Source organism: Stenotrophomonas sp. BR163 (genome assembly GCF_047520985.2).
Lineage (GTDB): Bacteria > Pseudomonadota > Gammaproteobacteria > Xanthomonadales > Xanthomonadaceae > Stenotrophomonas > Stenotrophomonas sepilia.
In genome coordinates, this window is sequence record NZ_JAXBRE020000005.1 from 168581 (window position 1) to 225905 (window position 57325).

A 57325-nucleotide genomic window follows, 5' to 3' on the forward strand; every position below is an offset into this window, starting at 1 on the left:
TGGCTTCGGAGTGGTGCCCGCTGCCGTTCGCCTCGGGCTTGAATTCGATGATGATGTGGCTTTCGCCATTACTGTCGACGGCGGGGAACTGACGGAACGACATCGCGTACCTCCTTCAGCGGATGCTGCGGGTGCGCGGCCAGCTTGGTCTTGCCGATGTTAGCCGGCCGTCATCAATCGATGAACTGCAGTCGGGCCAGTTCAGCGTACAGTCCGCCTTCGGCCAGCAGCTGCGCATGGGTACCTTCGGCGACGATACGGCCCTGGTCCATCACCACGATGCGGTCGGCCTTGAGCACGGTGGCCAGGCGGTGGGCGATGACCAGCGTGGTGCGACCGGCCATCAGCCGCTCAAGTGCCTGCTGCACGCCATGCTCGCTCTGCGCATCCAGCGCGCTGGTGGCTTCGTCCAGCAGCAGGATCGGCGCATTCTTCAGCAACGCACGGGCGATCGCCACGCGCTGTTGCTGGCCACCGGACAGGCGCGCACCGCGTTCGCCCAGCTCACTGTCGTAGCCTTGCGGCAATGCCCGCAGGAAGCCATCGGCCTCTGCTGCACGTGCGGCGTCCTCGACCTCTGCGTCGCTGGCCTGCAGCCTGCCGTAGCGGATGTTGTCGCGCGCACTGGCTGCGAACAGCGTCGGCTGCTGCGGTACCAGTGCCAGCTGCGCGCGCAGCTCGGCCGGATCGACCTGGCGCACGTCGATGCCATCCACGCAGATGCGGCCGCTGGCCGGATCGTGGAAGCGCAGCAGCATCGACAGCACCGTGCTCTTGCCTGCGCCCGACGGGCCGACCAGGGCCACGGTCTCACCCGGGCGCACATGCAGATTGAAGTGGTCCAGCGCGGCCTGGTCCGGGCGCTGCGGGTAGTGGAACACCACGTCGTCGAACTGGATTTCGCCGCGTAGCGGTTGTGGCAGTGCGTGCGGCTGCGCCGGCGCACGGATCTCGATGTCTTCCTGCAGCAGCTCGCCGATACGGCCCATGCCACCGGCCGCACGCTGCAGCTCGTTCCACACTTCGGCCAAGGCGCCCACCGAGCCGCCGCCGATCAGCGCGTACAACACGAACTGGCCCAGCGTGCCGGCACTGAGGCGTCCGTCGATGACATCGTGCGCGCCCAGCCACAGCACGCCAACGATGGCGCCAAATACCAGCAGGATGGCGCTGGCGGTAACCAGCGATTGCGCACCGATGCGCCGGCGTGCGGCACTGATGGCATCGCCCAGCGCCTTGTCAAAGCGCCCGCGCTCATAGGGCTCGCGCGCATGCGCCTGCACCGTGCGCACGGCGCCCAGCGTCTCGCTGGCCAGGCTGTTGGCATCGGCGATGCGGTCCTGGCTGCTGCGCGCAACCGTGCGCAGCTTGCGCGCGCCGATGATGATCGGCAGCACCGCCAGCGGGATGCCGAGCAGTGACCACGCGGCCAGCCGCGGGCTGGTGACGAACAGCATCGCCAGGCTGCCGACCACGGTGACGCTGCTGCGCAGGGCGACCGACATGGTCGAGCCGACCACGCTGCGCAGCAGTTCGCTGTCGGCGGTCAGGCGCGAGACCAGTTCGCCGCTGCGGCTGCGGTCGTGGAAACCGGCGCCGAGCTGGATCAGGTGTGCGTACAGGCGGCTGCGCAGGTCGGCGACGACCTTCTCGCCCAGCAGCGACACGAAGAAGAACCGTGCGGCCGTCGCCAGCGCCAGCACCACCGCCACCAGCATCAGCAGGGCGAAGGCACGGTTGATCTGGCCACCGCTGGTGAAGCCGTGGTCGATCATCTGCTTCACGGCGGGGGGCAGGCTCAGCGTGGCGGCCGAAGAGACCGCCAGGGCCAGCAGCCAGGCGGTGAACAACCCGCTATGGCGGCGCACGAACGGCCACAACGTCCGCAGGCTGCCGAGGCGGCGCAGCGGCGGGGTCGAGGCAGGGGCGTCGTCCTTGTCAGTCATCCTGGGTGTCGTCTTGTATGCGGATACGGTCACGGGTGGCGTCGCGCAGGCGGATTTTCAATGCATCGACCTGATCGGCCGGCAATTCGGCCCGCAGGCACACGCCGTTGGCATCGAACCGTTCATCGAGCTTCCCGGCGCCGAAGGCGGGCAGGGTGGCGTGCAGGGTGCCCAGGTCCTCGAAGCCGGCCAGCAGCTGCAGCCGGGCCATCGCCACCAGGGGCAGGCGGGGGGCGGTGCGCAGGCACTCGGCGGCAGCGCCACCGTAGGCGCGCACCAGTCCACCGGCGCCCAGCTTGATGCCGCCGAACCAGCGCGTCACCACCACCATCACGCGGTCGAACCCCTGGCCATCGATCGCCGCCAGAATCGGTCGTCCGGCCGTTCCGGCGGGCTCGCCATCGTCGCTGGAGCGGTAGTCCTGGCCGTACCGGTAGGCCCAGCAGTTGTGGGTCGCGTCGGCTGCTGCAACCTGCTGCAGGATCGCCATGGCCGCTGCGGCGCTGTCGATCGGCGCAGCATGGGCGATGAAACGACTGTGTTTGACTTCCAGCGTGTGGCTGACAGGCTGGGCGAGGGTATCGAGCATTCCCGTCATTCTACGGGGTCGCCGGAGATCACGTTCTGCTTCAGTCGTCCAGCAACGGGCGCAGGTCGCGCGGCAGGCGTGCTTCCGGATACTGTTGCACGTAGCGCTCCAGGCTGGCGCGGGCCAGATCGCGCTGGCCGTCGTCGCGTCGCGCGCGGATTTTCTGCAGCCACTGCCGGCGCGGCAGTCGCGCGTCGGCGTCCACCTCGGCCTGCACGGCATCCGCGCTCAGGCCCGCATCCCTGCCGCGGCGCATGATGCCCGGTGCGGAACGGCTGGGCGCCTCACGCTTCATCGAGGTGATCTCCACCCGATCCAGCGCCTGCGCCCGCTCGGCCTCGGTGGCATTGGCTGCCGGTGCCGCCGCCGTGCGTGCTTTCATTGCCTCGGACGCTGCTGGCGCGAATGCCGGTGCGGGTGCCGAGTAGGCGGTCGGTGCAGGTGGCGCGGGCGGTGCTGCAGCCGGAGCGGGCGGGAGCGTCGCAAAGGAGGTGTCGGCGGCCGCATCCGCAGCCATGGATCGTGCGGCCTGGGCCGGCACTTCAGCGGTCTTGGCCGGCGCAGGCTTGTGCGCACGCGCGATGGCCGGTGCCGGGGCAGCGGAAACAGGGGCGGACTCGGGTGCTGCCGGCGCAGCGGCTGGTTCCGCAACCGCCACTGCGCTGTGGGCCGAACCACTTCCAGCGGCCTGATCGGCAGCCGCGACGTCTTCTGCCGCAGCCGGTGCTGCGGCAACAGCAGTCTCGCCCGCCGGAACCGGCGGCGGTTCAGGACGCAGCTGCCAGGCGATGCCGATGGCGAACACCATCGAAGCGGCGATGCCGAACACCGCTGGCCAACGCGGGCCTGTGCGCTGCTTGCGCGGCGCCTCGGGAGAGGCGGCAACATCTGTACCCGGAGCGTCCACGGCGGCACGCGCCGCAGCCAGGATGGCGGCGTCCAGTGCGGCCGGTGGTGCCTGCTCGGCGCGACGGCCGAGCAGCCGGGCCAGCTCGCGTTCTTCCGGCGTCAGCGGTTCGTCTCGGTTCATGCGTTCAATCCCGCACGCAGCTTGTCCATCGCATAGCGCAGCCGCGATTTCACGGTTTCCCGGCCTACGCCGGTGATCTGGCCGATCTCCTCCAGGCTCAGTTCCTGATCCAGCCGCAGTTGCAGCACTTCGCGCTGCTCCGGCGGCAATTGCTCCATCGCCAGCTGGATGCGGCGACGTTGTTCGAATTCGGAAAGTTCGGCTTCCGGGGTCTGCCCGTCCTCGATCGCGGCCAGGCGCAGGTCGGCGTCGGCCGGCGCGGCAGGGCGATGGCGGGCGGCGCGCCAATGGTCGTTCAGGCGGTTGTGGGCGATGCGGAACAGCCAGGTGCTGAACGCCGCTTCGGGCTGCCACCCGGCACGGGCGCTGATCACCCGCTGCCAGACGTCCTGGAAGATCTCCTCGGCCAGCGCGTTGTCGCGCAGTTGGCGCAGCAGGAAGCCGAACAGTCGTTTGCGATGGCGCGCATACAGGCTTTCGAACGCGTGCAGGTCGCCGCCGGCCCAGGCCAGCATCAAGGCTTCATCGGTTGGCAGTGCGCTGGCTTCCACGGCGTACAGGGTAAGGCCTGCAGGCGATGGCGCATAGCCGGTGGCAGGGGCGGGCAGGGCGAGGGTCATGGCTCGGAAGGGGCTGCGGACGGCAGGAAAAACGTACGGGCGCACGATTCGGGGTTTACGGGCTTCCATTGCCCCCCGGGTGGCGCGCTATGCTCGTCGGCTCAGGGGAGGCGACGCATAGACGGCGCCAAGAGATTGTCATTTGTCCACGCATGCTGAACCGGCGGAAGAGCTACCACACGAGGCCGTGCTGAGCACGGCGCTGGTGCGCGCGTTGCATGCACTTCTGCCGGAAACGGCTGTGGTCCGCGTCGGCTGGGACGACCCGCAGCTCGGGCGTGGTCAGGACGGGTGGCCGGCCGACGGGGCGGCAGGCGCGTTCACTGCGCCGGGCATCGGCGACGGCTGCCATGGCTGGGAACATGACGGTGCACGCCTGCAGCTGTCGGTGGAAGGCGCCGTACCTTCCGCGGCGTGGTGGGGGCTGGCCCGTCAGGCCATGGAACTGGCACTGCAGCGTGGCCGCCAGGCCGGGCAGATCAAGGCGCTGGAAGAGGCTGAACGGTTGCAGCAGGCGCTGTTCCAGATCGCCGATCTGGCCGGCGCCGATCTGGAGATGTCGGAGATGCTGCGTCACGTGCACGGCGTGCTCGGCACGCTGATGTATGCGGAGAACTGCTACATCGTTGAATACGATGATGTGCGTGACCAGATCCGCTTCCTGTACTTCGCCGACCAGGTCGACGATTTCGTCGCCGACCCGTCGCAGAGCCATGACGCCGCCGAGATGCCGCGCAGCCTGACCGTCGCGCTGCTGCGCCACGGCAAGCCGCTCAGCGGACCCTCGCGCGAACTGCTGGCACGCGTGGTCGAGCAGGAGCACGACCCGCAGCGTGGTCCCGAGAGCCTGGACTGGCTGGGTGTGCCGATGCTGCGCGATGGCCGGGTATGCGGCGCAATCGTGGTGCAGAGCTATGAGCTGGCGGCCCGTTATGGCGAGGCCGAGCGGGCGTTGCTGGGCTTTGTCGCGCAGCACGTGCAGACTGCGATGGATCGGCGCCAGGCGCAGGTCCGGCTGGAGCAACAGGTGGAGCGGCGCACGCTGGAACTGCAGCGTGCCAACCACAGCCTGCAGGATGAAGTGGCGGAGCGCCGGCGCGCCGAGCAACTGCAGACCGCGCTGTACAACATTGCCGAAATGGCGATGTCGGCCGACAGCCTGGCCCAGTTCTACGGGCAGGTGCATGGCGTGGTCGGGCGCCTGCTCGATGCGCGCAACTTCTATATCGCGCTGGTGAACGGAAGCGGCAACGGCCTGGACTTCGTCTATTCGGTGGACGAGCACAATGCCAGCCGTGCACCTCGTCCGTTCAGTCGCGGCCTGACCGAATACGTGGTGCGCAACCGGCGGCCCCTACTGGCCTCACGCGCCCAGATCGATGCGCTGCTGGCCAGTGGCGAGGTGCGTGAATCCGGCGCGCGCTCGCATTGCTGGCTGGGCGTGCCGCTGCTGCGCGATGACGAGGTGGTCGGTGCGATCGTGGTGCAGAGTTACAGCGAGAACAGTACGTTCAGCGTGCACGATCAGCGGCTGCTGACGTTCGTTGCGCAGAACATCGGAACCGGGTTGGCGCGCCAGCGCGACCAGCAACGGCTGCGTTTGGCGCATGCCGAACTGGAAAAGCGCGTGGAGGAACGCACGCGTGAGCTGGCCGAGGTCAACGAGAAGCTGCTCGGCCAGATCGGCGAGCGCCTGCGGGCCGAGCAACGCCTGACCCATCAGGCCATGCACGATGCGCTGACCGGCCTGCCCAACCGGCTGCACCTGCTCGATCGCCTGCAGGATGCGCTGGCGCTGGCCAAGCGCGAGGGTGGGCCGGTGTTCGCCGTGCTGTTCCTCGACCTGGATCGCTTCAAGCTGGTCAACGACAGCATCGGCCACGCCGCGGGTGACCGCATGCTGGTGGAGGTGGCCAAGCGCATCGTATCGATGGCCGGCGCCGATGACGTGGTGGCACGGCTGGGCGGTGATGAATTCGCGGTGCTGCTGCAATGCCCGCAGGGCCTGGCACAGGCGCTGGATTTCGGCCAGCGCTTGTTGCTGGCATTGCAGGAATCGATATGGATCGCCGGCCGCGAGTTGTTCCCGTCCGGCAGCCTGGGCATCGCGTTGTGGAATCCGCGCTACCGTACCGGCGAGGAACTGCTGCGTGATGCGGATGCGGCGATGTACCGGGCCAAGGCACAGGGCCATGACCGCTGTGCGATCTTCGACGAGGACATGCGTGAACAGGCCATGCGCAGCCTCGACCTGGAAGCCGATCTGCGCCGCGCGATCAACAACCGTGATTTCGTTCCGTTCTTCCAGCCGATCGTGCGCTTGTCCGATGGCGAAGTGGTGGGACATGAGGCATTGCTCCGCTGGCAGCACGAGCGTCGTGGCCTGCTGTTGCCCGGCGCGTTCCTGGAGCTGGGAGAGGAAAGTGGCCTGATCGAACAGGTCGACTGGCTGATCTACGAGCAGGTCATCGCGCGCCTGGCCGAAGGTGGGCAGAGCTATGTCTCGGTGAACGTTTCGCCGCGCCATTTCCGCTCGGCCGAGTTCAGCGACCGCCTGTTCGGCCTGCTCGACGCGTGTGGCGCCGATCCGCGCCGGCTGCGGCTGGAGATTACCGAGGTCGCGCTGCTGGACGATGCGCCGCACACGCTGCGCATCCTGCAGGGCCTGCGCGAGCGTGGCATCCAGGTGCAGCTGGACGACTTTGGTACCGGCTTCTCTGCGCTGTCCTACCTGCACCGATTCCCGATCAGTACATTGAAGATCGACCAGAGTTTCATCGCCGGCCTGCACGGGCCGGAAGTGCAGAGCACGCGCGCGCTGGTCGAAGGCGTGCTGTCACTGGCCCGCACCCTGGGCATCGAAACCATTGGCGAAGGCATCGAGACCGAGGCGCAGCGGCAGACACTGCGCGAACTCGGTTGCGACTATGGCCAAGGCTACCTGCTGGGCCGTCCCGCACCGTGGGCGCGGACGCTGGCGTGAGCCACCGCGACGGTTCACTTCAGCGCAGAGCCGAGCGACGTTTCTCGTCGATCCACTTCGAGGCCTGGGCCGGCTGGTAGTTCTGCATCCACACCAGCATTTCCTCGATGTCCGAGCCGTACCAGAGGTCCTGGCGCTGGTCCGGATGCAGGAAACGCTCTTCCACCATGCGGTCGATCATGCCGATCAGCGGCGCGTAGAAACCTTCCACATCGAGGAACGCGCACGGCTTGTTGCCGATGCCCAGCTGGCGCCAGGTCAGCATCTCGAAGATCTCTTCCATGGTGCCGAAGCCACCGGGCAGGGCAACGAAGCCATCGGCGAGGTCGAACATGCGCGACTTGCGCTCATGCATCGAGCCGACGATCTCCAGTTCGGTCAGGCCGCGGTGGGCCACTTCCCAGTCGGCCAGCTGGCGCGGGATCACGCCGGTCACCTCGCCGCCAGCGGCGAGCACGGCGTTGGCCACGGTGCCCATCAGGCCAACGTTGCCGCCGCCATACACCAGGCGCAGGCCATCGCGGGCGATGCGATCACCCAGGGCAATGGCGCGTTCGGTGTAGGCCGGCTTGCTGCCAGCGTTGGAACCACAGTACACACAGATCGATTTCATGGATCTTCTGTCTCTTGACCGGAAACGAAAACGCCCCGTCACCGACCGCAAGGCGGTCAGAGACGGGGTGTCCTTGAATTATGAGCCCTTCTGTAGAGCCGAGCCATGCTCGGCTGCTCTTCGTTCAGATCGCGGCAAAGGCCAGCCGAGCAAGGGCTATGCCGGTCGTCCTGGCCGGCACCCTTCGGGCCGTCGCCAGCGACGTTGGCAGCGGCTCCTGCCGCTGCCTTCGGCTCTACGCAAGCGGCGGCTTACGCCGCCGCAGCCTGCTCGCGGCGCGGGCCTTCACGCAGGGCGCGGCCGACCATGCCCACCAGCAGGTCCAGCTCCTCGCTGTCCATGCCGAAGTGCGGGGTGAAGCGCAGCGAGTTTTCGCCGCCATGGATCACGTTGATGCCGTGCTGGCGCAGCCATTCCTCGGTGGAGTTGGCACCGTAGCACTTGAACTGCGGGGCCAGCTCGCAGGAGAACAGCAGACCGGTGCCCTGCACCTTGGTGATCAGCCCGCCCAGCTCGTTCTTCAGCTGTTCCAGCTTGCGCACGGCCTCGGCACCACGTTCGGCGATGTTGGCGCGTACCTGTGGGGTCAGCTGGGCCAGGGTGGCGCAGGCCACGTCCAGCGCACGCGGATTGCTGGTCATGGTGTTGCCATAGATGCCCTTGCGGTACAGCTGCGCGGCATGTTCGGTCACCGCCAGCACCGACAGCGGGTACTGCGCGGCATTGAGCGCCTTGGAATAGGTCTCCATGTCCGGCGGGTCAAGGCCTTCAAAGCCCGGGTAATCGACCACCGACAGCACGCCATGCGCGCGCAGGCCGGCCTGGATCGAGTCGAGCAGCAGCAGGCTGCCGTGTGCACGGGTCAGCTCACGGGCAACGGCATAGAACGACGGCGGCACCGAACGGCCCGGGTCACCTTCGCCCATCACCGGTTCGAGGAACACCGCTTCGATGAACCACTGGTTGCGTGCGGCATCCTCGAACACCTTGCGCAGGCCGGCCTCGTCGTAAGGCGCCACGGTGATCACCGAGTCCTCGCCGCGGTAGCTGGCCAGGTGCTGCATGTAGCTCTTGCGACTGGAATCCGAATAGAGGGCAGGGCGGTCGGTACGGCCATGGAAGCTGCCCTTGACCACCACGCGCTTGATCGCAGCGCCGGCGTGACGTGCGCCAGGATCGGTCTGCAGCTTGGCGTTGACGTCGGCGATGCGCGCGGCCAGGCCAACGGCTTCGGAGCCGGAATTCAGGCACATGAAACGGGCGAACGGGCAGCCGCCACGGCGGTGGCCGATCTCGGCACGCAGGGCGGTGATGAAGCGCTGCTGCGACAGGCTGGGGGTCATGATGTTGGCCATCACCTGTGGGCGCGCCATGGCTTCCAGCACGGCGTCCGGGGTGTGCCCGAAGCCGAGCATGCCGTAGCCGCCGGCGTCGTACAGCACGGCGCCCTTCAGGGTGACCACCCACGGGCCGCGCGCGACCAGCGCCACGTAGGGGGTCACCGCGTCATCGGCATAGAAATTGACGAATCCGTCCTGCATCGCGTCGATCTGTGCCTGTTCGTCCTGCGCCAGCAGCGGCCCCAGGTCGGTCTGCACGCGCGCGAACTCCTCGGCGGCGGCGTCCACTGCGGCAATCAGCTGCGGGTGGTTGGCGGACAGGGCGGTCAGGGTGGCATCGTCCAGGCCGGTGGTGAGGCGGGTGCCGGGCTGGTTGCGCAGGGGGGCGAGGCGTTCGATGAAGCTCATTGCAGATCTCCTGAAACAATGGGTCGCACGGGCCATCAAAAGCAAAACGCGCGTCATCACGCGCGCTTGGGGCAGGCTCGTGCAGCGGACTTCCGGTTCGATGCTAGCACTTGTTTTTTTGCGCGATAACCCCGCAGAAACCTGCTGCATAGCAGCATTTTGCGCGACGTTCGCCGCGAAGTGCGCCGGCTCGCAGACGCTGGACGTACAATGCGCGCCATTGTCGACCTGTTGCCGCCCACCGCCTTGAAGAAGTCCGATTTCCATTACGACCTGCCGGCTGAACTGATCGCGCAGGCTCCCCTGGCCGAACGTTCCGCCAGCCGCCTGCTGCTGGTACCGCCGGCGCCCGGTGCCTTCACCGACCTGCAGGTGCGCGACCTGCCGTCACTGCTGCAGCCGGGCGACCTGCTGGTGTTCAATGACACCCGGGTGATTCCGGCGCGCCTGTTCGGGCAGAAGGCCAGCGGCGGCCGCGTGGAGATCCTGATCGAGCGCCTGCTCGGCGCTCAGCAGGCGCGTGCGCAGGTCGGCGCCAGCAAGTCGCCGAAGGCCGGCAGCCGCATCGCGCTGGATGCCGGTGGCGAAGCCGAGGTGCTGGGCCGCGATGGCGAGTTCTACGTGCTGCAGTTCCATGTGCCGGAATCGCTGGAACAGTGGCTGCTGCATGCCGGCCGCCTGCCGTTGCCGCCCTACATCCAGCGCGAGCCGGGCGTGGACGACCGCGAGCGCTACCAGACCGTGTTCGCGCGCGAGGTAGGCGCGGTGGCGGCACCGACCGCCGGCCTGCATTTCGACGAACCGCTGCTGGCGGCGCTGAAGGACAAGGGCGTGGAGTTCGGCCACGTCACCCTGCACGTGGGCGCGGGCACCTTCCAGCCGGTACGCGCCGATGACCTGAAGGACCACGTGATGCACCGCGAGTGGCTGAACGTCGGCGCCGAACTGGTGCAGCAGGTGCGGCGCACGCGCGCCGCCGGCGGCCGGGTGATCGGCGTCGGCACCACCGTGGTGCGCGCGCTGGAAAGCGCGATGCGCGATGGCGAACTGCTGCCGTTCGCCGGCGAGACCCAGATCTTCATCACCCCGGGCTACCGCATCCGCAGCGTCGACGCGATGGTGACCAATTTCCACCTGCCCGAAAGCACGCTGCTGATGATGATTTCGGCGTTTGCAGGCAAGGACCGCGTGTTCGAGGCCTACCAGCACGCGATCGAGCAGCGCTACCGCTTCTTCAGCTACGGCGACGCGATGCTGCTGTTCCCGCAGGCGGGCTGAGCGGGCAGGGCGCCTTGGGAGGTCAGAGCGCCTGGGAAGCCGGGGTACTTATGGGTGCGTGGGTGCGCACCTTGGTGCGTACGTCTTCTTGGGAGACAATAGACAACTATTTGCCCGAATGACCGCTCCATGTCCCGACTGCAGTTCCAGCTCCAGACCCGCGACGGCCGTGCCCGCCGTGGCCGCCTGACCTTCCCGCGTGGCACGGTGGAAACGCCGGCCTTCATGCCGGTGGGGACCTATGGCTCGGTCAAGGGCATCCTGCCGGACCAGGTGCGGGCGTTGGGCGCCGAGATCATCCTCGGCAACACCTTCCACCTGTACCTGCGCCCGGGCCTGGACATCATCGCCGACCACGGCGGGCTGCACGGCTTCTGCCGCTGGGATGGCCCGATCCTGACCGACTCCGGTGGTTTCCAGGTGTTCTCGCTGGCCCATCGACGCAAGATCACCGAGCAGGGCGTGACCTTTGCCTCGCCCACCGACGGCGCCCGCGTGTTCCTCGGTCCGGAGGAGAGCATGAAGATCCAGAAGGTGCTCGATTCGGACATCGTGATGATCTTTGACGAGTGCACCCCGTACCCGGCCACCGAAGACGTTGCCCGCCGTTCCATGGAGCTGAGCCTGCGCTGGGCCCAGCGCAGCCGCAACGCGCATGACGAGCTGGGCAACGACGCGGCCTTGTTCGGCATCGTCCAGGGGGGCGTGCACACCGACCTGCGCAGCCGCTCGGCCGACGCCCTGCAGGCGATCGGCTTCGACGGCTACGCCATCGGCGGCCTGGCCGTGGGCGAGCCGGAGCAGGAGCGCAATGCCATGCTCGACCACCTGGATCCGGAGCTGCCGGGCGACCGGCCGCGTTACCTGATGGGCGTGGGCCGGCCGGAGGACCTGGTCGAAGGCGTGGCGCGCGGCGTGGACATGTTCGACTGCGTGATGCCGACCCGTAATGCGCGCAACGGCCACTATTTCACCTCGTTCGGCACCGTTCGCATCCGCAATTCCCAGTACGCGCGGGACATGGACCCGATCGAGCCGGGCTGCGGCTGCGTGGCCTGCACCGGCGGTTACACCAGGTCCTACCTGCGCCACCTGGACCGCTGCAACGAGATGCTGGCGCCGATGCTGGGCACCCTGCACAACCTGTTCTATTACGAAAAGCTCATGGCCGACATCCGTGCCGCGATCGAGGCGGGAACCTTCCTGGCCTTCCGCGAGTCCTTCTACGCGGCACGCGGAGCGGTGGCCCCGCCGCTGTAACCCCGACGCCCCCCTGCCGAACGGCCCAAGGACGAACGCCCGGGGCCGTGGCATACTTCAAGGCTGACCCAGATCCGCGGTCGACACCCCCGCCCCTCAAGGGACGGGAGCGCCGCCCAACCAAAGGACCAACGATGAACCTGCTTGCTTTCCTGATTCCCGCCGCCCACGCCCAGGCCGCCGGCGGCCAACCGCAGGGCATGGGCCTGACCACGCTGCTGTTCCCGATCATCCTGATCGCCATCATGTACTTCCTGATGATCCGCCCGCAGATGAAGCGGCAGAAGGAGCACAAGGCCATGCTGGAGAAGATCAAGCGCGGCGATGAAGTGCTGACCAACGGCGGCATCGCCGGCAAGGTCACCGACATTGGCGACCACTTCATCACCGTCGAAGTGGCCGACAACGTGCGCATCCGCGTGCAGAAGGGCGCTGTCGGCAGCGTGCTGCCGACCGGCACCCTGGATTCGGCCAAGTAAGCCACTCCCTTTCCGAAGCACAACCGCGGCGCCGGGGATGGCGCCGCGCGGGACCCAAGCAATGCTCGAATTTCCACGCTGGAAGTACGTCGTCATCCTGATCGTACTGGCGCTCAGCGCGCTGTATGCGCTGCCCAACATCTACCAGAAGGACCCGGCCATCCAGATCACCGCCAACCGTGGCGGGCAGATCGACGATGCGCTGCGCGACCGTGTGCTGGCCGACCTGAAAAAGGCCGGCATCGCCACCATCGGTGCCGAAAAGGAAGGGGAAAGCCTGATCGTCCGCCTGTCGGACCTGAAGTCGCAGTCCGCTGCCAGCGACGCCCTGCGTGACACCGTCGGCGAGAAGTACACCGTGGCGCTGAACCTGGCTTCGACCGTGCCGGACTGGCTGGCCAACCTCGGCGGTCGCCCGATGGTGCTGGGCCTGGACCTGCAGGGCGGCGTGCATTTCGTGCTGCAGGTCGACCAGAAGGCTGCCCTCGACAAGCGCCTGGATGCCTATACCGAAGACGTGCGCAGCACCCTGCGTGACGCGCGCATCGCCTACCAGTCGGTGGAACGCCGCGCCGATAACAGCATCGTGGCCAACCTGAGCCCATCCGCCGGCGATGACGCCGCGCAGCGTGCCCGCGCCGCGCTGGTCAAGGCACAGCCGACCCTCGGCTATGACGTCAGCGGCAACCGCATCACGGTCACCGTGCCGGAGACCGAGATCACGCAGATCGCCAACGGCGCCATCGAGCAGAACATCAACACCCTGCGCAACCGCGTGAACCAGCTCGGCGTGGCCGAGCCGATCATCCAGCGCCAGGGTGCCGACCGTGTGGTCGTGCAGCTGCCGGGCGTGCAGGACACCGCCGAAGCCAAGCGCATGATCGGTGCCACCGCCACCCTGGAGTACCGTGCGGTGGTTGAAGGCAATGCGCAGGACGCCATCAACTCCGGCCGCATTCCGCCGGAAGCGAAGGTCTACCAGCAGCGTGACGGCCGCGGCCCGATCCTGCTGAACAAGCGCGTGATCGTCACCGGCGACCAGATGGTCGGTGCGCAGGCGGTGACCGATTCGAACAGCGGCTCGCCGGCCGTCAGCGTGACGCTGAACAACGTCGGTGGCCAGCGCATGTTCGACTTCACCAGCGCCAACGTGAACAAGCCGATGGCGGTGGTCTACACCGAGCGCGTGCCGACCGTAACCGTCGTCGACGGCCAGGAAGTGCGTGGCTTCAAGGTCAACGAGGAAGTGATCTCGGTGGCCAACATCAACGGCGTGTTCGGCAAGAACTTCCAGACCACCGGCCTGCAGAAGAAGGAAGCCGAAGACCTGGCCAAGCTGCTGAAGTCGGGTTCGCTGGCTGCGCCGATGGACTTCGTCGAGGAGCGCGTGGTCGGCCCGAGCCTCGGCGCCGAGAACGTCAAGAACGGCATGCGCGCGGTGGTGTTCGCGTTCCTGTTCACCCTGGTGTTCTTCAGCGTGTACTACCGCATGTTCGGTGTGATCACCTCGGCAGCGATGCTTTTCAACCTGCTGATCGTAGTGGCGGTGATGTCGCTGTTCGGTGCCACCATGACCCTGCCGGGCTTTGCCGGCCTGGCATTGTCGGTCGGCCTGTCGGTGGACGCCAACGTGCTGATCAACGAGCGTATCCGTGAAGAGCTGCGAGCCGGCGTGCCGGGCAAGACGGCGATCGTGACCGGTTACGAGCGTGCCTCGGGCACCATCCTCGACGCCAACCTGACCGGCCTGATCGTCGGCGTGGCGCTGTTTGCATTCGGTACCGGTCCGCTGAAGGGCTTCGCGCTGACCATGATCATCGGTATTTTCGCCTCCATGTTCACCGCGATCACCGTGTCGCGTGCGCTGGCGACGCTGATCTACGGCCGCCGCAAGAAGCTCCAGAACGTGGCCATCTGACGGGACGACACGCACAATGAAACTGTTTCCGCTGCACATCCTCCCGAACGACACCAAGATCGACTTCATGCGCTGGCGCCATGTCGCCATGGCAGTCACCATCGTGGTGTTCCTGGCCTCGGTCGCCATCATCGGCATCAAAGGCTTCAACTACGCACTGGACTTCACCGGCGGCACCCTGATCGAAGCCCGCTTCGACAAGGCGGTGGATGTTGAGCAGGTCCGCACCAAGCTCGAGCAGAGTGGCTTCGAAGGCGCCCAGGTGCAGAGCGTCGGCGGCAACACCGACCTGCTGATCCGCCTGGCCCCGCACGGCGAGCATGCTCCGGGTACCGGCGATGCCGCCCACGAGGACAAGGCCACGGCCGCTGCCGTGGTGAAGGCGTTGTCCACTGCCGACAATCAGGCCACCGTGCTCCGCAACGAGTTCGTGGGCCCGCAGATCGGCAAGGACCTGGCGATGAATGGCCTGTATGCCACCATCTTCATGCTGGCCGGCTTCCTGATCTACATCGCGGTGCGCTTCGAGTGGAAGTTCGCGGTCACCGCCAGCATCGTGGCGATGTTCGACCTGATCGTGACGGTCGCTTACGTGTCCCTGCTGGGCCGTGAGTTCGACCTGACCGTGCTGGCCGGCCTGCTGTCGGTGATGGGCTTTGCGATCAACGACATCATCGTGGTCTTCGACCGCGTCCGTGAGAACTTCCGCAGCCTGCGCGTGGACTCGATGGAAGTGCTGAACCGTTCGATCAACCAGACGCTGTCGCGTACGGTGATCACTGCCGTGATGTTCTTCCTGTCGGCGCTTGCCCTGTACCTGTACGGTGGCAGCTCGATGGAAGGGCTGGCCGAGACGCACATGATCGGCGCGGTGATCGTGGTGCTGTCCTCGATCCTGGTGGCGGTGCCGATGCTGACGATTGGTGTGCTGCGCGTGAGCAAGCAGGACCTGCTGCCGAAGGCGAAGGACGTCGAGGCCCTGGCCCGTCGCCCGTAAGCGTTCGCGCTGCACGCAACACACAGAGAACCCCGCGCAAGCGGGGTTTTTTGTGTGCAGGGCTTGCAGCCCTGCACCCACGGTAGTGCCGGCCGCTGGCCGGCAACAGCAACAGCAACAGCAAGAGCGTGCCTTCCGTGGGTGGGCGGGGTGGTGTCGGAGTGCGGGGACGCCGCAAGTACGTCCGTGTAGGCTTGGCAGCCGCATCCATGCGGCTGACACCCCGCACTCCGACACCGCCCCACCTCTGACAGATCCCCACGGCTGTGGGTAGGTGTCGACCTGGGTCGACACATTTGTCAGATATCGAAACAATTCTGGGGTCAGATCCGTTTTCCTTCAGAAAACGGATCTGACCCCAAGAGCTGTTCCGACAGATCGCGGAAGACTGTCAAAGGCGGGGTGGGTCCGGTTGCGGGGGTGTCCGCGGCATGGATGCCGCGGCCAAGCCCCCATGGACGGGTTAACGGCGTCCCCCGCAACCGGACCCACCCCGGCATCCCTCAGTAGCCCGGCTTTTGACGTTGCTGTTGAGGTTGCCGGCCAGCGGCCGGCACTACCGCAGGTGCAGGGTGCAACCCTGCAAAAGAAACACCACCCTACGCCAGCGTCGGTTGTGCATTCGGCCCCCGCGCACTACGATCCTGCGGTTCGCGCGCGTGCGCGCCCGTACTCCTGCTGAGCGCCCCGTGCGCCGCATCTGCCAACCCGAGGTATCCATGGTCATCAAACCGCGCGTCCGCGGCTTCATCTGCGTCACCACCCACCCGACCGGCTGCGAGGCCGCGGTCAAGCAGCAGATCGACTACATCCGTGCGCGCCCGCCGATCCAGAACGGTCCCAAGCGTGTGCTGGTGATCGGCGCCTCCACCGGCTACGGCCTGGCTGCGCGCATCACCGCTGCCTTCGGCAGTGGTGCTGCCACCCTCGGCATCTTCTTCGAACGCCCGGGCAGCGAGACCAAGCCGGGTACCGCGGGCTGGTACAACTCGGCCGCGTTCCACAAGTACGCCGACGAAGCCGGCCTGTACGCCAAGAGCATCAATGGCGATGCCTTCTCCGATGAAGTGAAGGCGAAGGCCATCGAAATGATCAAGGCCGATCTGGGCCAGGTCGACCAGGTTGTCTACAGCCTGGCAGCGCCGCGCCGCAAGCACCCGAAGACCGGCGAGATCATCAGCTCCACGTTGAAGCCGATCGGCGAGCCGATCACCCTGCGCGGGCTGGATACCGACAAGGAAGTGATCACCGAGACCACCCTGCAGCCGGCCACCCCGGAAGAAATCGCCGGCACCGTCGCGGTGATGGGCGGCGAGGACTGGCAGATGTGGATCGATGCGCTGGCCGATGCCGGCGTGCTGGCCAATGGTTGTACCACCACGGCCTTCACCTACGTGGGCGAAGAGATCACCCAGGCGATCTACTGGAATGGCTCGATCGGCGCGGCCAAGAAGGACCTGGACACCAAGGTGCTGGGCCTGCGCGAAAAGCTGGCGAAAATCGGCGGCGACGCACGCGTGTCGGTGCTGAAGGCCGTCGTGACCCAGGCCAGCTCGGCCATTCCGACCATGCCGCTGTACCTGTCGCTGCTGTTCAAGGTGATGAAGGAAAAGGGCACCCACGAAGGCTGCATCGAGCAGCTCGACGTGCTGTACGACATCCTTTACGGCGGCAAGTCCGATGGCGTGGCGGTCGATCGCCTGCGCCACGACCTGGTCGATGGCGACGGCCACACCGTCGCGCTGGTCGATGAGGAAGGCCGCCTGCGTGCGGACTACAAGGAAATGGCCGCAGACGTGCAGGGCAAGGTGGTCGCGCTGTGGCCACAGGTGACCAACGAGAACCTGTACGAAATCAGCGACCTGGCCGGTTACAAGGCCGACTTCCTGCGTCTGTTCGGTTTTGGCGTGGAGGGCGTCGACTACGAGGCCGACGTCAACCCGGACGTGAAGATCGGCAACCTGGTCGACATGACCTGATCAAGCAGAAGGCCGGCGAAAGCCGGCCTTCTCGTTTGGTAGTGCCGGCCGCTGGCCGGCAACCCCGGGTACCTGAGGCTGCCGGCCGGCGGCCGGCACTACCCTCGGTCACCCGAATTCGAACCCCATCTCCGGCAACGCCGGACCGACGAAGTCGCCCTGCACGTAATCCACGCCGGCACTGAACAGCAGCGTCATCGAGTTGGCATCGCTGACGAACTCGGCAATGGTGCGGATGCCCGCTTCCTGAGCACGCGCGGTGATCTGGCTGATGCGGTCGATGTTCTCGCGGGTGGCAGCCAGGTCGCTGGTGAAGCCCCGGTCCAGCTTGAGGAACTGCGGCTGGAAGTGGGCCAGCAGCTGGAACGAGTCCAGCCCGGAACCGAACTGCTCCAGGCCGATGCGGCAGCCCAGTGGTGCCACTTCGGCAAGGAATTGCTGTGCACTGCGCAGGTGGGTGAACACCTTCGCTTCCGGTGCATGCAGCCACAGCCGTTCGCCGGGCACGCTCTGTGCCTGCAGCTCGCGGTGCAGGGTGGCGATCATCTGTGGGTCATCGAACGATTCCGGCGTGACCTTCACCAGCACCTGGGTGGCATGACCCGCACGTGCGCGTTCACCCAGCACCGCGATCGCCTGCGAGACCACCCAGCGGTTGATGTCGGCCAGCAGGCCGTGTTCCTCGGCGATGCCCAGGAACGCGGTCGGGCTCAGCAGCTCGCCATTGTTTTCCAGGCGCAGATAGGCTTCGTACAGCTCCAGTGGTTCGCCCTGCAGGTTCAGCACCGGCTGGTAGTGAAGCTGGAAACCGTCGCCGGCCAGCGCCTCGCGGATGCGCGCCACCCAGCGCTGCACACGCTCTTCCTCGACGCGGTCGGCGGCAGCGGGGTCGAAGATGCGGCAGGTGTTACCCAGCTCGGCTGCAGCCTGGGTGCATTCGCTGGCGCGCGCCAGCACCTGGCCGATGCTGGCGATCTTCTCACCGACCTGTACGCCACCGATGCTGACCGTCACCGTGGCCGAGCGTGCGCCGATGCTGAAGACGTGCGCGGCGTAGGCTTCTCGGATGCGCTCGGCCAGCGCCACGGTCTGTGCGTAGGGTCCGGCCTGCAGCACGGCGAAATTGTGTTCGCCGAAACGGGCCAGTTGCGCGTCCTCGCCAACCACTTCGGCCAGCAGGGCGGCGAGGGCGCCGATCAGGGTATCGGCCGAGGCCAGGCCGATATCCGGCAGCAGGCGCGCGTAGTGGTCCGGCTCGATCAGCAGCAGGCCGAACTGGCCCTCGCTGCGCCCGGCCTGGGCCACCGCGCTTTCCAGCTGCAGCATGAAGGTCGGGCGATTGAGCAGGCCGGTGACCTGGTCGCGCTGGCGCAGGTCCTCGACCTCGCGTGCCAGTTCGGGGTCGAACTCCATGCGGCGGCGGAGAACCACCTGCAGGCAGGACTCGCCCTCGTAGGTGGCCGCCGCAAATTCCATCGTCGCCGGGAACGCACTGCCGTCCTGGTGGCGCGCGTCGAGCTGGTACTGAGGCGGCGGCGCCTCGCCACGGCTGAGGCCCTTCAGCAGCTGCTTGAAGCCCTCCACGTGCTGGGCGGCGACCATGTCCAGCAGCGAAATGCCTTCGATGTCGTCGAAATGCTCGTAGCCGAACATCTCCAGGTAGGCGTCGTTGGCGCGGATGTGCATGCCTTCATGCACGTAGGCGATGGGGTCGCGCGAGGAGGCGATCAGCGCGTCGCAGCGGCGCTCGGTCTCGCGCATCTGCGCCTCGATGCGGCGCAGGCCGCGGCGCGCCTGCAGGTCCACCCACTGGTCGCGGACCACGGCGAGCAGGTGCTCGGGGCGCTGGCGCAGGGCAAGGGCACGGATGCCATGGCTGCTGGCCTGCACCAGTTCGTCCTCGTCGATGCGCTCGGCCAGCAGCACCAGCGGGATGTCCTTGCCGCTGGCGGCGATGTGCTGGGCTGCCAGCTGCAGCGGAATGCCCTGCGACGGCGAGGCCAGCACCAGGTCGATGGCCTGGCTGGTCAGCACCTGGGCCAGCTCGGCTGCATCCTGTGGGCGCCACGGGCGTACCGCGATGCCGCTGTTGCGCAGGGTGCTGACGATGGCTTCGGCATTCTCGCCGCTGTCATCGACGATCAGCAGGCGGATGGTGATGTCGTTCGCGTTCTGCATGCACTGCTCCCCAATCTGCGAATCTAGATACACGATGCGCGGCGAACCGTCCATGCGCGTCCCCCTTGCGCGCATGGAACGGCGAAGTGGTTCACACCACGCCGCCCGCTGCGTGGCCGCTTGCCCAGGCCCATTGGAAGTTGTAGCCGCCCAGCCAGCCGGTCACGTCCAGCACCTCGCCAACGAAGTGCAGGCCGGGGACGCGCTTGGATTCCATCGTTGAGGATGACACTTCGGCGGTGTCCACGCCGCCCAGGGTGACCTCGGCGGTGCGGTAGCCTTCGGTGCCGCTGGCCACCAGCGGGAATGCGCCCAGCAGCTGCGCAGCCTGGCGCAGCACCGGCTCGTCCAGCTGGCGCACGGGGCGGTCGGGCAGCCAGTGCTCGCACAGCCGCTGTGCCAGCCGCTTCGGCAGTACCTCGCCCAGCACCGTGCGCAGCTCGGCGGCGGGGCGGTCGCGCTTCATCTTGCGCAGCCACTCGCCGGCATCCTGGCCCGGCAACAGGTCCAGCTCCAGCGCATCGCCGGGCTGCCAGAACGAAGAGATCTGCAGGATGGCCGGGCCGCTCACGCCACGGTGGGTCAGCAGCATGAAGTTCTGGAAGCTCTTGCCGTTGCAGCGCGCCTCGATCGGCAGTGCGACGCCGCTGAGGTCGGCCAGCCGCTCCTGGTGCTTGCCGCTGAGGGTCAGCGGTACCAGCCCGGCGCGGGTCGGCAGCACCTGGTGACCGAACTGGCGGGCCACTTCATAGCCAAAGCCGCTGGCCCCCATGCTGGGAATCGACAGGCCGCCGGTGGCAACCACCAGCGAGGCGCAATGGAACAGGCCGTGCGTGGTGTGCACGCGGAAACCATCGCTGCCATGCTCGATGCGCTGCACGCTGCAGTCGCTACGGATCTGCACGCCGGCCGCCTGGCATTCGTCCACCAGCATTTTCACGATCTGCTTGGAGGAGACATCGCAGAACAACTGCCCCAGTTCCTTTTCGTGATAGGCGATGCCGTGCTTGTGCACCAGCTCGATGAAATGCCAGGGCGTGTAGCGGGCCAGCGCCGACTTGCAGAAATGCGGGTTGGCCGACAGGAAGTTGGCCGGGGTGGTGCCGGTGTTGGTGAAGTTGCAGCGGCCACCGCCGGACATCAGGATCTTCTTGCCGACCTTGTTGGCATGGTCGATCACCTGCACCTGGCGGCCGCGCTGGCCGGCAGTGATCGCGGTCATCAGCCCGGCTGCGCCGGCGCCGATGACCACCACATCGCAACGGATGGCGCTCATGTGTTGGAGCGCTTGCGCCAGTTCGGGATCACGTCGAGCTGCATCTGATCGTTGAGCAGCTGCACTTCACCGTCCTGGATCAGCACGCTCCAGCGCATCGCGCGCTGGATCTGCTGGCCCCACAGTTCTACGAAGGCACCGTCGAGGTCGACCACCGAAAGATTGTCGAAGCGCGCCAGGCCCTTGCCCTGCTTGCCCCACCAGATCTCCGAGGCGTTGCCGCCATAGTTGACCACCTGCACCTGGCGGCTGCGGTTGCTGGCCTTGCGGATGCGCGATTCGTCCGGATGGCCCAGGTCGATCCACTGCAGGATGTCGCCGGTGTAGTCGTGTTCCCACAGGTCGGGTTCGTCATCGGTGCTCAGGCCGCGGCCGAACTCCAGGCGGTCGCCGGCGTTCAGTGCGAAGGCGAGCAGGCGCACCATCAGGCGCTCGTCGGTCTCGGACGGATGCTGGGCCAGGGTCAGGTTGTGGGTCGCGTAGTAGCCGCGATCCATGTCGCTGATCTGCAGTTCGGCCTTGCGGATGGTGGCGGTAAGAGCCATGGGGGGTCCGTGGACTAAAGACGACAATGATAGAGGTTTGCTCCGGGGGTGTCCGTGGCTGGGCTGTCTGCGCAGCGTCAACGGTGGCACGCTTGCGTTCTTTCCCGTGGCCGGAGTGGACGCCATGACCTTGCCCAGCCGACTGCAGTTGCCGCCCGGCCCCTGGGCCACCCTGCTGGATGGCCTGTGTGCACGTTTCCCGCGCATCGCGCGCGCGCAATGGCAGGATCGCTTCGCGCGTGGCCGTGTGCTGGATGCGCAGGGCAGGGCGCTCACTGCGGACATGCCCTGGCAGGTCGGGCGGGAGATCCAGTACTTCCGCGAGGTGGCCGACGAACCGGTGATTCCCTTTGTCGAGACCATCGTCCATCTGGATGCGCACCTGCTGGTGGCCGACAAGCCGCATTTCCTGCCGGTGACACCTGCGGGTGGGCATGTGCGCGAGACGCTGCTGGCGCGGCTGGTCGCCCGCACCGGCAATGCCGATCTGGTACCGCTGCACCGGCTGGATCGGCTGACGGCCGGGCTGGTGATGTTCTCGACCCAGCGAGCGTCGCGCGATGCTTACCAGCGCCTGTTCCGTGAGCGGCGCATCGAGAAGACCTATGAGGCCCTGGCACCGGCGCTGCCGGGGCTGGCGTTTCCGTTGCAGCGGGACAGCCGGTTGGTGTCGGGCGAGCCGTTCTTCCGCATGTTCGAAGTGCCCGGTGAACCCAATACGCGCAGCCGGATCGAGCTGATCGAGGCCGAAGGGGCGATCTGGCGCTACCGGCTGCTGCCGGAGACCGGCCGCAAGCATCAGTTGCGCGTGCACATGGCCATGCTGGGGGCGCCGATCATGGGTGACGACCTGTACCCGCAGCTTCGGCAACGGCCACTGGATGTGGCCGAGTCACCGCTGCAGCTGCTGGCGCGGGCTCTGGCCTTCGACGACCCGTTGAGTGGCGCACGACGGATGTTCAGCAGCGGCCGCAGCCTGAGCCTTCCGGCTTAGGGCGGCCAGGCGCTCAGCGGGCCGGGCGTCGCGCCAGCCAGCGGTCCAGCTCGGCGGCGAACAGCTGCCGGTCGCGGGGACCCAGGGGCGGCGGTCCGCCGGTCTGGGCCCCGGCGCCGCGCAGCTCCTCCATGAAATTTCGCATCGACAGCCGCTCGGCCATGTTGTTCGGGGTGTACAGCTGGCCGCGCGGGTTCAGCGCCACGGCCTTTTTCTCCAGCACCAGCGCAGCCAGTGGGATGTCCTGGGTGACGACCAGGTCTCCGGCGGCGACCCGCTCGACGATGGCGCTGTCGGCCACGTCCAGGCCCTGCGGCACCTGGATCGAGCGCAGCCAGCGTGAGGGCGGGGTGCGGATCCACTGGTTGGCGACCAGGGTCAGTTCGATCCCCACCCGTTCAGCCGCACGAAACAGGATGTCGCGAATGACAGTCGGACAGGCGTCCGCGTCCACCCAGATGCGAGAGGGCGCGTATTCAGCGGGGGTTTCAGCTTCAGTCATTTCCCCAGTGTAGGGTAGGAAAAACCTGAATGGGGGCTCGGGGTTAGCCGCGAACGGCTGCCAACCCTTGTCACGCCTAGCGGGTGACCTGTTCCCATGAACGTCGGGACTATCGCTTTTTGCGGAAAACACGCGTATCGTGCGACCCACTGTGTTTGCTAGGGTCACCGTGAATCGTGGCCTGGTGCAGTTGATCTCACGATCCGCTCATCGATCCGCTTTACCAACGCCTGCAACTCAGTCTCGGCCCCGATACCCGGTGGCTGCGATTTTTTTCAACATGTGTTTCAGGAGTTAGTAAAATGTCTGAACGTCAGACCGGCACCGTCAAGTGGTTCAACGACGCCAAGGGCTTCGGCTTCATCACCCCGGAAAGCGGCCCGGACCTGTTCGTGCACTTCCGCGCGATCCAGGGCACCGGCTTCAAGACCCTGCAGGAAGGCCAGAAAGTTACCTTCATCGCCGTCCAGGGTCAGAAGGGTATGCAGGCTGACCAGGTGCAGGCGGTCTAATCCGTCTGCTACCGTTGGGTAGCCAGAGAACGCCGGAAGCGAGAGCTTCCGGCGTTTTTTATTGCCCGCTGTTTTTTGTAGAGTCGAGCCACGCTCGACAGTTCTCAAAGACAGTGGAGCATGGCTCGGCTCTACAAAGGGCATGCAGCCGGCGCGGTAGGATGGAGACCTTCCCGAGGGCCGTCCCCATGCGCATCGTTCATCACCTGGAAAACTCCCGTTCCCTGCGCGTGCTGTGGATGCTGGAGGAGCTGGGGCTGGACTACGAACTGCGCCGCTATCCGCGTGATCCGAAGACGCTGCTGGCGCCGCCGGAACTGCGCAACGTGCATCCGCTCGGCAAGTCACCGGTGCTGCAGGATGGCGAGCTGGTACTGGCCGAGTCCGGTGCGATCCTCGACTACCTCGCTGACCGTTACGACACGCAACGCCAGCTGTCGCCGTCACCGATGCCGGCTGACGGGGCCGAACGCATCGCTTACCGCTACTGGCTGCACTACGCCGAAGGCTCGGCGATGCCGCCGCTGCTGCTGACCCTGGTGATGGGCCGCATACGCAACGCGCCGATGCCGTTCTTTGCGCGCCCGATCGCACGCAGCATTGCCGACAAGGCCGAGCGCGGCTTCATCGGCCCGCAGCGGCGGCTGCATCTGGACTGGATGGAGCGCCGTCTGGCTGAAAGCCCGTGGTTTGCCGGTGAGCGCTTCAGTGCGGCCGACATCCAGATGAGCTTCCCGATCCAGGCCGCTGCCGCGCGTGGCGGTGGGCTCGACGACAAGCCGGCGCTGCGCGGCTTTCTCAAGCGTATTGGTGAGCGCCCGGCCTACCAGCGTGCCGAGGCCCACGGCGGCCACCTGCAGGCGCTCAGCGGCAATTGAGGCGGGCGGCCGTCGCCCCCATCTTCAGCACCATGGATACCCACAGCCTCCGTTTCGACAACCGCCTGCTGCACACCCTGCCGGGCGACCCCGAATCCGGCCCGCGCAGGCGCGAAGTGCTGGGCGCGGCCTGGTCGCCGGTGATGCCGACCCCGGTGGTGGCGCCCACGTTGCTGGCGTGGTCGCCTGAGGTTGCCACGATGCTCGGCTTCGATGCTGCCGAGATCGAGAGCGAAGGCTTCGCCGATGTATTCGGCGGCAACGCGCTGTACGCCGGCATGCAGCCATGGGCCGCCAATTACGGTGGCCATCAGTTCGGCCATTGGGCCGGCCAGCTCGGCGACGGACGTGCGATCTCGCTGGGCGAGCTGGTGGCACCCGATGGCCGCCACTGGGAGCTGCAGCTGAAGGGGGCCGGGCCGACCCCGTACTCGCGCGGTGCCGATGGACGGGCAGTGCTGCGCTCGTCGATCCGCGAGTTCCTGTGCAGCGAAGCGATGCACCACTTGGGGGTGCCGACCACGCGCGCGTTGTCGCTGGTCGGTACCGGCGAGGAGGTGGTGCGCGACATGTTCTATGACGGCCACCCGCGTGCCGAGCCTGGCGCCATCGTGTGCCGGGTCTCGCCGTCGTTCCTGCGTTTCGGTTCCTTTGAGCTGCCGGCCTCGCGTGGCGAGACGGCCTTGCTGCAACAGCTGGTGGACACCTGCATCGCCCGTGATTTCCCCGGGCTGGAGGGGCAGGGCGAGGCACTGTATGGCGACTGGTTCGCGCAGATCGCGGTGCGCACCGCCGAGATGATCGCGCACTGGATGCGTGTCGGCTTCGTGCACGGCGTGATGAACACCGATAACCTGTCCGTGCTCGGTCTCACACTTGATTACGGCCCCTATGGCTGGGTCGAGGATTTCGATCCGGAGTGGACGCCGAACACCACCGACGCCCAGGGGCGCCGCTACCGCTTCGGCACCCAGCCGCAGGTGGCGTACTGGAACCTGAGCCGATTGGCGCAGGCGCTGTCGCCGCTGTTCGCCGATGTCGCACCGCTGCAGGCGGGCCTGGCGGCCTACCAGTCCACCTTCGTGGCCTGCACGCGTCGCGATGCTGCATCGAAGCTGGGGCTGGCTGCTGCCGACGATGACGACCTGCAGCTCTACCAGCGCTGGCAGCAGCTGATGCAGGAGGGGGCCATGGACATGACCCTGGCCTGGCGTGCACTGATGCGCATCGACCCGTCGGCAGCGGACGCTACGGTTCTGGACGCGGTGTACTACGACGAGGCGCGCAAGCATTCGGTGCAGGCGCCGTTGCAGCAATGGCTGCAGGACTACGCAGCGCGCCTGCGTAGCGATCCGCTGTCGGCCCGCGAACGCTTGGCGAAGATGGCAGCGGCCAACCCGCTGTACGTGCTGCGCAACTGGCTGGCCCAGGAGGCGATCGACCGCGCAGAGCAGGGTGACCTCGGCAGTGTGCATGCGCTGCAGGACGTGCTGCGCGACCCATACACCGAACGCCCGGGGCTTGAACACTTCGCCCGCAAGCGCCCGGCGTGGGCCGACAACCGCCCCGGCTGCTCGATGCTGTCCTGCAGTTCCTGAGGCTGGGTTTCGGCAGGGCTGCGCCCTGCACCTGCAGAGGCAAGGGCCGAATCCAAAGCCAAAGCCAAAGCGGCTCTGGATTGTTGATGGTCTGGCGGGGCGGTGTGGGGCTGCAGGACACGCCGTAAACCCCCAAACCGGCCCAGCCGCCAGCGGCTGGGCCGGGCCCCGGAGGGGGACTTGCAGCGGCCCCCGCAACCGGACCCACCCCGCCTTCGACAGAATGCACGCTGTTGCTGTTGCCGTTGAGGTTGCCGGCCAGCGGCCGGCACTACCGCAGGTGCAGGGCGCAGCCCTGCCGACACCCCCAACAGGCAGCCGGCGCCCGGAACAGGTACCCTATGCCGCCATCAGATAGCCAATGTGACATGACCGACGCCATTGTCGTTCCGCAGTGGGCCTCCCGCCTGCGCGACATCGCCGACTTCCCCAAGCCCGGTATCCTGTTCAAGGACATCATGCCGCTGCTCGCCCACGGCGAGGACTTCCGTGGCGCGATCACCGCGATGGCCGACCGTTGGCGCGACCAGAAGCTGGACGCGGTGGTCGGCATCGAATCGCGTGGTTTCATCCTCGGCGCCGCGATGGCACTGGAGCTGGGCGTGGGCTTCGTGCCGGTGCGCAAGCCGGGCAAGCTGCCGGGCCAGGTGCTGCGCGAGGAATACACGCTGGAGTACCGCAGCGACTGCATCGAAGTGCACGCCGACGCGTTGCCGTCCGGTGCCCGCGTCGCGATCATCGATGACGTGCTGGCCACCGGCGGCACGCTGGTCGCTGCGTTGTCGCTGGTTCGCCGCCTGGGTGTTGAAGTGGTCGGTGCAGGCGTGCTGGTCGAGCTCGACGGCCTGGGCGGCCGGGCCCGCTGGGAGGCGGGCTTGCCACTGCACACCGAACTGATGTTCTGATCGAAGGGTGAATGCCAACCAAGGTTGGCATCTGCCAGAGCGACGAACCGGGAGCCGGTCGTTGCCAACCGTGGTTGGCAACGCGGCTTCAATCACATCATCCGCACGCGGAAGCGACGGCCCTTGATCTTGCCGGCTTCCAGCCTGGCGATGGCCTTGTTGGCCTGTTCACGCGCGATCGCCACATAGGAGCGGGTCGGGAAGATCGCGATCTTGCCGATGAACTTGCTCGACAGGCCGGCATCGCCGGTCAGTGCGCCGAGGATGTCGCCCGGGCGCAGCTTGTCGGTCTTGCCGCCGTCGATCCGCAGGGTGCGCATCGCCGCCTGCGGCAACTCGGCCGGGCGCGAGGTCGCCAGTGGCGTCTTCTGCCAATCCAGCGGTTGCCCCATCTGCGCTTCGATGGCTTCGGCGCGGGTCTTTTCGCGGCCAGCCACCAGGCTGATCGCCAGGCCGCTGGCACCGGCACGGCCGGTACGGCCGACGCGGTGCTGGTAGCTCTCCACGTCGGTCGGCAGTTCGTAGTTGATCACCGCCGCCAGCTCTTCCACATCGAGGCCACGTGCGGCGACGTCGCTGGCCACCAGCACGTTGCAGCTGCGGTTGGCCAGCCGCAACAGCACTTCCTCACGGTCGCGCTGCTCCATGTCGCCGTGCAGGGCGAGTGCGGAGAAGCCGAACTGCTGCAGCGAGTTGGCTACTTCGTCCACATCCTTGCGGGTGTTGCAGAACACCACCGCCGATTCCGGCGCGTACTTCAGCAGCAGGCCGGCCAGCGCCTTCTGGCGATGCGCCGTTTCCACCTCGCAGAACAGGTGGCGGATGGCCGGTGCCTGGTCGGCACCTTCCACGGTCACCTCCACCGCGTCGCGCAGCAGGTCACGCGCCATGGCGCGGATGCTGTCGGGGAAGGTGGCGGAGAACAGCAGGCTCTGGCGATCCCTGTGGGTGCGGCCGGCGATCTCGCGGATGGGCTCCTCAAAGCCCATGTCGAGCATGCGGTCGGCCTCGTCCAGCACCAGCGTGCGCACCGCGCCAAGATTCAGCGCGCGCTTGCGTGCCAGCTCCTGCACGCGGCCGGGCGTACCGACCACCACGTGCGGATCGTGGCCTTCCAGCGAGGCCAGCTGCGGGCCCAGCGGCACGCCACCCACCAGCAGCAACAGCTTCAGGTTGGGAATGCCGGTGGCCAGCTTGCGGATCTGCTTGCCGACCTGGTCGGCGAGTTCGCGGGTCGGGCACAGGACCAGCGCCTGCACGCGGATCAGGCTGGGGTCGATGGCCTGCAGCAGGCCCAGGCCGAAGGCGGCGGTCTTGCCGCTGCCGGTCGGCGCCTGTGCGATCACATCGCGGCCATCCAGGATGGCCGGCAGGCTCTGCGCCTGCACGGGGGTGAGGGTGGTGTAGCCGAGGGCGTCCAGGCCGGGCTGCAGGGCCGGGCTCAGCGGCAGGGTCGAGAAATCAGTCATGGCGCATTGTACCCGCCCGCGTGGCCGGTCCCGTCTAATAGGGTGGGGTCGGATCCCTTTCCGCAGGAAAGGGCTCTGACCCCAATTGGAGCCGCCATCCACGCATGGCGTGGATCTACGGGTGGGGGCCGACCCTGGTCGGTACGCTCCTGCTCAGCCCAGCACCGCCAACACACCCTGGTGGATCGCCAGGCCACCGAACAGCAGCCAGGCGAACAGGATCAGCGCCAGCAGCAGTGGCTTCAGGCCGGCCTGGCGCAGCGCCGAGACATGGGTGGTCAGGCCCAGCGCGGCCATCGCCATCGCCAGCAGCACAGTATCCAGCTGCACCAGCCCGGCCTGCAGGCCAGCCGGTAGCAGGTGCAGCGAGTTGAAACCGGCCACCGCCACGAAACCGAACGCGAACCACGGCACTACGATGCGCGCCTTGCTGCCGTCGGCGCTGGCCTTCCCGCCACGCGCCAGCCACAACGACAACATGACCAGGAACGGCGCCAGCAGCATCACCCGCACCATCTTGGTGATCACCGCGGTATCGGCGGCGGCCTCGCTGACCGTGCGGCCTGCGGCCACCACCTGCGCCACTTCGTGCACCGTCGCACCAGTGAACAGGCCGTACTGCCGTGCGTCCATCGCCAGCCAGCCGTGCGACTGCACCAGCGCATACAGGGCGGGGTACAGGAACATCGCCAGCGTGCCGAACACCACCACCGTCGACACCGCCACCGTGACCTGTGCCGCGCGGCCGCGCACCACCGGTTCGGCGGCCATCACCGCTGCCGCACCGCAGATCGCGCTGCCGGCGCCGATCAGCATTGCCGCCTCGCGTTCCATCTTGAACACACGTACGCCCAGCCAGCAGGCCAGGCCGAAGGTGCTGGCGACCACCAGCACGTCCATCAGCACGCCGCTGACGCCGACATGACCGATGTCCTGGAAGGTCAGGCGCAGGCCGTACAGCACAATGCCGGCACGCAGCAGCCAGTGCTTGGAGAAACCGACGCCGGCCGCGCTGCTCGGTGCCAGCCGCGGGTAGAGCGTGTTGCCGACCACGATGCCGCCCACGATGGCGACGGTCAGTGCACTCAGGCCATGCGCCTGCAACCAGGGAAGCTCGGCCAGGTACAGCGATGCCGCCGCGATCAGGCCCACCAGCAGAAGGCCGGGCAGGCGCGGCTGCCAGCGCTGGCGCAGGGCGGGCAGGGACCAGGGGGACAGGGCGGGGGCGTTCATGGCAGGGGTAGGGCTGTAGTGACGAGGCAAGCGTGCGCCTTCGTCCCTGACCTGTAAAACGAATAATATGGGTGAAATCTACCTATCAAGAAGGTAAGCGCCATGCGCCTGACCTTGCGCCAGCTGCAGGTCTTCGTTGCCATTGCCGACTATGGCAGCACCACTGCTGCCGGCCAGGCCATCGCCCTTTCGCAGTCGGCCAGCAGTGCCGCGTTGCAGGAACTGGAGGCGCACTTCGGCACCCCACTGTTCGACCGCATCGGCCGCCGCCTGGCCCTGAATGGTCATGGCCGCGCGCTGCTGGAGCCGGCGCGCACCCTACTGGTCAACGCCGCCGATCTGGAGCGGCAGCTGGCCGCCGGCGGCGACCCGTCGCAGGGCGCGCCGCTGCGATTGGTGCTGGCCGCCAGTACCACCATCGGCAACTACCTGCTGCCGCAGCGCATCGCTGAACTGCTGCGGCAGGCGCCGCAGGCCGAAGTCGACCTGCGCATCGACAACAGTGCTGGCGTAGTCGCCGCCGTGCAGCGCCTGGACGTCGACGCCGGCCTGATCGAAGGCCCGTGCCATGAGCGCGGTTTGCAGGTCACGGCCTGGCAGCAGGATCCGCTGGTGATCGTCGGCGCCGCCGACGTTCTCCCGCGCTGGTCGCTGGACGAACTGCGCCGCGCCCGCTGGCTGCTGCGCGAACCGGGCTCCGGCACCCGTGAAGCAGTGGAACAGGCCCTGCTGCCGCACCTGCGTGGCTTCGCCCAGACGCTGCAGCTGGGCAACACCGAAGCGATCAAGCAGGCCGCCATCGCCGGCCTCGGCCTGGCCTGCCTCTCGCGTCACGCGCTGGAAGAGCCGCTGGCGCTGGGTCGTCTGCGCGTGCTCGAAACCCCGTTGCCTCCGCTGCAGCGCACGCTGTGGCTGGTACGCCACCCCGGCAAGCAATGGCTGCCAGGGTTGCAGGCGTTGCTGGGGGAGGTGGGGTAGCCGGGATCCATCCGCACAGCGCGAATTCCACGGCGGGATCCGCGCCCCGCCGTCCCACAGGAAACCAGCTTTTGACGTTGCCGTTGAGGTTGCCGGCCAGCGGCCGGCACTACCGCGGGTGCCGGGTGCAACCCGGCCGACGCCCCCAACCCGTACAATATCCGGATGCCTCTGATTACTCTGCAGAACGTCGACTTCAGCGTCGGCGGCCCGTTGTTGCTGGAAAAGGCCGAACTGTCGATCGAGCCGGGCGAGCGCATCGCCCTGATCGGCCGGAACGGCGCCGGCAAATCCACCTTGCTCAAGCTGCTGTCCGGCGACCACAAGCCCGATGACGGCGAAGTCCGCGTGCAGCAGGGCGTGCGCGTCACCCGCCTGGAGCAGGAAGTGCCACATGGCGCCGCCGGCTCGGTGTTCGACGTCGTCGCCGATGGTCTCGGTGAACTGGGCCAGTGGCTGGCCGAATTCCATCACCTCAGCCACGCCGAAGTATTTGATGGCGAAGCACTGGGCAACGTGCAGGCCAAGATCGACGCCGCCAACGGCTGGGGTCTCGATCAGCGCGTCAGCGAAACCCTGACCAAGCTCGACCTGGACGGCGAGGCCGAGTTCGGCCGCCTGTCCGGCGGCATGAAGCGCCGCGTGCTGCTCGCCCGCGCGCTGGTGTCCAGCCCCGACGTGCTGCTGCTGGACGAACCGACCAACCACCTCGATATCGAAGCCATCGACTGGCTTGAAGCGTTCCTGAAGGGTTGGAGCGGCAGCGTGGTGTTCGTTACCCATGACCGCCGCTTCCTGCGTGCACTGGCCACCCGCATCGTCGAGATCGACCGTGGCCAGGTCACCAGCTGGCCGGGCGACTGGGCCAACTACGAGCGTCGCCGGGAGGAACGCCTCAACGCGCAGGCGCAGGAGAACGCGCGCTTCGACAAGCTGCTGGCGCAGGAAGAAGTCTGGATCCGCCAAGGCATCAAGGCGCGCCGCACCCGCGATGAGGGCCGCGTGCGCCGCCTGAAGGCGATGCGCGTGGAGCGTTCGCAGCGCCGTGATCTCAGCGGCAACGTCAAGATGGAAGCCGCGCAGGGCATCAGCTCTGGCAAGAAGGTCATCGACGTCAAGGATGTTTCGTTCGCCTTCGGTGAGCGCACCATGGTCCGCGACTTCACCACCACCATCATGCGCGGCGACCGCATCGGCCTGATTGGCCCCAACGGCAGCGGCAAGACGACGCTGCTGAAGCTGCTGCTGGGCGAGCTGCAACCGGCCAAGGGCGAAGTCAACGCCGGCACCAACCTGCAGATCGCCTATTTCGACCAGTACCGTGCGGTGCTGCGCGAAGACTGGAGCGCGATCGAGAACGTGGCCGAAGGCCGCGATTTCCTCGAGTTCAACGGCAAGCGCAAGCACGTGCATGCCTACCTGCAGGACTTCATGTTCACCCCGGAACGCGCGCGTGCGCCGATCACCCGCCTGTCCGGTGGCGAGCGCAACCGCCTGCTGCTGGCCAAGCTGTTCGCGCAGCCGTCCAATCTGCTGGTGATGGACGAACCGACCAACGACCTGGACGTGGAAACTTTGGAGCTGCTGGAAGAGCTGCTGGGCGAGTACACCGGCACCCTGCTGCTGGTCAGCCATGACCGTGACTTCATCGACAACGTGGTGACCTCCACACTGGTGATGGAAGGCGACGGCGTGATCGGCGAGTACGTCGGTGGCTACAGCGACTGGCAGCGTTATGCGGCCAGCATCGCAGCGCCTGCCTCGGTCCCCGCAGCCAAGCCGCCGGCCGCTGCCCCGGCCGCGGCCACCCCGGCTGCGCCCAAGCGCAAGCTGGCCTACAAGGAAGCGCGCGAGCTGGAGCAGCTGCCGAAGACCATCGAGAAGCTGGAAAGCGATGTCGAAGGGCTGACCTCGGCGATGAACGATCCGTCGTTCTACACCCGCAGCAGTGCTGAAGTGACCGCGCACACCCAGCAGCTGGCCAAGGTGCAGGCCGAGCTGGATGCCGCGTACGCGCGCTGGGAAGAGCTGGAAGGCTGAGCGTTGACCGGCGCCAGCGGTTGCGCCGGTTGATGTAGAGCCGAGCCCACGCTCGGCTCAGCAGATCCACGCCATGCGTGGATATCCGGAATCTGTGCGGACCAACGGTCCGCGCCTACCAACCGACGGTCCGCACCGACCGGGGGCCTGCCGTCATTTGACCCCGTGCAGATCCCGCAACTGGCTCGGCCGGCTACCGAAATACGCGGCCAGATCGGCGATGTCCTGATCGCTCAGGTCCTTCGCCTGCGGCGTCATCAGCGCATGCTGGCGGTCGCCGGCGCGGTAGGCCTGCAGCGCATGCGCCAGATAGTCGCCGTACTGCCCACCCAGCTTCGGATAGGTCGGATCGATCGGTGCATTGCCATCGGCCCCATGGCAGTCGATGCAACTCTGGTTGGTGGCCTTGCCCTTCACCTTGGCGCGGGCTTCACCGGCGGCCTCGCGGCCTGCCGGCAGGCCGGCGGAGGACGAAGAACCGTGTTCGCCGCTGGCATGGCCCGGGTCGGCGGCGGATTTCTCGCTGTTTTCCACCTGCGACTGCGAACAGGCCGCCAGCAGCAGGGCAACGGACAGGGCGATGGCGTGACGCATCGGATGCGCGGCTTTCGACATGGGCGGGCCTTACTTGACGGTGGACAGGTAAACAGAGAGATCGGCGATCTCCTGTTCGCTGAAACTCATCGACTGCGCCTGCATCGTCGGATGCCGGCGCTTGCCCTGGCGGTACTCGGTCAGGGCCTGGGCCAGGTACTGCTGGGTCTGGCCGCCGATCTTCGGCACCCGGTAGCTGGGGTAGGCGTTCTTGTAGCCGGTGATGCCGTGGCACCCCTGGCAGGTATAGGCCAGGACACGGCCATTGTCGAAGTTGCCGGTGGGCGTGGCAGGCGCCGGCGCGGCGGCAGGCGCCGGGGCCGGTGTGGCAGGAGCGGGAGCGGGCTGTGCGGCGGCCCCAAGGGGCAGGAGGACGGCCAGAGCGAGACAAGCGGCGAGCGGCTGCGGGCGCATGGTGTCGTTTCCGGGGATTCGGGTCTGGTCGTTCCGGCGTGGGGTACGGAACGACCCGAGTATAGCCTCAGGTTTCATCTAGCTGAAATGGGGGCGGGCCGACCAGCGGCGTGAAGACACCATGACCTTTGGGATATGGTGTTGCCGTGAAGTGGTGCATTACTTTGCTACCACACCTGTCCACGCATCCTCCAGGGACCTGACGATGTCGCACCCAACCTTCCTGTCCGGCCGTCGCAGCGGAATCTGCGCTGCCGCACTGCTGATCTCCACCTCCCTGCTGCTGGGCGGTTGCGCCGCAGGGCCCAATTCCGAAGCCAAGGCTGCCGAGACCAAGGAGGAGAAGAAGGTCGACGCCGTCCCGGTCGAAGTGGCGGTGGCCAGCCATCGTGCCGTCGCGGCCAGCTACACCGGTACCGCTGCACTGGAGCCACGTGCAGAGTCGCAGGTGGTCGCCAAGACCTCCGGCGTAGCCCTGGCGGTGCTGGTCGAAGAAGGGCAGCGGGTCACCGCCGGCCAGCCGCTGGTGCGGCTGGACCCGGACCGCGCGCGCCTGGCCGTTGCCCAGAGCGAGGCGCAGATGCGCAAGCTGGAAAACAACTACCAGCGCGCACAGAAGCTGGTCGGCCAGCAGATGGTCAGCGCCGCCGATGTCGACCAGCTGCGCTACGACCTGGAGAACGTCCGTGCGCAGTACCGCCTGGCCACGCTGGAGTTGTCCTACACCACGGTCGTGGCACCGATCTCGGGTGTGATCGCCTCACGTTCGATCAAGACCGGCAACTTCGTGCAGATCAACACGCCGATCTTCCGCATCGTCGACAACTCGCGGCTGGAAGCCACCCTCAACGTGCCCGAGCGCGAACTGGCCACGCTGCGCGCTGGCCAGCCGGTGACGCTGGCGGCCGACGCACTGCCGGGCCAGAGCTTCACCGGCACCGTTGACCGCATCGCGCCGGTGGTGGACTCGGGCAGCGGCACGTTTCGCGTGGTCAGTGCCTTCGATGGCGCCGCCCACGCGCTGCAGCCCGGCATGTTCGGCCGCATCCGCATCGATTACGACCAGCGTGCCGATGCGCTGGTGGTGCCGCGCCTGGCGTTGCTCGATGACGGTGAACCTGCGGTGTTCCGCGTGCGCGAAGGCAAGGTCGCACGCGTTCCGGTCAAGCTGGGTTACGCCGAGGGCCCGTGGGTGGAGATCCGTGATGGCCTGGCGGCCGGTGATCAGGTGGTTACCGCCGGCAAGGTCGCCCTGCGCGACGGCACCACGGTGCAGGTGATTGCCGATCCGAAGGCGAAGGCGGTCGCGGCGGCCGCCAAGCCCGCAGACAAGGCCGGGAGCAAGCAATGACCGCCCCGGGCCACGACCACGGTGCCTCGCCGGCGAGCGACGGCGCCGCCGCCGGCATGCGCGGCGGCCTGGTGGAATTCGCCACGCGCCGCCGCGTGACCATCGCCATGTGCACGGTCACCCTGCTGTTGTTCGGCCTGATCGCGCTCGGCAACCTCAAGGTCAACCTGCTGCCCGACCTGAGCTACCCGACGCTGACCGTGCGAACCGAATACACCGGTGCGGCGCCGACCGAAATCGAAACTCTGATCACCCAGCCGGTGGAAGAAGCGGTGGGCGTGGTCAAGAACCTGCGCAAGCTGAAGTCGATCTCGCGCACCGGCCAGAGCGATGTGGTGCTGGAGTTCGCCTGGGGCACCAACATGGACCAGGCCAGCCTGGAGGTGCGTGACAAGATGGAAGCGCTGAACCTGCCGCTGGAGGCCAAGGCTCCGGTGCTGCTGCGCTTCAATCCGTCCACCGAGCCGATCATGCGCCTGGTGCTGTCGAACAAGACGGCGCCGACCAGCGATGCCGATGCGGTCCGCGAGCTGACCGGCCTGCGCCGCTATGCCGATGAAGACCTGAAGAAGAAGCTGGAGCCGGTCACCGGCGTGGCGGCAGTGAAGGTGGGCGGCGGCCTGGAGGACGAGATCCAGGTCGACATCGACCAGCAGAAGCTGGCGCAGCTGAACCTGCCGATCGACACCGTCATCAAGCGCCTGAAGGACGAGAACATCAACATCTCCGGCGGCCGCCTGGAAGAGGGCTCCCAGCGCTTCCTGGTGCGTACCGTCAACCAGTTTGCCGACCTCGAGGAAATCCGCAACCTGCTGGTCACCACCCAGGGTTCGAACGGCAGCGCAGCGGATTCGGCGCTGCAGCAGATGTTCAACATCGCCGCGTCGACCGGTTCGGCTGCAGCCATCGCGGCGGCGTCGGCGGCACAGAGCGCATCGTCCGGCGGTGGCTCCAGCGTGGTCGCCAATGGCGTGCCGGTACGCCTGAAGGACGTGGCCACCGTGCGCCAGGGCTACAAGGAGCGTGAAGCGATCATCCGTCTGGGCGGCAAGGAGTCGGTCGAGCTGGCCATCTACAAGGAAGGCGACGCCAACACCGTGTCCACCGCCGAAGCGCTGCGCAAGCGCCTGGAGCAGATCAAGGGCACGTTCCCGTCCGATGTCGAGCTGACCACCATCGAGGACCAGTCGCGCTTCATCGAGCACGCCATCGCCGACGTCAAGAAGGACGCGGTGATCGGTGGCCTGCTGGCGATCCTGATCATCTTCCTGTTCCTGCGCGATGGCTGGAGCACGTTCGTGATCAGCCTGTCGTTGCCGGTATCGATCATCACCACGTTCTTCTTCATGGGCCAGCTCGGCCTGAGTCTGAACGTGATGTCGCTGGGCGGCCTGGCCTTGGCCACCGGCCTGGTGGTGGATGACTCGATCGTGGTGCTGGAGAGCATCGCCAAGGCCCGCGAGCGTGGCCTGGGCATCCTGCAGGCGGCCATTGCCGGCACCCGCGAAGTGAGCATGGCGGTGGTTGCCTCGACCCTGACCACCATCGCCGTGTTCCTGCCGCTGGTGTTCGTCGACGGGATTGCCGGACAGCTGTTCCGCGACCAGGCGCTGACCGTGGCGATCGCCATCGCGATCTCGCTGCTGGTGTCGATGACCCTGATCCCGATGCTGAGCTCGCTGAAGGGGCGGCCACCGCTGGCGTTCCCGGAAGAGGCGCCGAACGCAGCATGGCAGCCGCAGAAGCGCTGGCAGAAGCCGGTCGCGCTGGGCCGCCGTGGCGTGGTTGCCAGCGTGCGCTGGAGCTTCTATGCGCTGGCCTGGCTTGTCGTGCGCGTGTGGCGTGGCGTGGTGGCAGTGGTCGGCCCGGTGATGCGCAAGGCCAGTGATCTGGCGATGAAGCCCTATGCAGGCGCCGAGCGAGGCTACCTGCGCCTGCTGCCGAGTGCGCTGGCGCATCCCGGCAAGGTGCTGGGCGTGGCAGCCATCATCTTCGTGGCGACCATGGCGCTGGTACCGATGCTTGGCGCGGACCTGATTCCGCAGCTGGCGCAGGACCGGTTCGAAATGACGGTGAAGCTGCCGGCCGGCACGCCGCTGAAGCAGACCGATGCGCTGGTGCGCGAGCTGCAGCTGGCGCACGGCAAGGGGGAGGGCGTGGCCTCGCTTTATGGCGTCAGTGGCAGCGGCACCCGGCTGGATGCCAGTCCGACCGAAAGCGGTGAGAACATCGGCAAGCTGACTGTGGTGATGGAAGGTGGTGGCAACGCGCGCACCGAAGCAGCAATCACCGAGCGCCTGCGCGGCACCATGAGCCAGCACCCGGGCGCCCAGGTCGACTTCGCGCGGCCGGCGTTGTTCAGCTTCTCCACGCCGTTGGAAATCGAACTGCGCGGGCAGGACATGGCCACCCTGGAAGTGGCCGGGCAACGCCTGGCGGCGATGCTGCGCGGCAATGCGCACTACGCCGACGTGAAGTCGACGGTGGAAGAGGGCTTCCCGGAAATCCAGATCCGCTTCGACCAGGAGCGCGCGGGTGCGCTGGGCCTGACCACCCGCCAGATCGCCGACGTGGTGGTGAAGAAGGTGCGCGGCGACGTCGCCACCCGCTACAGCTTCCGTGATCGCAAGATCGACGTGCTGGTGCGTGCCCAGGAAGGTGACCGCGCCAGCGTCGAGAGCATCCGCCGGCTGATCGTCAATCCGGGCAGCAGCCGCCCGGTCACCCTGGACGCGGTGGCCGACGTGGTCGCCACCACCGGCCCCAGCGAGATCCATCGTGCCGACCAGACCCGGGTGGCGGTGGTATCGGCCAACCTGCGCGACATCGACCTCGGCGCAGCCATGCGCGAAGTGCAGCAGATGGTGGCCGAGCAGCCGCTGGGCGCGGGCGTTGGCCTGCACATCGGTGGCCAGGGCGAGGAACTGGCGCAGGCGGCGAAGTCGCTGATCTTCGCCTTTGGACTGGCGATCTTCCTGGTCTACCTGGTGATGGCCTCGCAGTTCGAGTCGCTGCTGCACCCGTTCGTGATCCTGTTCACCATCCCGCTGGCGCTGGTCGGCGCGATCCTGGCGCTGATGCTGACCGGCAAGCCCATCTCGGTGGTGGTGTTCATCGGCCTGATCCTGCTGGTCGGCCTGGTCACCAAGAACGCGATCATCCTGATCGACAAGGTCAACCAGCTGCGCGAAGCCGGTGTGGCCAAGCATGAGGCGCTGGTGGAAGGTGCGCGTTCGCGCCTGCGCCCGATCATCATGACCACGCTGTGCACGCTGTTCGGCTTCCTGCCGCTGGCGGTGGCAATGGGCGAGGGCGCCGAAGTGCGTGCACCGATGGCGATCACCGTGATCGGTGGCCTGCTGGTGTCGACGCTGCTGACGCTGCTGGTGATCCCGGTGGTGTACGACCTGATGGATCGTCGCGGCGACGCCTACTACCGTGAGCGCGGCCGCAAGCATGCCGGTGAAGGCCTGCATGGCGACGAGGGCGGCACGGCAGGTGTGGAGGAGCCGGCATGAGCGTTGCCGAGTTCTCCATCCGCCGCCCGGTCACCACCATCATGTGCTTCGTGTCGCTGGTGGTGATCGGCCTGATCGCTTCGTTCCGGCTGCCCTTGGAGGCGCTGCCGGACATCTCCGCGCCGTTCCTGTTCGTGCAGATTCCGTACACCGGTTCGACGCCCGAGGAAGTGGAGCGGACCATCATCCGCCCGGTCGAGGAGTCGCTGGCGACGATGACCGGCATCAAGCGCATGCGCTCATCGGCCACCTCCGAGGCGGCGCTGATCTACATCGAGTTCAGCGACTGGGACCGCGACATCGCCATTGCCGCGTCCGACGCGCGCGAGCGTATCGATGCGATCCGCAGCGACCTGCCCGACGACCTGCAGCGCTACAACGTGTTCAAGTGGTCCAGCAGTGACCAGCCGGTACTGAAGGTGCGGCTGGCCAGCACCACCGACCTGACCACTGCCTATGACATGCTCGACCGTGAGTTCAAGCGGCGCATCGAGCGCATCCCGGGTGTGGCCCGCGTCGATATCACCGGTGCACCGCCGAACGAGGTGGAGATCGCCATCGATCCGAACCGGCTCAACGCGCATGGGTTGAGCATCAACGAGCTGAGCGAGCGCCTGCGCACGCTGAACTTCTCGATCTCGGCCGGTCAGATCGACGACAACGGCCAGCGCGTGCGCGTGCAGCCGGTGGGCGAGATCACCGACCTGCAGGAAATGCGCGACCTGGTGATCAACGCCAAGGGTCTGCGCCTGGGCGATATCGCCGACGTGCGCCTGAAGCCGGCGCGGATGAACTACGGGCGCCGTCTGGACGGCAACCCGGCGGTGGGCCTGGATATCTTCAAGGAGCGCAGTGCCAACCTGGTGGACGTCTCGCGTGCGGCGCTGGCCGAAGTCGAGGCGATCCGCGCGCAGCCGTCGATGCGCGACGTGCAGATCAAGGTGATCGACAACCAGGGCAAGGCAGTGACCTCGTCACTGCTGGAGCTGGCCGAAGCCGGTGCGGTCGGCCTGATCCTGTCGGTGACGGTGCTGTTCTTCTTCCTGCGCCATTGGCCGTCGACGCTGATGGTGACCCTGGCCATTCCGATCTGCTTCACCATCACCCTGGGCTTCATGTACTTCGTCGGGGTGACGCTGAACATCCTGACCATGATGGGCCTGCTGCTGGCCGTGGGCATGCTGGTCGACAACGCCGTGGTGGTGGTGGAGAGCATCTACCAGGAGCGCGAGCGCATGCCGGGGCAGCCACGGCTGGCCTCGATCATCGGCACCCGCAACGTGGCCATCGCGCTCAGCGCCGGTACGCTGTGCCACTGCATCGTGTTCGTGCCGAACCTGTTCGGCGAGACCAACAACATCAGCATCTTCATGGCGCAGATCGCGATCACCATCTCGGTCTCGCTGCTGGCCTCGTGGCTGGTCGCGGTCAGCCTGATTCCGATGCTGTCCGCACGCATGGCCACACCCAAGCTGGTGCACTCGCAGACCGGCCTGATCGCGCGCCTGCAGCGGCGCTATGCACAGCTGCTGGACTGGTCGCTGCATCACCGCGGTTGGAGCCTGCTCGGCATCCTGCTGGTGGTGCTGGTCAGCCTGGTGCCGATGAAGCTGACCAAGGTCGACATGTTCGGTGGCGAGGGCGGCAAGGACATCTTCATCGGCTACATGTGGAAGGGCGCCTACACCTACCGGCAGATGTCCGAGGAAGTGGCGCGCGTGGAGAGCTGGATCGACCAGAACCGCGAGCGCCTGCACGTCAAGCAGGTGTACTCCTGGTACAGCGAGCAGGAAGGCAGCTCCACGGTGGTCACCCTGGACGAGAAGTACGCCAAGGACATCAAGGCGCTGCAGGAAGAATTGCGCAAGGGCCTGCCGAAGTCCGCCCGCACCGACTATTTCGTCGGCAACCAGGGCGGCGATGGCGGGGGTGGCGGCAACCAGGGCGTGCAGGTGCAGCTGGTCGGCGATTCCAGCTCGATGCTGCAGGACATCGGCCAGGAAGTGGTGCCGTTGCTGGCGCAGCGTGCCGAACTGCGGGACGTGCGCATCGACAATGGCGAGAAGGGCGGCGAGCTGAAGGTGCGCGTCGACCGTGAGCGTGCCGCAGCGTTCGGCTTCAACGCCGAACAGGTGGCCAGCTTCGTCGGCCTGGCGCTGCGCGGCGCACCGATGCGCGAGTTCCGCCGCGGTGACAATGAAGTGCCGGTGTGGGTACGCTTTGCCGGCGCCGAGCAGAGCAGCCCGGAAGACCTGGCCGGTTTCAGCGTGCGTACCGGCGATGGCCGCAGCGTGCCGCTGCTGAGTCTGGTCACCGTGGACGTTGGTTCATCGGCCACCCAGATCGGCCGTACCAACCGTCAGACGACATTGACCATCAAGGCCAACCTGGCCGGGAAGGTCACCGCACCGGACGGGCGCAAGGCGATAGAGGCCGTGCTCAAGCCGATGAACTTTCCGGCCGGCTACGGCTTCACCTTCGATGGCGGCGACTACGGCAACGATGATGAAGCCATGCAGCAGATGGTGTTCAACCTGCTGATCGCGCTGGTGATGATCTACGTGGTGATGGCGGCGGTATTCGAGTCGCTGCTGTTCCCGGCGGCGATCATGAGCGGCGTGCTGTTCTCGATCTTCGGCGTGTTCTGGCTTTTCTGGATCACTGGCACCTCGTTCGGGATCATGTCCTTCATTGGCATCCTGGTGCTGATGGGCGTGGTGGTGAACAACGGCATCGTGATGATCGAGCACATCAACAACCTGCGGCGCAGCGGCATGGGCCGTACCCAGGCGCTGGTGGAAGGCTCACGCGAACGCCTGCGCCCGATCATGATGACCATGGGCACGGCGATCCTGGCGATGGTGCCGATCTCGCTGACCGACACGCAGATGTTCGGCAATGGCCCGGAGTACTCGCCGATGGCGCGCGCGATTGCCGGCGGCCTGGCGTTCTCGACCGTGGTCAGCCTGCTGTTCCTGCCGACGATCTACGCGGTGCTCGATGACCTGCGTAATGCCGTGACGCGCCTGATCCGCCGTGCGCGTGGAGTGGAAATGGTAGAGCCGGGCGCTGCCCGGCTGTAACGCACGTCAACGTGTTGTGGTGTGGGGGAGGCCGGTCGTAGTGGGGCGGTCTCCCCCTCTTTTTTGCTCGCCGCGTCTGCTTGCCTCTGTAGAGCCGAAGGCAGCGGCAGGAGCCGCTGCCAACGTCGCATGCGACGCCCCGGAGGGTGTCGGCCAGGACGGCCGGCATAGCCATGCTCGGCTGCTGTTCGCCGCGTTGCGGCATCGCCCGGGCATGGGCTCGGGCGCTACAGATTCTGTGGCCGGTTGAGGCTTACCCCGCCACCTTGCCCCACACCTTGAACGTGGTCAGCCACAGGCCGAGCATGCTGCCGATGTTGGTCAGCATGAAGGTCAGCACCACGCGGGTAACGCGATTGCGGTACCAGCCCTTCAGGCTCTGCGCATCGTCGCGCAGCTTCAGGAAGTCCTCGTAGGCTGGCTTGCGCACACGCGCTTCCACCAGTGCCGAGAAGGCGCCGGTCGGGATGCTCAGGCGGAACGGCTTGAACGGGGCTACCGCGATCGCGGTGAGGATGCTCAGCGGGTGACCACCGGCCAGCAGGCAGCCCAGGCCGGCCAGGCCGCCGGTATACATCGCCCAGGTTGCCAGCAACTCGGTGCCTACGCCCAGGCCGCCGCGGTAGAAGCCTACGCCGATGCCGGTCGCCACGATCGCCAGGATGCCCAGCGTGAACCACGGGATGTTGCGCTTCTTCGGCACCGCCTCCAGCTCGGCGCGCAGCGGCGCCGGTGCTTCGGTGTCGGTTTCCAGGTGGCGTGCCAGACCCGCCAGGTGGCCGGCTCCGACCACTGCCAGCACTTCGCGCTGGTGCGGGTCGTGTTCTTCGCGCAGGCGGGTGGCCATGTAGCGGTCGCGCTCGCCGATGATGGTTTCGTACAGCGCCGGGCTCTCGCTGGCGAACTCACCGAAGCTCGATTCCAGCATGTCGCCCTGCTTGAGCTTCTCGATCTCGCTCTCGCCCACTTCCTCGGACGAGAACAGGCCGGCGCCGAGGCCGGCAACCAGCTTCAGCTTGCCGAAGAAGCCCAGCCGTTGCGACGCGCGGCGGAAGGTCAGGCCGACCTCGCGGTCGATCAGGTGCACCGGCAGGTTGCGTTCGCGGGCGAGTTCCACCGCACGTTTCAGCTCGGCACCGGGCTCGATGTCGAGTTGCTCGGCCAGGCGGCGCTGATAGGCGGACAGAGCCAGGTTGGCGGCGAACAGGGCGACGCGGCCCTTGCGGATCACCTCGACCAGGTCGAGCTTGGCGAGCGTGTCGGGGTCGCTCAGCGCCTGCAGGCGCTGCGGGTCCAGCTCGACGGCAACGGCATCGAAGCGGCTGCTGTCGATGGCTTTTTCAACGGCCTCGACGCTGGCGCGGGAGACGTGGGCGGTGCCCAGCAGGGTGTAGCGCACGCCGTCGCGTTCGACGACGCGCACCGGCTGGCCGGCGAACAGGTCGTCGCCGGTCTCGGGAAGGGTTTCGGTCATGGGCTCATTCATTGGAGGGTGCGGTGTCGGCGCCATCGCCGAGCGCGCGCTGCATCTGCACGGTATCCAGCCAGCGGCCGTGCTTGCGGCCGAGGCCACGGAACACGCCCACCAGCTCGAATCCGAAGCGTTCGTGCAGCTTGATCGAGGCGGTGTTGGTCGGTTCGCCGATCACCGCCACCATCTGCCGGTAGCCACGTGCCACGCAGGCGTCGATCAAGGCCTGCAGCAGGCCGGTGCCGACACCCTTGCCCTGGAACGCGGCATCGACGTAGACCGAGTTCTCCACGGTCCACTGGTAGGCAATGCGGGTGCGATAGGTGTTGGCATAGGCATAGCCAGCCACCTGGCCGTCGATCTCGGCGACCAGGTAGGGGAAGCCACGATCGATGATGTCGCGCATGCGGCGCAGCATCTCGGTCGCGTCCGGGATGTCGTACTCGTAGGTGTTGACGAAATCGGTCACTTCCACCGCATAGATGGCGGTGATCGCGTCGATGTCGGCCGGGCCGGCATCACGGATGAGGACGGCCATGCGCGGGCTCCGGCTCAGTCGATGTAGCGCTTGAGCAGGTCGCCGTATGCATCGATGCGGCGATCACGCAGGAACGGCCAGATCCGGCGCACATGCTCGCTGCGCTGCAGGTCGACGTCGCACAGCAGCACGGTGGCCTCGGTGCCGGCCTCGGCCAGGAACTCGCCCTGCGGGCCGAGCACGTGGCTGTTGCCCCAGAACTGGATGCCCGACGCGCCCAGCGGTGACGCCTCGTGGCCGACGCGGTTGCAGCTCAGCACCGGCAGGCCGTTGGCCACGGCGTGGCCACGGTGGCTCAGCACCCAGGCGTCGCGCTGGCGGGTCTTCTCGTCCTGCACGTCGTCCGGGTCCCAGCCGATCGCGGTCGGGTACAGCAGCAGTTCGGCGCCGGCCAGCGCCATCAGGCGCGCCGCTTCCGGGTACCACTGGTCCCAGCACACCAGCACGCCCAGGCGGCCCACCGAAGTATCGATCGGCTTGAAGCCGATGTCGCCCGGGGTGAAGTAGAACTTCTCGTAGAAGCCCGGGTCGTCCGGGATGTGCATCTTGCGGTACTTGCCGAGCAGGCTGCCGTCCTTTTCAAACACCACGGCGGTGTTGTGGTACAGGCCGGCAGCGCGGCGCTCGAACAGCGAGCCGACCAGCACCACGCCATGCTTCTTCGCCAGTGCGCCCAGGCGCTCGGTGCTTGGGCCCGGAATGGATTCGGCCAGGTCGAATTCGTCCACCGATTCGTGCTGGCAGAAATACGGGCCGTTGTGCAGTTCCTGCAGCAGCACCAGCTTGGCACCCTGCGCAGCCGCCTCGGCCACGCGTGCTTCGATCACCGCCAGGTTGGCGGCGGCATCACCGTGGTTGCGCTCCTGGATCAGGGCGACGGTAAGGGGGCTGCGCGAGTTCATGCGGGGCGTTCCTGCGGGGGAAAACCTGCATGTTAGCGCGGATGGGCGGCGACGGCGTGTTGCGCGCTGAATGGGTGATGGTCGTACCGGCCGCTGGCCGGCATCCCCATCAATCCGTCAGGCATTGCCTGGTTGCCGGCCAGCGGCCGGCACTCCCTTTTCTCAGACCTTCAACAACCCGGCCGGCAGCTGCATGGTGATGCAGTGCAGGCTGCCGTTCTGCCAGATCAGCGAGCGGCAAGGCACCTGCACGATCTCGCGACCCGGATGCGCCTGGGCCAGCACATCACGGGCCAGGTCGTCGGCCGGGTCGCCGTAGGCCGGCATCAGCACCGCGCCGTTGACGATCAGGTAGTTGGCGTACGACGCAGCAAGACGGCGGCCTTCGTCGATCACCGGCCGCGCCCACGGCAGCGGGAACAGGCGATACGGCTGGCCGTCCTTGGTGCGCAGCGCGGCCAGCTCATTGCCCATCGCCTGCAGCTCGGCGTAGTGCGAATCGCTCTCGTCGTCGCAGGCCTGGTAGACGATGCTGTCAGCGGAGGCGAAGCGGGCGAGGGTGTCGATGTGGGCGTCGGTGTCGTCGCCTTCCAGGTAGCCGTGGTCCAGCCACAGCACGCGGTCCTGCTGCAGCCAGTCGGCCAGGTGGGCGCTCAGGCTGGCGCGGTCGCGGTCCGGGTGGCGTTCGTGCAGGCACTTCCAGGTGGTCAGCAGGGTGCCTTCGCCGTCGGTCTCGATGCCACCGCCTTCCAGCGCGAACGGAATGCTGCGCACCGGGGCGTCGTTGAACACGCCAGCCTGGTCGAGCACGCCCACCAGCTGGTCATCCAGGGTGGCGTCGAACTTGCCGCCCCAGCCAGTGAAGCGGAAGTCCAGCAGCTGGAAACCGCCGTCGGCGCGGCGCAGGGTGATCGGGCCGGAGTCGCGCAGCCAGGTATCGTCGTAGGCGGCCGTGGTGAAGTGGACCTTGTCCATGTCGATGCGGTTGGAGCGCAGCCGCATTTCGGCATAGGTCTCCACATCGTCGTCGGCCACGCAGATCAGCACCGGCTGGAAGCGGGTGATGGCCGCGACCAGGGCGATGTAGGTCTCTTCCACCTGGCCCAGGCGGTCGGCCCAGTCGGTGTCGGCGGTGGGCCAGGCAATCAGGACGCCGCTCTGGGCTTCCCACTCGGCAGGAAAACGAAGGGTCTGGTTCATGGTCTCGCTACACAGGCCCGCCCACGGCGGGTAAAGGGATCAACGGATCGGTGGTTTCGGGCCGATTTCGTTCGGGTCCGCCTGGTTGGCCACCACGTCGATCACCTTCTGCTTCTCGAAGTAGACGGTGAACTGCGGGTACACCCAGCGGTTGATGGTCGGCCACTGCCGCTTCTGCCCGCCACGCGGCTGCAGTTGTTCGCTGGGCGCGCCGAACTGCGCCTGCACCTGCTGCATGCTCTGGCCGCGCACGGGCAGGGCACCGGCCGGCTTCTCGCGGGCTCGGTCGACAAGCAGGGTATCGGCCAGTGCCGGTGTGGCGGCGGCCAGGGTGGCCATTACGGCCAGGGCGGACAGGTAACGCTTCATCTCGATCTACTCCCCAGTGGTCAAGAAAGGCGATTACAGCAAAAACGGCAGGAAAAAGCCGCATAAACAAAAAACCGCCCGAAGGCGGTTTCTTGCATCGGGTCGGCCCCGCGTAGGGCCAGCCGCAGCCGGAAGGCTGTGAGGCTTAGCGCTGACGCGCCTTGAAACGCGGGTTCGACTTGCAGATGACGAAGATCTTGCCACGACGACGCACGACCTTGCAGTCACGGTGACGGGCCTTCGCCGACTTCAGGGAGGACAGGACTTTCATGGCATACCTCGGCGTAAACAGTAGTTGTTCGGGTGGAGCGTGGCCGCGATATGCGAAAGACAATCGGCAGTTGACGCTCGTTCAAGCCCGCCATTCTACCGGGCTTTTCCTCGTGGTTTCAAGTGGTTGCACAAAAGATCCCGCTGGGGGCGTCTGGCAGGGGCTAGAATGGCCTCTTCACACGCTCTGGGACCCCCATGAATCCACTCGCTCCCGTCCTGACCATCGACGGCCCATCCGGGGCTGGCAAGGGTACCATCAGCCGCATCATCGCGCGCAGGATGGGCTGGCATTACCTGGATTCGGGCGCGCTGTACCGGGCGGTGGGCGTGGCCGCAAGCTGGGCCGACCTCGACACCTCCGACGCCTCCGCGCTGGTCCGCTGCACCTTTGACACCCACGTTCAGTTTGTCGAGCAGGGCGAGGCCATGCGGGTCATGGTCAACGGCACCGACGCCACCGACGAGCTGCGCCTGGAGACCACCGGGGCGCTGGCCTCGGCCATTGCTGCCATCCCGGAGGTCCGGGCCGCCCTGAAGGAGCGCCAGCGCGCATTCAGGGAACTGCCAGGCCTGGTCGCCGACGGCCGCGACATGGGCACGGTGATCTTTCCGGACGCCCCCTACAAGGTCTTCCTGACCGCCAGTGCCGAGGAGCGCGCCGAGCGCCGGCATAAGCAGTTGAAAGACAAGGGGGTTTCTGTTAACTTTGATGACCTCCTGCGCGAGATCATGGCCCGCGACGCCCGTGATGCTCAGCGTACCGTGGCGCCCCTGAAGCCGGCAGACGATGCTGTCCTCATCGACACCACAGGCATCGGCATCGATGATGTCGTTGCCCGAGTGATGGATCTGCTTCCGGTTCCGGCTGCCTGATCCGTTCGCGCGGGAGCACTGCCAGCCGCATCGGCAGTGGTCGCGCATAGCAGTGCTGTACCAGCCCCGTCGCGCAATGATGCGTGGCGGTTTTCCTACTACACACGACCTGCGTTTCCGGGGTCGACCAACAGGCGGGCGGTCGCCATTTCCCTGAAGGGGACGCCACCGACCCATGTGTCCAACAGAGTAAATCTAATGACCGAATCATTTGCCGAACTGTTTGAAGCCAGCCAGGCCAATCTGGCCAAGCTGAAGCCGGGCGCCATCGTCAGCGGTACCGTTGTTGAAGTCCGCGGCGACGTCGTGGTGATCAACGCTGGCCTGAAGTCCGAAGGCATCGTGCCGATCGAACAGTTCCGTAACGACGCTGGCGAAATCGACGTCGCCGAAGGCGACATCGTCAAGGTCGCCCTCGACTCGATCGAGAACGGCTTCGGCGAAACCGTCCTGTCGCGCGAGAAGGCCAAGCGCGCGATGGTGTGGGACGAGCTGGAAGAAGCGTTGGAAAAGAACGAAACCATCACCGGCCGCATCAGCGGCAAGGTCAAGGGTGGTTTCACCGTGGACATCAAGGATGTCCGCGCCTTCCTGCCGGGTTCCCTGGTCGATGTGCGCCCGGTGCGCGATCCGGCCTACCTGGAAGGCAAGGAACTCGAGTTCAAGCTCATCAAGCTGGACCGCAAGCGTAACAACGTCGTGGTCTCGCGCCGCGCTGTCGTCGAAAGCGAGCACTCGGAAGAGCGCGAGCAGCTGATGGACAAGCTGCAGGAAGGCGCGATCCTGAAGGGTGTCGTCAAGAACCTGACCGATTACGGCGCGTTCGTGGATCTGGGCGGTATCGACGGCCTGCTGCACATCACCGACATGGCGTGGAAGCGCGTGCGTCACCCGTCGGAAGTCGTGAACGTCGGCGACGAGCTGGACGTCCGCGTGCTGAAGTTCGACCGCGAGCGCAACCGCGTTTCGCTGGGCCTGAAGCAGCTGGGCGAGGATCCGTGGGACAACATCGGCCGTCGTTACCCGGCCAACAGCCGCGTCTTCGGCAAGGTCTCCAACGTCACCGATTACGGTGCGTTCGTTGAGATCGAGCCGGGCGTCGAAGGCCTGGTGCACGTCTCCGAGATGGATTGGACCAACAAGAACGTCAACCCGTCCAAGGTTGTCCAGGTGGGTGATGAAGTCGAAGTGATGGTGCTGGACGTCGATGAAGAGCGTCGCCGCATCTCGCTGGGCATGAAGCAGGTTGCCGCCAATCCGTGGGAAACCTTCGCTGCCACCCACAAGAAGGGTGACAAGGTGTCGGGCCAGATCAAGTCGATCACCGACTTCGGCATCTTCATCGGCCTGGACGGCGGCATCGACGGCCTGGTCCACCTGTCCGACATCAGCTGGAACACCACCGGCGAAGACGTCGTTCGCAACTTCAAGAAGGGCGATACCCTGGACGCCGTCGTCCTGGCCGTCGATCCGGAGCGCGAGCGCATCTCCCTGGGCGTGAAGCAGCTGGAGCAGGATCCGTTCGGCCAGTACATGGCTGCCAATCCGAAGGGCTCCAAGGTCGAAGGCGTTGTGAAGGAAGTCGACGCCAAGGGCGCGATCATCGAGCTGGCTGACGGCATCGAAGGTTACGTCTCGGCCCGCGACATCGCCAACGAGCGCGTTGACGACGCCACCCAGCACCTGAAGGTCGGCGACAAGGTCGAAGCCAAGTTCGTGGGCATGGACCGCAAGGGTCGTACCCTGCAGCTGTCGATCAAGGCCAAGGACGACGCTGAAATGCGCGAAGTGCTGGAGGAATACCAGTCCTCTTCGGCTTCCAGCGGCACCACCCAGCTGGGCGCGCTGCTGCGTGCACAGCTGAACGGCAACAAGTCCGAGTAATCGGCCTTAGGCTGTTCGTTGTTTCCTGGACGGCCCGGGCATTGCCCGGGCCGTTTCAGGCTGAGATGCCCCTGATGTGAGCCGGTAATGACCAAATCCGAACTGATCGAAATCCTTGCGCGCCGCCAGGCGCACCTGAAGGCCGATGATGTCGATCTGGCGGTGAAGTCGTTGCTGGAAATGATGGGCGGATCGCTGTCCGCCGGGGATCGCATCGAAATCCGTGGATTTGGCAGCTTCTCGCTGCACTATCGTCCGCCGCGCCTGGGTCGCAACCCGAAGACCGGCGAATCGGTTGCCCTGCCGGGCAAGCATGTCCCCCATTTCAAGCCAGGCAAGGAACTGCGCGAGCGGGTCAGCAGTGTGCTGCCGCTGGACGCCGATCCGGCCTGAGCCTGCCGTCGCGCCACCGCGTGCGAATCCAGCCGCGAGTCGGATAAGCTACGGACTCCTGCCACTGGAGCTGTCGCATGAAGGTTTTTCGTCTGCTGGTCCTGCTGGCGGTACTCATTCTTGGGTTGATCATCGGTGCCATGAACATGGACGAGATGACCATCAACCTTGTTTTCACCCAACTGAAGACCTCGGTTGGCGTGGCAATCATTGCCGCATTGCTGATCGGCGTCATCGTCGGTGCTGGCCTGGTGCTGGTGAGCGTGGTCATTCCGCTCTACGGCCAACTGCGTCGCGCCAACAAGTCCGCTGCCGCTTCGCCGGCACCGGTTGCTTCCCCCCAATCTTTTGATGGACGTTGATCGAAGATGGATTTCGTCACCGAGTGGTTCTGGTTCTTCCTGTTCGTACCGCTGGCCGCACTGGCCGGCTGGGTGATCGGGCGGCGTGGTGGCCAACGCCACGGTGACAGCCAGGTCAGCCGCCTGTCGAGCACCTATTTCCGTGGCCTGAACTACCTGCTCAACGAGCAGCCGGACAAGGCCATCGAGCTGTTCCTGCACATCGCCGAGCTGGACAAGGAAACCTTCGAGACCCAGGTCGCGCTGGGCCATCTGTTCCGCCGTCGTGGCGAGGTCGACCGCGCCATCCGCCTGCACCAGGGCCTGGTCAATCGCCATGACCTGAGTGACGCACAACGCGTGCAGGCCCTGCTGGCCCTGGGCGAGGACTACATGAAGTCCGGCCTGCTGGATCGTGCCGAGACCGTGTTCACCGAGCTGGCCCAGCTGGATCAGCGCGCACCGCAGGCGCTCAAGCACCTGATCGGCATCTACCAGGCCGAGCGTGACTGGGAAAAGGCGATCGACAACGCCACCCGTTTCGAGGATGTCACCGGCGAGCCGATGGGCAAGCTGATCGGGCAGTTCGAGTGCGAACTGGCCGAGCGATTCCGTGGCGCCGGCAAGCTGGAAGAGGCGAGGGCAGCGATCGCCCGCGCCTACCAGGCCGATGCGATGTCGGTGCGCGCCGGCATCATCGAGGGCCGGTTGGAAACCGACGCAGGCAATCCTGAGGCCGCCGTGCGCGCCTTCGAGCGCGCCGCGCGCAACGATCCCGAATACCTGCCGGAACTGCTGCCGGCGTTGATGCAGAACTATCGCAAGGTGGGCGATCTGGCAGGTGCGCGCGCGTTCCTGTCGGAGATGACCGAGCATTACCGTGGCATTGCCCCGGTGCTGGCGCTGACCCGCCTGATGGAAGAACAGGAGGGCGTGGCCCCGGCGCGTGCCTACCTCGGCCGCCAGCTGAAGGATCGTCCGTCGGTGCGTGGCGAGTCCGCGCTGATCGATCTCACCCTCGCCGAGGGCGCCGACTCCACCGCCACCCTGCACGACCTCAAGCACATCACTGACCAGCTGCTGGTGCGCAACCCGGCCTATCGCTGCACCCGCTGCGGCTTCGGTGCGCGTACCCACCACTGGCAGTGCCCGAGCTGCAAGGAGTGGGGGACGGTCAAGCCACTGCTGAACTACGCGGTGCTCTGATCCATGCCCTGGCTTGTGATGGGCGCGCTGCTGGGGCTCGCCCTGCTGAGTGCGGTGCTGACCTGGGCTGCACGTGGCTATGCGCTGCGCCAGCAGTTGATGGACCAGCCCGGCGAACGCCGCAGCCATAGTGTCGCTACCCCGCGCGGTGGCGGCATCGCCATCGTCATCAGCTTGCTGGTGACTGCAGCCGTGGCCATCTGGGCCTGGCCCGAAAGCTCGCCGACAGTGCTGGTGGCCAGCCTTGGGCTGGTGCTGGTGGCCGGTATCGGCTGGTGGGACGACCACAGGCCCCTGCCAGCGATGCGTCGCCTGCTGGTGCATTTCATCGCCGCGGCGCTGCTGGCCAGCCTGGTCAAGGTGAATGGTGGCAGCTGGCTGTTGGCGGCGCTGGTGCTGCTGTTCACCGCCTCACTGATCAACATCTGGAATTTCATGGACGGCATCAACGGCATTGCCGCCAGCCAGGCCGTCGTGGCGATGCTGGGGCTGGCGCCGGTGCTGCCGTGGCCGTACTCGCTGGCTGCCGTGGCCCTGGGCCTGGCCTGCCTTGGATTCCTGCCGTTCAACTTCCCTCGGGCCCGGATCTTCATGGGCGATGTCGGAAGCGGCGCGTTGGGGTACGCGGTCGCAGCGGTGCTGGCGCTCGCCAGCGTGCGTACTGATATCAACTGGATCCTGCTGCTGGTCCCGGTTTCGCCGTTCCTCGTGGACGCGGGCTTCACACTGCTGGCGCGCATCATTTCGGGACAACGCTGGATGGAACCCCATACCCAGCACGTCTACCAGCGCGCGGTGCAGGCAGGAGCCAGTCACCCCCAGGTGACAGGGATGTACTTTGCTTTGGGTCTGTTCAGTATTACAGTGTTCAATGTCTGCTCCAATTTGCAGCCGAGGTGGGAGGCTGCCGTGGCGATCGCGTGGTTCACCGCGCTGAGCGTCCTCTGGCTCCTCCTGCGCAATGGAATGCGCTACCGACAAGGAAATACCTGACTTATGGCTTCACCCTGGCGGGACAGAATCCTCGGCCTGATGCCGCGTTCGGCCATCGTCTGCCACGACCTCTTCATGGTCTGGGCATGCTGGCAGTTGCTCCATGCAGGGCGTTACTCGATCCTGCCCAACGCTCCGGCGCTGCCCCTGTGGAACGTCGATACCACCCTGGTGCTGCTGCTGCAGGGCCTGGTGTTCTGGCGCGTGGGCCTGTATCGCGGGCTGTGGCGGTTCGCCAGCGTCAGCGACCTGCTGAACATCTTCAAGGCCAGCTTCATCGGCATGGTCGCCATCGTCCTGGTGCTGATGTGGAAGCGCTTCGACGGCGTGCCGATGTCGGTGCTGGTGATCTACCCGTTCGCGCTGTCGGCCCTGCTGGGCGCACCGCGCCTGCTGTACCGGGCCTGGAAGGATTACCAGGCACTGCAGTCCGATTCCAGCGCCCGCCGCGTGCTGATCCTCGGTGCCGGCCAGGCGGCGGAAACACTGGTGCGCGACCTGCGTCGTTCCGGCAACTTCGAGCCGGTCGGCCTGCTCGACGATGCACCGCACCTGCGGGGTGCCAAGCTGCAGGGCCTGCCGATCCTCGGCACCCTGGATGACGCCCCGACGGTGGTCCGCGAGACCGCTGCCAAGCTGCTGGTCATTGCCATGCCGTCACTGGACGCCGCAGGCATGCAGCGCGTTGTCGCGATCTGCGAAAGCACCGGCGTTCCGTTCCGTACCGTGCCCAAGCTCAGCGACATCCTGCAGGGCCAGTCGCTGCCAGGCCAGCTGAAGGAAGTGGCGATCGAAGACCTGCTGGGCCGCAAGCCCATCATGCCGGACTGGAACCTGATCCGCGGCTGGTTGGGTGGGCGCACTGTGATGGTCACCGGCGCCGGTGGTTCGATCGGCTCGGAGCTGTGCCGCCAGTGCGCGCGGCACGGTGCAGGTCGCATCATCCTGCTGGAGATCAGCGAGCTGCTGTTGTTGACCATCGAAGGCGAGCTGCGGCGCAGCTTCCCCGATGTCGAGATCGAGGCGGTGCTGGGCGACTGTGGCGACCCTGCCGTGATCCGCCACGCGCTGTCACTGCACCCGGTCGATACCGCGTTCCATGCCGCCGCCTACAAGCACGTGCCGGTGCTGGAGCGCCAGCTGCGCGAAGCGGTGCGCAACAACATCCTGGCGACCGAGAACGTCGCCCGCGCGTGCCTGGAAGCCCGCGTGGAGCATTTCGTGTTCATTTCCACGGACAAGGCGGTCGACCCGGTCAATGCGCTGGGTGCGAGCAAGCGCTACGCCGAGATGATCTGCCAGAGCCTGGACCAGAAGTCCACGCACACCCGTTTCGTCACGGTGCGCTTCGGCAACGTGCTGGCGTCGGCCGGCAGCGTGGTGCCGCTGTTCCGCGAGCAGATCCTGCGCGGTGGTCCGGTCACGGTCACGGACCCGGAAGTCAGCCGTTACTTCATGACCATCCCCGAGGCCTGCCAGCTGATCCTGCAGGCGGCCGCGTCGGCGTCGCATGGTGCGATCTACACCCTGGACATGGGCGAGCCGGTGCCGATCCGCGTGCTGGCCGAACAGATGATCCGCCTGACCGGCAAGCAGCCGTACAAGGACATCCAGATCATCTACACCGGCCTGCGCCCGGGCGAGAAGCTGCACGAGACCCTGTTCTATTCGGACGAAGACTACCGTTCGACCGCGCACCCGAAGATTCTCGAGGCCGGCGTGCGTACGTTCTCGCGCGACCTGGTGCTGGGCAATGTTCCGCGCCTGCGTGAGGCGATTGCCAGCTACGACACTGCCAGCATCCAGGAAATCCTGTTTGCGACGATGCCGGAATTCTCGCCAATCGAACAGGATGCTTACATTTCATCCGCTAAAGTCGTGCCCTTTCCGGCACGTGAGGCAAACAGGCACCAATGAGCAAGCGAATTCGCAAGGCAGTTTTCCCGGTGGCAGGACTGGGAACGCGTTTTTTGCCAGCAACCAAGACTGTGCCGAAGGAGATGCTGCCGATCATTGATCGGCCGCTGATCCAGTACGCCGTTGATGAAGCCATCGAAGCCGGCTGCGACACGCTGGTGTTCATCACCAACCGCTACAAGCACGCGGTCGCCGATTATTTCGACAAGGCCTACGAGCTGGAGCAGAAGCTCGAGCGCGCCGGCAAGCAGGAGCAGCTGGAGCTGATCCGGCATGTGCTGCCCAATGGCGTGCGCGCGATCTTCGTGACCCAGGCCGAGGCGCTGGGCCTCGGGCACGCAGTACTGTGTGCCAAGGCTGTGATCGGTGACGAGCCGTTCGCGGTGCTGCTGCCCGACGATCTGATCTGGAACCGCGGTGCCGGTGCGCTGAAGCAGATGGCCGACCTCAATGAAGCCAGCGGTGCCAGCGTGATCGCGGTCGAAGACGTGCCGCACGAAAAGACCGCCAGCTACGGCATCGTCGCCACTGAGGCGTTCGATGGCCGCAAGGGCCGCATTTCGCAGATCGTAGAGAAGCCGAAGCCGGAGGACGCGCCGAGTGACCTGGCGGTGGTCGGCCGCTACGTGCTGAGCCCGAAGATCTTCGAACTGCTGGAACAGACCCAGACTGGTGCCGGTGGCGAGATCCAGCTGACCGATGCGATTGCTGAGCTGCTGAAGACCGAAGAAGTCGATGCCTATCGTTTCGAGGGCACCCGCTTCGACTGCGGCACGCACTTGGGGCTGGTGGAGGCGACGATCCGCTTCGCGCTGGACAACCCGAAGCTGGCCGGCCCCGCGCGGGAGAAGCTGGCGGCGATGCTGGCGGAATAAGGGTTCTATCAAGCGCTCCGTGCAGCGCCTTGATCGATACGTGATGGGCGGGACGGGTGGGCCTTTGCAGGACACGCGGTAAACCCCCAGACCGGCCCAGCCGCTGGCGGCTGTGCGTTCGGGCGCTTGCGAAGCAGTGCTTCGCAAGCAAAGCGCCCTCACCCATGGGGGCTCGATGGCGCCTTGCTCGTGTGCGCTGTCCTGCGCACACGGCAAGACCGGGGTTGGGCGTCCTGCCCAACCCGCCCGAGGCATGCCTCGGGCCCATGGCGCCAACGGTCCTGCAAAGGCCCACCCGTCCCGCCTGCCAAGTTTCCTGCGGGCGCGGACGGGAAGGGCGGAATCAAAGGCGAGAGCAACAAGCAAAAAAGGCAGCCAATGGCTGCCTTTTTTGCTTGTTGGGGTCAGATCCCCTTGCGCAGCAAAGGGCTCTGACCCCGGCTCTTGCCTTGCCTTTGCTCACCCTTCCGCCGAGCGGAATGCCGGGTGGCGCGGGTGGGTGAGGCTGGCCGGGACTGTCAGCGGCATGGATGCCGCTGCCAAGCCCCCAGGGACGGGTTTACGGCGTGTCCCGGGCAGCCTCACCCACCCGGGCCCCACAGCCAACCAACAACCAGCCGGCAACGCTTTGAACCTTACAGCGCCTCGAAAATACCCGCCGCACCCATGCCGGTGCCGATGCACATCGTCACCATGCCGTACTTCTGCTGGCGACGACGCAGGCCGTGCAGCAGGGTCGCGGTACGGATCGCGCCGGTCGCGCCCAGCGGATGGCCCAGGGCGATCGCGCCGCCCAGCGGGTTGACCTTGCTCGGGTCCAGGCCGCAATCGCGGATCACTGCCAGCGACTGCGCGGCGAAGGCTTCGTTCAGTTCAATCCAGTCCAGCTGGTCCTGGGTCAGGCCGGCCTGCTTCAGGGCCTTCGGGATCGCGGCGATCGGGCCGATGCCCATCACTTCCGGGCGCACGCCGGCCACCGAGAAGCTGACGAAACGCGCCAGCGGGGTCAGGCCGTAATCCTTGATCGCCTGCTCCGAGGCCAGCAGCACGGCACCGGCGCCATCGCTCATCTGCGACGAGTTGCCGGCGGTGACGGTGCCGCCGAACTGGCCGTTGCGGAATACCGGGCGCAGCTTGGCCAGGCCTTCAGCGGAGGAATCCGGGCGCGGGCCTTCGTCGGTGTCGGCGATCTTGTTGCGGGTGATGATGCGCTGGCCATCGGCCAGGTCCGGCAGGTGCGAGACGATCTCGTACGGGCTGATTTCGTCCTTGAACTCGCCGTTCTGGATCGCGGCCATGGCCTTCTGGTGCGAGGCCAGGGCGAACGCGTCCTGGTCTTCGCGCGAGACCTTCCACTCTTCGGCCACCTTCTCGGCGGTGATGCCCATGCCGTAGGCGATGGCGACGTGGTCGTTGTCGAACACGCTCGGTGCCATGGCGATCTTGTTGCCCATCATCGGCACCATCGACATCGACTCGGTACCGCCGGCCAGCATCAGGTCGGCGTTGCCCAGGCGGATCGCGTCGGCGGCCTGCGCCACGGCCTGCAGGCCAGAGGAGCAGAAGCGGTTCACGGTCTGTGCGGCGATGGTGTTCGGCAGGCCGGCCAGCAGCACGCCGATGCGCGCCACGTTCATGCCCTGCTCGGCTTCCGGCATGGCGCAGCCGATGATGGCGTCATCGATGCGGTTGACGTCCACGCCCGGGGCCTGGGCGACGACGCTGCGCAGCACGTGCGCAAGCATGTCGTCGGGGCGGGTGTTGCGGAACATGCCCTTGGGCGCCTTGCCAACCGGGGTACGGGTGGCGGCGACGATGTAGGCGTCCTGGATTTGCTTGGTCATTGCAGTGATCTCTTGAATAGGGGTTGGAAGAGGTTGCCGGCCAGCGGCCGGCACTACCGATGTCTTCCGTCAGTTCCGCAGCGGCTTGCCGGTCTTCAGCATGTGCGCGATGCGAGCCTGGGTCTTTTCCTGCTGGGCCAGTTCGACGAAGTGCTTGCGCTCCAGGGTCAGCAGCCACTCTTCGTCGACCAGGGTGCCGCGATCGACCTTGCCGCCGCACAGCACGGTGGCGATGCGCTCGGCGATCTCGTAGTCGTACGGGCTGATGAAACGGCCTTCCAGCATGTTGACCAGCATCATCTTGAAGGTGGCGATGCCCACGTCACCGGCGACCTGGATGCGGCGTGCCGGCAGCGGCGGACGGTAGCCGGCTTCGGCCAGTGCGCGTGCTTCGGCCTTGGCGATGTGCAGGGCCTCGTAGCTGTTGAACACCACCTTGTCGGTGCTGCGCAGCAGGCCCAGCTCCTTGGCGTTGACCGCCGAGTTGGACACCTTGGCCATCGCAACGGTCTCGAAGGTCTTCTTCAGTTCGGCGAAAACGTCGCCACCCGGGCCCGCAGCCTGCGAAGCGCGCACCGCCAGTTCCTTCAGGCCGCCACCGGCCGGCAGCAGGCCGACACCGGCCTCGACCAGGCCGATGTAGCTTTCCAGGAAGGCCACGGTCTTGGCGCTGTGCATCTGGAACTCACAGCCGCCGCCCAGCGCCAGGCCGCGCACGGCGGCGACCACCGGCACCAG

48 protein-coding genes (2 of these 48 cut by a window edge) are annotated in these 57325 nt (G+C 66.6%); 25 read left to right on the forward strand and 23 right to left on the reverse strand.

Annotated features, from left to right (window positions below; all coding sequences use genetic code 11):
- The 5 genes from ACM0PY_RS06380 to ACM0PY_RS06400 all read right to left on the reverse strand — a co-directional run.
- Positions 1–103, reverse strand: the 5' portion of a protein-coding gene (locus ACM0PY_RS06380) for a hypothetical protein (RefSeq protein WP_005416191.1). It extends 92 nt beyond the left edge of the window; 103 of the gene's 195 nt are visible here — the first part of the coding sequence; the start codon lies at positions 101–103; its stop codon lies off the left edge, out of view.
- A 70-nt stretch (positions 104–173) separates the two neighbouring features.
- Positions 174–1946 carry an ABC transporter transmembrane domain-containing protein gene (locus ACM0PY_RS06385; RefSeq protein WP_061477930.1) on the reverse strand — a complete coding sequence of 591 codons (1773 nt, stop codon included), beginning with the start codon at positions 1944–1946 and terminating at the stop codon, positions 174–176.
- Complete coding sequence (locus ACM0PY_RS06390; protein WP_072168299.1) at positions 1939–2535, reverse strand: IMPACT family protein; 597 nt, start codon at positions 2533–2535, stop codon at positions 1939–1941. Before ACM0PY_RS06390 ends, ACM0PY_RS06385 begins: the two co-directional genes overlap by 8 nt.
- Positions 2536–2575: 40 nt before the next feature.
- A complete protein-coding gene (locus tag ACM0PY_RS06395; RefSeq protein ID WP_180884496.1) occupies positions 2576–3565 on the reverse strand; it encodes a hypothetical protein in 990 nt (329 codons plus the stop codon).
- Positions 3562–4080, reverse strand: coding sequence for an RNA polymerase sigma factor (locus ACM0PY_RS06400; protein ID WP_229298559.1), 519 nt, complete (start codon positions 4078–4080; stop codon positions 3562–3564). Before ACM0PY_RS06400 ends, ACM0PY_RS06395 begins: the two co-directional genes overlap by 4 nt.
- A gap of 247 nt (positions 4081–4327) precedes the next feature.
- Here ACM0PY_RS06400 and ACM0PY_RS06405 point away from each other — a divergent pair, with 247 nt between their 5' ends.
- On the forward strand, positions 4328–7168 hold the full coding sequence (locus ACM0PY_RS06405) for a bifunctional diguanylate cyclase/phosphodiesterase (RefSeq protein ID WP_111200680.1): 2841 nt from the start codon (positions 4328–4330) through the stop codon (positions 7166–7168).
- A 19-nt stretch (positions 7169–7187) separates the two neighbouring features.
- On the opposite strand, the gene ACM0PY_RS06410 is transcribed toward ACM0PY_RS06405, so the two are convergent.
- Together ACM0PY_RS06410 and ACM0PY_RS06415 are read right to left on the reverse strand one after the other, a co-directional pair.
- Positions 7188–7781 (reverse strand): LOG family protein, encoded by a 594-nt coding sequence (locus tag ACM0PY_RS06410; RefSeq protein WP_005416197.1) that lies wholly within the window; start codon positions 7779–7781, stop codon positions 7188–7190.
- Between the two features lie 251 nt (positions 7782–8032).
- Positions 8033–9529, reverse strand: coding sequence for an aminotransferase class III-fold pyridoxal phosphate-dependent enzyme (locus ACM0PY_RS06415; protein WP_134970556.1), 1497 nt, complete (start codon positions 9527–9529; stop codon positions 8033–8035).
- A 210-nt stretch (positions 9530–9739) separates the two neighbouring features.
- Between ACM0PY_RS06415 and queA the strand changes: the two genes are divergently transcribed.
- From queA to fabV, 6 genes are all read left to right on the forward strand, one after another.
- A complete protein-coding gene (gene queA, locus ACM0PY_RS06420) occupies positions 9740–10807 on the forward strand; it encodes a tRNA preQ1(34) S-adenosylmethionine ribosyltransferase-isomerase QueA (RefSeq protein WP_061477925.1) in 1068 nt (355 codons plus the stop codon).
- A 129-nt stretch (positions 10808–10936) separates the two neighbouring features.
- Positions 10937–12067, forward strand: coding sequence for a tRNA guanosine(34) transglycosylase Tgt (gene tgt, locus ACM0PY_RS06425; RefSeq protein ID WP_111200678.1), 1131 nt, complete (start codon positions 10937–10939; stop codon positions 12065–12067).
- Between the two features lie 134 nt (positions 12068–12201).
- Positions 12202–12546 (forward strand): preprotein translocase subunit YajC, encoded by a 345-nt coding sequence (gene yajC / locus ACM0PY_RS06430; protein WP_005416201.1) that lies wholly within the window; start codon positions 12202–12204, stop codon positions 12544–12546.
- Between the two features lie 61 nt (positions 12547–12607).
- Positions 12608–14464 (forward strand): protein translocase subunit SecD, encoded by a 1857-nt coding sequence (secD, locus tag ACM0PY_RS06435; RefSeq protein ID WP_005416202.1) that lies wholly within the window; start codon positions 12608–12610, stop codon positions 14462–14464.
- 16 nt (positions 14465–14480) lie between these two features.
- Positions 14481–15461, forward strand: a complete 981-nt coding sequence (gene secF, locus ACM0PY_RS06440; RefSeq protein ID WP_049413603.1) for a protein translocase subunit SecF — start codon at positions 14481–14483, stop codon at positions 15459–15461.
- Positions 15462–16180: 719 nt separating this feature from the next.
- Positions 16181–17440 (forward strand): enoyl-ACP reductase FabV, encoded by a 1260-nt coding sequence (gene fabV, locus ACM0PY_RS06445; protein WP_111200677.1) that lies wholly within the window; start codon positions 16181–16183, stop codon positions 17438–17440.
- 108 nt (positions 17441–17548) lie between these two features.
- On the opposite strand, the gene ACM0PY_RS06450 is transcribed toward fabV, so the two are convergent.
- The 3 genes from ACM0PY_RS06450 to ACM0PY_RS06460 form a co-directional block, all read right to left on the reverse strand.
- Complete coding sequence (locus ACM0PY_RS06450) at positions 17549–19618, reverse strand: EAL domain-containing response regulator (protein ID WP_111200684.1); 2070 nt, start codon at positions 19616–19618, stop codon at positions 17549–17551.
- A 91-nt stretch (positions 19619–19709) separates the two neighbouring features.
- The gene (locus ACM0PY_RS06455) at positions 19710–20894 is read right to left on the reverse strand and encodes a BaiN/RdsA family NAD(P)/FAD-dependent oxidoreductase (RefSeq protein ID WP_180884494.1); all 1185 of its coding nucleotides are present in this window, start codon (positions 20892–20894) and stop codon (positions 19710–19712) included.
- Entirely contained in the window at positions 20891–21439 is a 549-nt protein-coding gene (locus tag ACM0PY_RS06460; protein ID WP_111200675.1) for a YaeQ family protein, read from the reverse strand. Before ACM0PY_RS06460 ends, ACM0PY_RS06455 begins: the two co-directional genes overlap by 4 nt.
- Positions 21440–21563: 124 nt before the next feature.
- Here ACM0PY_RS06460 and ACM0PY_RS06465 point away from each other — a divergent pair, with 124 nt between their 5' ends.
- Positions 21564–22433, forward strand: a complete 870-nt coding sequence (locus ACM0PY_RS06465) for a pseudouridine synthase (RefSeq protein ID WP_180884492.1) — start codon at positions 21564–21566, stop codon at positions 22431–22433.
- Positions 22434–22446: 13 nt separating this feature from the next.
- On the opposite strand, the gene ACM0PY_RS06470 is transcribed toward ACM0PY_RS06465, so the two are convergent.
- Entirely contained in the window at positions 22447–22935 is a 489-nt protein-coding gene (locus ACM0PY_RS06470; RefSeq protein ID WP_180884490.1) for a YaiI/YqxD family protein, read from the reverse strand.
- Between the two features lie 302 nt (positions 22936–23237).
- Between ACM0PY_RS06470 and ACM0PY_RS06475 the strand changes: the two genes are divergently transcribed.
- From ACM0PY_RS06475 to ACM0PY_RS06490, 4 genes are all read left to right on the forward strand, one after another.
- Positions 23238–23447, forward strand: a complete 210-nt coding sequence (locus ACM0PY_RS06475; RefSeq protein ID WP_005416210.1) for a cold-shock protein — start codon at positions 23238–23240, stop codon at positions 23445–23447.
- A gap of 188 nt (positions 23448–23635) precedes the next feature.
- Positions 23636–24325: a glutathione S-transferase family protein gene (locus ACM0PY_RS06480; protein ID WP_010484523.1), complete on the forward strand. Its 690-nt coding sequence runs from the start codon at positions 23636–23638 to the stop codon at positions 24323–24325.
- A gap of 32 nt (positions 24326–24357) precedes the next feature.
- Positions 24358–25923 (forward strand): protein adenylyltransferase SelO, encoded by a 1566-nt coding sequence (locus ACM0PY_RS06485; RefSeq protein WP_180884488.1) that lies wholly within the window; start codon positions 24358–24360, stop codon positions 25921–25923.
- A 368-nt stretch (positions 25924–26291) separates the two neighbouring features.
- On the forward strand, positions 26292–26828 hold the full coding sequence (locus ACM0PY_RS06490; RefSeq protein ID WP_180884486.1) for an adenine phosphoribosyltransferase: 537 nt from the start codon (positions 26292–26294) through the stop codon (positions 26826–26828).
- A gap of 92 nt (positions 26829–26920) precedes the next feature.
- Here ACM0PY_RS06490 and dbpA read toward each other — a convergent pair whose 3' ends face one another.
- Both dbpA and ACM0PY_RS06500 read right to left on the reverse strand, forming a co-directional pair.
- A complete protein-coding gene (dbpA, locus tag ACM0PY_RS06495; RefSeq protein WP_180884484.1) occupies positions 26921–28297 on the reverse strand; it encodes an ATP-dependent RNA helicase DbpA in 1377 nt (458 codons plus the stop codon).
- Between the two features lie 153 nt (positions 28298–28450).
- Positions 28451–29530 carry a YeiH family protein gene (locus ACM0PY_RS06500; protein WP_180884482.1) on the reverse strand — a complete coding sequence of 360 codons (1080 nt, stop codon included), beginning with the start codon at positions 29528–29530 and terminating at the stop codon, positions 28451–28453.
- 102 nt (positions 29531–29632) lie between these two features.
- Between ACM0PY_RS06500 and ACM0PY_RS06505 the strand changes: the two genes are divergently transcribed.
- Entirely contained in the window at positions 29633–30508 is an 876-nt protein-coding gene (locus tag ACM0PY_RS06505) for a LysR substrate-binding domain-containing protein (RefSeq protein ID WP_134970545.1), read from the forward strand.
- A 165-nt stretch (positions 30509–30673) separates the two neighbouring features.
- A complete protein-coding gene (locus ACM0PY_RS06510; RefSeq protein ID WP_134970543.1) occupies positions 30674–32548 on the forward strand; it encodes an ATP-binding cassette domain-containing protein in 1875 nt (624 codons plus the stop codon).
- 153 nt (positions 32549–32701) lie between these two features.
- Here ACM0PY_RS06510 and ACM0PY_RS06515 read toward each other — a convergent pair whose 3' ends face one another.
- Both ACM0PY_RS06515 and ACM0PY_RS06520 read right to left on the reverse strand, forming a co-directional pair.
- Positions 32702–33163, reverse strand: a complete 462-nt coding sequence (locus ACM0PY_RS06515; protein WP_005416218.1) for a c-type cytochrome — start codon at positions 33161–33163, stop codon at positions 32702–32704.
- Between the two features lie 9 nt (positions 33164–33172).
- A complete protein-coding gene (locus ACM0PY_RS06520; RefSeq protein ID WP_061477913.1) occupies positions 33173–33556 on the reverse strand; it encodes a c-type cytochrome in 384 nt (127 codons plus the stop codon).
- A 205-nt stretch (positions 33557–33761) separates the two neighbouring features.
- On the opposite strand from ACM0PY_RS06520, the gene ACM0PY_RS06525 reads away from it, so the two are divergent.
- From ACM0PY_RS06525 to ACM0PY_RS06535, 3 genes are read left to right on the forward strand one after another with little or no spacing between them, the layout of a single operon-like run.
- Complete coding sequence (locus ACM0PY_RS06525; protein WP_049411461.1) at positions 33762–34907, forward strand: efflux RND transporter periplasmic adaptor subunit; 1146 nt, start codon at positions 33762–33764, stop codon at positions 34905–34907.
- Positions 34904–38425 carry an efflux RND transporter permease subunit gene (locus tag ACM0PY_RS06530; protein WP_180884480.1) on the forward strand — a complete coding sequence of 1174 codons (3522 nt, stop codon included), beginning with the start codon at positions 34904–34906 and terminating at the stop codon, positions 38423–38425. Before ACM0PY_RS06525 ends, ACM0PY_RS06530 begins: the two co-directional genes overlap by 4 nt.
- The gene (locus ACM0PY_RS06535; protein ID WP_180884478.1) at positions 38422–41508 is read left to right on the forward strand and encodes an efflux RND transporter permease subunit; all 3087 of its coding nucleotides are present in this window, start codon (positions 38422–38424) and stop codon (positions 41506–41508) included. Before ACM0PY_RS06530 ends, ACM0PY_RS06535 begins: the two co-directional genes overlap by 4 nt.
- A gap of 253 nt (positions 41509–41761) precedes the next feature.
- Here ACM0PY_RS06535 and ACM0PY_RS06540 read toward each other — a convergent pair whose 3' ends face one another.
- From ACM0PY_RS06540 to ykgO, 6 genes are all read right to left on the reverse strand, one after another.
- The gene (locus tag ACM0PY_RS06540; RefSeq protein ID WP_414609442.1) at positions 41762–42982 is read right to left on the reverse strand and encodes a TraB/GumN family protein; all 1221 of its coding nucleotides are present in this window, start codon (positions 42980–42982) and stop codon (positions 41762–41764) included.
- Between the two features lie 4 nt (positions 42983–42986).
- On the reverse strand, positions 42987–43517 hold the full coding sequence (locus ACM0PY_RS06545) for a GNAT family N-acetyltransferase (RefSeq protein ID WP_005416225.1): 531 nt from the start codon (positions 43515–43517) through the stop codon (positions 42987–42989).
- 14 nt (positions 43518–43531) lie between these two features.
- Entirely contained in the window at positions 43532–44419 is an 888-nt protein-coding gene (locus ACM0PY_RS06550; protein ID WP_005416226.1) for a carbon-nitrogen hydrolase, read from the reverse strand.
- A 162-nt stretch (positions 44420–44581) separates the two neighbouring features.
- Positions 44582–45619, reverse strand: a complete 1038-nt coding sequence (locus ACM0PY_RS06555; RefSeq protein ID WP_134970537.1) for an agmatine deiminase family protein — start codon at positions 45617–45619, stop codon at positions 44582–44584.
- Between the two features lie 39 nt (positions 45620–45658).
- Complete coding sequence (locus tag ACM0PY_RS06560) at positions 45659–45958, reverse strand: hypothetical protein (protein WP_227837998.1); 300 nt, start codon at positions 45956–45958, stop codon at positions 45659–45661.
- 175 nt (positions 45959–46133) lie between these two features.
- The gene (gene ykgO, locus ACM0PY_RS06565) at positions 46134–46259 is read right to left on the reverse strand and encodes a type B 50S ribosomal protein L36 (RefSeq protein WP_005409283.1); all 126 of its coding nucleotides are present in this window, start codon (positions 46257–46259) and stop codon (positions 46134–46136) included.
- A gap of 197 nt (positions 46260–46456) precedes the next feature.
- On the opposite strand from ykgO, the gene cmk reads away from it, so the two are divergent.
- The 8 genes from cmk (at position 46457) to galU (ending at position 54743) form a co-directional block, all read left to right on the forward strand.
- Positions 46457–47134: a (d)CMP kinase gene (gene cmk, locus ACM0PY_RS06570; protein ID WP_180884474.1), complete on the forward strand. Its 678-nt coding sequence runs from the start codon at positions 46457–46459 to the stop codon at positions 47132–47134.
- Positions 47135–47332: 198 nt separating this feature from the next.
- Positions 47333–49018 (forward strand): 30S ribosomal protein S1, encoded by a 1686-nt coding sequence (gene rpsA, locus ACM0PY_RS06575; protein ID WP_005416230.1) that lies wholly within the window; start codon positions 47333–47335, stop codon positions 49016–49018.
- An 87-nt stretch (positions 49019–49105) separates the two neighbouring features.
- Positions 49106–49411 (forward strand): integration host factor subunit beta, encoded by a 306-nt coding sequence (locus ACM0PY_RS06580; RefSeq protein WP_005409286.1) that lies wholly within the window; start codon positions 49106–49108, stop codon positions 49409–49411.
- Between the two features lie 77 nt (positions 49412–49488).
- Entirely contained in the window at positions 49489–49773 is a 285-nt protein-coding gene (locus tag ACM0PY_RS06585; protein WP_061477908.1) for a LapA family protein, read from the forward strand.
- Positions 49774–49779: 6 nt separating this feature from the next.
- Positions 49780–50958, forward strand: coding sequence for a lipopolysaccharide assembly protein LapB (gene lapB / locus ACM0PY_RS06590; protein WP_005416232.1), 1179 nt, complete (start codon positions 49780–49782; stop codon positions 50956–50958).
- Between the two features lie 3 nt (positions 50959–50961).
- The gene (locus ACM0PY_RS06595; protein WP_134970531.1) at positions 50962–51951 is read left to right on the forward strand and encodes an MraY family glycosyltransferase; all 990 of its coding nucleotides are present in this window, start codon (positions 50962–50964) and stop codon (positions 51949–51951) included.
- A gap of 3 nt (positions 51952–51954) precedes the next feature.
- Positions 51955–53868, forward strand: coding sequence for a polysaccharide biosynthesis protein (locus ACM0PY_RS06600; protein ID WP_032954120.1), 1914 nt, complete (start codon positions 51955–51957; stop codon positions 53866–53868).
- On the forward strand, positions 53865–54743 hold the full coding sequence (gene galU, locus ACM0PY_RS06605) for a UTP--glucose-1-phosphate uridylyltransferase GalU (protein ID WP_032954121.1): 879 nt from the start codon (positions 53865–53867) through the stop codon (positions 54741–54743). The genes ACM0PY_RS06600 and galU overlap by 4 nt, the downstream gene beginning before the upstream one ends.
- A 635-nt stretch (positions 54744–55378) precedes the next feature.
- Here galU and ACM0PY_RS06610 read toward each other — a convergent pair.
- Positions 55379–56587 (reverse strand): acetyl-CoA C-acyltransferase, encoded by a 1209-nt coding sequence (locus ACM0PY_RS06610; RefSeq protein WP_005409292.1) that lies wholly within the window; start codon positions 56585–56587, stop codon positions 55379–55381.
- 69 nt (positions 56588–56656) lie between these two features.
- A protein-coding gene (locus ACM0PY_RS06615) for a 3-hydroxyacyl-CoA dehydrogenase/enoyl-CoA hydratase family protein (protein ID WP_235646668.1) crosses the window boundary here: on the reverse strand, positions 56657–57325 show its end. The gene runs 1704 nt beyond the window's last position; 669 of the gene's 2373 nt are visible here — the last part of the coding sequence; its start codon lies beyond the right edge, outside the window; the stop codon is at positions 56657–56659.

Bases quoted from the DNA above. Each gene is read 5' to 3' on its own strand.
- ACM0PY_RS06385 (WP_061477930.1), bottom strand. From the start codon at position 1,946: ATGACTGACAAGGACGACGCCCCTGCCTCGACCCCGCCGCTGCGCCGC.
- ACM0PY_RS06390 (WP_072168299.1), bottom strand. From the start codon at position 2,535: ATGCTCGATACCCTCGCCCAGCCTGTCAGCCACACGCTGGAAGTCAAA.
- ACM0PY_RS06395 (WP_180884496.1), bottom strand. From the start codon at position 3,565: ATGAACCGAGACGAACCGCTGACGCCGGAAGAACGCGAGCTGGCCCGG.
- ACM0PY_RS06400 (WP_229298559.1), bottom strand. From the start codon at position 4,080: ATGCTGGCCTGGGCCGGCGGCGACCTGCACGCGTTCGAAAGCCTGTAT.
- ACM0PY_RS06410 (WP_005416197.1), bottom strand. From the start codon at position 7,781: ATGAAATCGATCTGTGTGTACTGTGGTTCCAACGCTGGCAGCAAGCCG.
- ACM0PY_RS06415 (WP_134970556.1), bottom strand. From the start codon at position 9,529: ATGAGCTTCATCGAACGCCTCGCCCCCCTGCGCAACCAGCCCGGCACC.
- queA (WP_061477925.1), top strand. From the start codon at position 9,740: ATGCGCGCCATTGTCGACCTGTTGCCGCCCACCGCCTTGAAGAAGTCC.
- tgt (WP_111200678.1), top strand. From the start codon at position 10,937: ATGTCCCGACTGCAGTTCCAGCTCCAGACCCGCGACGGCCGTGCCCGC.
- yajC (WP_005416201.1), top strand. From the start codon at position 12,202: ATGAACCTGCTTGCTTTCCTGATTCCCGCCGCCCACGCCCAGGCCGCC.
- secD (WP_005416202.1), top strand. From the start codon at position 12,608: ATGCTCGAATTTCCACGCTGGAAGTACGTCGTCATCCTGATCGTACTG.
- secF (WP_049413603.1), top strand. From the start codon at position 14,481: ATGAAACTGTTTCCGCTGCACATCCTCCCGAACGACACCAAGATCGAC.
- fabV (WP_111200677.1), top strand. From the start codon at position 16,181: ATGGTCATCAAACCGCGCGTCCGCGGCTTCATCTGCGTCACCACCCAC.
- ACM0PY_RS06450 (WP_111200684.1), bottom strand. From the start codon at position 19,618: ATGCAGAACGCGAACGACATCACCATCCGCCTGCTGATCGTCGATGAC.
- ACM0PY_RS06455 (WP_180884494.1), bottom strand. From the start codon at position 20,894: ATGAGCGCCATCCGTTGCGATGTGGTGGTCATCGGCGCCGGCGCAGCC.
- ACM0PY_RS06460 (WP_111200675.1), bottom strand. From the start codon at position 21,439: ATGGCTCTTACCGCCACCATCCGCAAGGCCGAACTGCAGATCAGCGAC.
- ACM0PY_RS06465 (WP_180884492.1), top strand. From the start codon at position 21,564: ATGACCTTGCCCAGCCGACTGCAGTTGCCGCCCGGCCCCTGGGCCACC.
- ACM0PY_RS06470 (WP_180884490.1), bottom strand. From the start codon at position 22,935: ATGACTGAAGCTGAAACCCCCGCTGAATACGCGCCCTCTCGCATCTGG.
- ACM0PY_RS06475 (WP_005416210.1), top strand. From the start codon at position 23,238: ATGTCTGAACGTCAGACCGGCACCGTCAAGTGGTTCAACGACGCCAAG.
- ACM0PY_RS06480 (WP_010484523.1), top strand. From the start codon at position 23,636: ATGCGCATCGTTCATCACCTGGAAAACTCCCGTTCCCTGCGCGTGCTG.
- ACM0PY_RS06485 (WP_180884488.1), top strand. From the start codon at position 24,358: ATGGATACCCACAGCCTCCGTTTCGACAACCGCCTGCTGCACACCCTG.
- ACM0PY_RS06490 (WP_180884486.1), top strand. From the start codon at position 26,292: ATGACCGACGCCATTGTCGTTCCGCAGTGGGCCTCCCGCCTGCGCGAC.
- dbpA (WP_180884484.1), bottom strand. From the start codon at position 28,297: ATGACTGATTTCTCGACCCTGCCGCTGAGCCCGGCCCTGCAGCCCGGC.
- ACM0PY_RS06500 (WP_180884482.1), bottom strand. From the start codon at position 29,530: ATGAACGCCCCCGCCCTGTCCCCCTGGTCCCTGCCCGCCCTGCGCCAG.
- ACM0PY_RS06505 (WP_134970545.1), top strand. From the start codon at position 29,633: ATGCGCCTGACCTTGCGCCAGCTGCAGGTCTTCGTTGCCATTGCCGAC.
- ACM0PY_RS06510 (WP_134970543.1), top strand. From the start codon at position 30,674: ATGCCTCTGATTACTCTGCAGAACGTCGACTTCAGCGTCGGCGGCCCG.
- ACM0PY_RS06515 (WP_005416218.1), bottom strand. From the start codon at position 33,163: ATGTCGAAAGCCGCGCATCCGATGCGTCACGCCATCGCCCTGTCCGTT.
- ACM0PY_RS06520 (WP_061477913.1), bottom strand. From the start codon at position 33,556: ATGCGCCCGCAGCCGCTCGCCGCTTGTCTCGCTCTGGCCGTCCTCCTG.
- ACM0PY_RS06525 (WP_049411461.1), top strand. From the start codon at position 33,762: ATGTCGCACCCAACCTTCCTGTCCGGCCGTCGCAGCGGAATCTGCGCT.
- ACM0PY_RS06530 (WP_180884480.1), top strand. From the start codon at position 34,904: ATGACCGCCCCGGGCCACGACCACGGTGCCTCGCCGGCGAGCGACGGC.
- ACM0PY_RS06535 (WP_180884478.1), top strand. From the start codon at position 38,422: ATGAGCGTTGCCGAGTTCTCCATCCGCCGCCCGGTCACCACCATCATG.
- ACM0PY_RS06540 (WP_414609442.1), bottom strand. From the start codon at position 42,982: ATGACCGAAACCCTTCCCGAGACCGGCGACGACCTGTTCGCCGGCCAG.
- ACM0PY_RS06545 (WP_005416225.1), bottom strand. From the start codon at position 43,517: ATGGCCGTCCTCATCCGTGATGCCGGCCCGGCCGACATCGACGCGATC.
- ACM0PY_RS06550 (WP_005416226.1), bottom strand. From the start codon at position 44,419: ATGAACTCGCGCAGCCCCCTTACCGTCGCCCTGATCCAGGAGCGCAAC.
- ACM0PY_RS06555 (WP_134970537.1), bottom strand. From the start codon at position 45,619: ATGAACCAGACCCTTCGTTTTCCTGCCGAGTGGGAAGCCCAGAGCGGC.
- ACM0PY_RS06560 (WP_227837998.1), bottom strand. From the start codon at position 45,958: ATGGCCACCCTGGCCGCCGCCACACCGGCACTGGCCGATACCCTGCTT.
- ykgO (WP_005409283.1), bottom strand. From the start codon at position 46,259: ATGAAAGTCCTGTCCTCCCTGAAGTCGGCGAAGGCCCGTCACCGTGAC.
- cmk (WP_180884474.1), top strand. From the start codon at position 46,457: ATGAATCCACTCGCTCCCGTCCTGACCATCGACGGCCCATCCGGGGCT.
- rpsA (WP_005416230.1), top strand. From the start codon at position 47,333: ATGACCGAATCATTTGCCGAACTGTTTGAAGCCAGCCAGGCCAATCTG.
- ACM0PY_RS06580 (WP_005409286.1), top strand. From the start codon at position 49,106: ATGACCAAATCCGAACTGATCGAAATCCTTGCGCGCCGCCAGGCGCAC.
- ACM0PY_RS06585 (WP_061477908.1), top strand. From the start codon at position 49,489: ATGAAGGTTTTTCGTCTGCTGGTCCTGCTGGCGGTACTCATTCTTGGG.
- lapB (WP_005416232.1), top strand. From the start codon at position 49,780: ATGGATTTCGTCACCGAGTGGTTCTGGTTCTTCCTGTTCGTACCGCTG.
- ACM0PY_RS06595 (WP_134970531.1), top strand. From the start codon at position 50,962: ATGCCCTGGCTTGTGATGGGCGCGCTGCTGGGGCTCGCCCTGCTGAGT.
- ACM0PY_RS06600 (WP_032954120.1), top strand. From the start codon at position 51,955: ATGGCTTCACCCTGGCGGGACAGAATCCTCGGCCTGATGCCGCGTTCG.
- galU (WP_032954121.1), top strand. From the start codon at position 53,865: ATGAGCAAGCGAATTCGCAAGGCAGTTTTCCCGGTGGCAGGACTGGGA.
- ACM0PY_RS06610 (WP_005409292.1), bottom strand. From the start codon at position 56,587: ATGACCAAGCAAATCCAGGACGCCTACATCGTCGCCGCCACCCGTACC.